This is a genomic window from Bacillus sp. V5-8f (genome assembly GCF_002863565.1).
Taxonomy (GTDB): Bacteria; Bacillota; Bacilli; order Bacillales; family DSM-1321; genus Peribacillus.
Window position 1 is genome coordinate 1 of record NZ_PGUW01000025.1, and the last position, 54,427, is coordinate 54,427.

Here is a 54,427-nt window from a genome sequence, read left to right on the forward strand (position 1 = left end):
AAAGCAACGGGGGACTGACCCCTTCTATTTTATTATTTGATAGAAGTATAGTTTATAAGTTATGATATAGTTAAACCATCACGTGATGGTTTTTCAAGAGGAGGAGTTACCAATGGGGCTGCGAGATTAAGGATTGGCGAATTGGCTGATATGGCCAATGTCACAAAACGGACAATTGATCATTATACCCGTATGGGTTTATTAAAAGCAGAACGTTCCAGTTCCAATTACCGTTATTATGACATGGATTCAGTTTCCCGCCTACACTACATTGAAGAAATGAAAAAGAATCATATGTCATTACAGGAAATCAAATTGAAGTTAAAAGAACAAGAGATTGAGAATGTAGACGTACAGGAGCTAAAGGAAAAAATAAGGGAACTAGAGCTTGACGTTTCAGCAATTGTATCTTTATTAAAAGAAAAGGGCTTACACAATCCCGAGATGATAAAGAAGCATCTCTCCCATGAAAGCTTGTCTCTTATCCAATCTCTATTATTATTACTACTCTAGGAGGCAACAAAATAAGATGATTTTCCATCCTATGGATTTTCTTATCTTTCTGGCATTAGGCATTTCGATTTGGGCACAATTTAGGGTAAAAGGTAATTTTAATAAATGGGCACAAGTGCCAACGAGAACGGGATTATCAGGTGCTGAAACCGCGCGCAGGCTTCTTGACGAGAATGGACTTCACTCCATTCCTATCGAAGTAGTCGCCGGAACACTATCCGACCATTACGACCCAATTAATAAAGTGGTCCGCTTATCAGAAGCCGTATATTATGGTAATTCCATCGCTTCGATTTCTGTAGCCGCTCATGAAGTGGGCCATGCGATCCAACATAAGCAATCTTACGGGGCATTAGTTCTGCGTCATCGAATTTTCCCGGTTGCAAGCATTGCTTCCGGTGCTGCCCCCTTCTTATTCTTGGGGGGAATGCTTTTAAACCAGCTATCCCTGATTGGCCTGGGAATAATCATATTTTCTGCAGCGGTTGCATTCCAGCTCATCACATTGCCGGTAGAGTTCAACGCAAGCAGCAGGGCCAGAAAGTTGATGCTAGCTGAGGGCATCCTCTATAATGAAGAGGAAGTTGGAGTAAAGAAAGTATTGAACGCCGCCGCGCTTACTTACGTAGCAGCAGCATTAATGTCACTGTTTGAATTAATTAAATTTGTCATGATCTTTTTTCAAGGACAACAAGAAGAAGAATAATATTTTGCATCACTTGGAGGTGAACGCCTTACTTTTGTAAGGCAACTTTTTTGGACATATTAAACTTGATCTTGCTGGTGGTTTTAATTGCCATGACTGCATTCTTCGTGGCAACGGAATTCGCCATTATCAGGGTAAGAAGCTCAAGGATTGAACAGCTTATTGAAGAAGGCAGAGCAGGCGCTATAGCTGCCAAAAGGGTAACATCCCATCTGGATGAATACTTATCGGCGTGCCAACTGGGAATCACTGTAACGGCATTAGGAATCGGGTGGCTAGGGGAACCTACCATCGCTCATATGCTTGAACCGGTTTTTCTAAAATATAATGTCGGAGAATCAACTTCTCATATTATCGCGTTTGTTATCGCATTCTCTATTGTAACGTTCTTACACGTAGTAGTTGGTGAGTTAGCCCCTAAAACAGTTGCAATCCAGAAAGCTGAAGCTGTTACACTTGCGTTCTCTAAGCCCATTATTTTGTTTTATAAGATCATGTTTCCAATTATTTGGGCCCTTAATGGGTCTGCCCGTTTTATCACTGGTCTTTTCGGCTTGAAGCCAGCTTCAGAGCATGAACTGGCCCACTCAGAAGAAGAACTGCGTTTCCTCCTTTCCGAGAGTTACAAAAGCGGGGAAATCAATCAAAATGAATTAAAATATGTAAACAATATATTTGAGTTTGATGAACGGATTGCCAAAGAAATCATGGTTCCCCGTACGGAAATTGTCAGCTTTTCCATAGAGGATACCCTTGATGAAATCATCGCCACCATCCGCGACGAAAAATACACAAGATATCCTGTCGTAGATGGCGATAAAGACAATATCGTAGGCATGATTAATATTAAGGAAATTTTGACGGCGAAAATCTCCCGGGAAACGTTAATAGAGGGAGCCTCGTTAAAGCCATTCATTAAACCAATTATCCGTGTGATTGAAAATATACCAATCCACGACCTGCTTGTGAAAATGCAAAAGGAACGGACACATATGGCCATTCTTTTTGATGAATATGGTGGAACCTCAGGCCTTGTTACGGTAGAGGATATCCTTGAGGAAATTGTCGGGGAAATCCGCGATGAATTCGATGCGGACGAAATATCCGAAATTAGAAAGATTAAGCAGGATCATTATATATTCAATTCAAGGGTTCTGATAAGCGAAGTTAATGATATGCTTGGCATCCATCTTTCTGAAGAAGATGTCGACACGCTCGGTGGCTGGTTCCTGACCCAAAGCTTTGACGTTAAACAAGGAGACGAATTAGAGGCTGAAGGATATTTGTTCAAAATCAAAGATTTAGACGGCCATCATATTTTGTTCATTGAAGTGAAAAAATTAGCAGTAACGTGACTCAGTTTTTAGTTTAGGGTACACCCCTCGTATAAGTTATACGAGGGGATTTTTATATACGTAAACAAAACGAGGTTCCTTAAATATTCTAACCGGATTGACCATCACTTTTTTCTATATAACAGGGGAAAAACTCCTAAATTCACCACTAATTACATGTGTTGTGGTCAATAGGTAATAGCAATCGGAAGAAAGAATCGCTAATGCTTTTAGTTTATTTCATTTTTGTTCCCTTGATTCACAGGATATTATAGGTCGGCTTTGGCGGAATCATATGAATGTAACGACGGAAAAGCCTACATCGCATAGTTACGCACACAGCAGCATCGATAAATTTTAACCCCTCTGGCTCTCCCCCCCTTTCTCACAACCCTATATTATGAGCAATCGATTCGGGGGAAACCCACCAAAACGAGTCCCAGCACCTACATAGCAAAAAGCAAACTGATGAATAACGAAATCCTGAGTAGTAATTTCAAAACCATTACTAATAAAAAAGTTATCTAATGATAAGTTATTTTTCCCGCTTTTCAATCCTTGCTGATGTTTCCTTTCATAAATCGACGAAAAAAAAGGAAAGCTAACAAAGCAACGATAAACAAAGGAGTGAACAGCATGAAAAAAGGGATCATTATTTTAAGCTCTGCGTTACTTCTCTCCGGGCTGACTGGATGCAATGACAATAATGATAATAACGCAGCTGATAATAACGGCGGAGACGGACAAGTCCAAACTGCCCGGGTGGGAAATAACAATGAAGGCAATGGAAACAATAACAATCGAACCATGAGAGTTGCCGACCGCGCTGAAAGGAATATTGAGCGCATGAACCAGGTGGACGAGGCACATGTGATTTTAGCCAATAATAACGCATATGTGGCTGTTAGGCTAAATGATGATCGGAATAACAATGGCAACAATGGAAACGGCCAAAATGGCGATGGGCGAAACACTGATAACGGTACCGATGCAGGAATCGGGACAGGCTATGGGCTAGGAAATGGGACGAACACAGCGGATGATGAAGAAGACGGAAATGTAACGGATAACAATGGCGGACGAGGATTTGCAAACGCTGGCGCAACAGATGATGGCAAAGGACGGGCGCTTAATAACGGTACTACCGGAACAAAAGCAAATAATAACAACGGCGGGAATGCCAATGGAGGCAACCGTAACAACAATAACGGCGCACAAAACGATGGAAATGGTAACGGATCGAGGACCTACAGTGCGGTATCAACCGATTTTGAGCAACAAGTAGCCGATCAGGTGAGGGCGGCGGATAAAAAGGTCCATCGAGTGTACGTGTCCACAAATCCCGATTTTTTTGACAGAATGACTACTTACGCCAATGACATTCGTGATGGACAAAATGGCGGTGGCCGAAACGGTAATGATCTTTTCAATGACTTTAATAATATGGTGAACGATTTATTCGGAAGATAAACCTATACATGCTGTCGAATTCCTCGACAGCTTTTTTCCATTTCATTCGTTTTTTAGCTGAAATGCGGATTGACACACAGGACAAATATGATATATTAATATAAGAATACTTTAGTGCTTAAAAGCGTTGAATCAAAAAAGAAAAAAAGTTCATCAGTTCCTACAGATTCAGTAGGGATTTTTTATTTTAAGAAAGGATGGCTAAGTCATCATGGAAAAACATCATCAAGATTTACAAAAAGGTTTATTGCCAAGACATGTGCTGTTTATCGCCTTGGCTGGCATGATTGGAACGGGCATTTTTAAAGGCAGTGCCGCTACTTTACAAACAGCAGGGCCGAGTGTTGTATTTGCGTATTTATTTGGGGGATTACTGCTTTTCATTGTTATGGCAGCTTTAGGAGAAATGGCTTCGGCGTTCCCAAATTCTAATATTCAAAACTTAATAAATAAGGCATTCGGTTTCCGGATATCATTTATCGTTGGCTGGCTATATTGGTTTAATTGGATTATCGTAATCATCGTGGAATTATTGGCAGCAGGCAGCTTTTTGCAATTTTGGTATCCATCTGTACCATTATGGTTATTAAGCTTACTTTGTTCAGTAGTAATAATTGGAATTAACTTATTCCACGTTAAATATTATGGAGAACTCGAGTTCTGGTTCGCTGGAATCAAAATAGTGGCTATCATCGCTTTTATTGTGTTAGGTTCTCTTATCCTGTTCGGTTTTTTCCCGGGTTCTACCCCAGATGCCATTTCGAACTATACGGCACATGGCGGATTTGTTCCAAATGGAATGGAAGGGATTTTTAGCGCATTTTTAGTCGTCATGTTCTCATATGGCGGGGCTGAACTGATTGGGGTTGCTGTTACAGAGACGAAGAATGCCCAACAAGTTTTGCCAAGGGTCATTAAAGGGGCTGTATACAGGGTTATCTTTTTTTACATCTTGCCTATCCTTATCATCTGCGGAATAATGCCTTGGAATGAGGTTACAGGTGAAGACAGCCCATTCGTTCAAGTATTCAGCATATCAGGATTACCAGGTGCTGCGCATATTATGAATTTTGTACTTTTAACAGCTGTATTATCAGCTGCCAATTCGGGGGTTTTCGCTACATCACGAACATTATATTCCATGGCCCAAAGCGGCGAGGCACCGAAAGTATTGTTGAAAACATCTCAAAAAGGAATTCCCTTGAATGGGATTATGATCACTGCCTTATGCATTTTAGCCGGTGTGTTTATGGCCTATTTAACTCCGGAACAAATTATCGGCCATATGATGTCCATACCTGGCTTTACGATTATTTTATTATGGGTCTCAATTTGTTTGGCACAGTTGAAGCTACGTTCCCAATACACAAAGAAACCTGGTTTCCAGGTTAGATGGTATCCGTATACAACAGTCTTTGCCATCATAGCCCTATTAATCATCTTTATCGCATTTATTTTTAATAAATCAAATTTAATAGGTTCAGTGGTTTGTCTAGTGACTATTACGTTGCTAACCATCTTTTCTTTTATCTTTAAAAATGCAAATAGATGAATCTATTAAAAATCGGGAGATTGATAACAGCCAGAATAGCTTGGCAGTTGTTAATCTCCATTTTCTAGTTTGATTTACTTGTCTTGAATGCCAAATTGGGCATTTATCTGTCCCCTTAACATCCTTTTGCGTATCTCACGTTGATCTTCTTTGCCACTCTTCCTGATCATTTCTTGCCTGATTTCAAAAGTTTGGACACCATCCTCTATTTTGTTGGCAATGTCCATTAATGTTTCCACGTCAGAAAAAGAATACTTGCGGCTGCCCCGCGGTGTTCTTTCAGGGAAAATCAGATTCCTTTCTTCATAATAGCGGATCTGTCTTTCTGTCAAACCGGTTAATTCACTGACCACTCCGATTGAAATCACTTTCTTGTCTTTATAAGATGCTTCCTGATACGCCACTTCACTCACCCCACAAAGAATAGCCAACAGTTTTCTTTGACTTTATTATACTTTAAATTGGAAATTTTCACACAACTCGTGTTAGATTTTCTCACATAATAATGTGAATATAAGTAAACGTACCAATTTATAAACAGCTCTTGATGTAAATCCTTCTACATAACCGGAGACATGGAAGGCCAGCCGAAATATCTTCGACTGGCCTTTTAAAGCAATATTCGCTTACATTATCTTATACTTTCACTGGCATATTGTTTATAGCGAGAGACTTCTTCCAGTTCTGTCTTGCTATTAGCAATACAGAAAAACCAATGATTCCGATTATTGCATAGCAGATAAATCCAGCGGCATAAGTGCCTGTCAACTGTTTCAATGATCCAAGAAGGTTCGGTACAAAAAATCCGCCTATTCCCCCAGCAGCTCCGACCATTCCAGTAATCATCCCCATTTCCTTTTGGAATCGCTGAGGAATGACCTGGAAAACGGCCCGTTCCCCATTCCAAGGCAGGCCATTCCAACAAACAATAAAATCATCACCATATAGAAGGAAGGCAGATAACTGACGCCAAACATGGTTGCGGAAACAACGATAAACAACACACTCAGTACATTCGTGCCACCCAGCCGGTCTGCAAGGTATCCGCCAACAGGACGGAAAAAGCTGCCCGCTGCTACAACCAGCGTAACGAAATCGCCTGCGCTCACTCTTGATAAATGATATTGGTCGACAAAAAAGATGCTGAGGAAACTTGATAATCCTACAAATCCTCCGAAGGTGACACTATATAGTACACAGAAATACCATGTATCCGTGGATTTAAAAATGCGGAAATAAGCTTTCACCGGCATAGGCTCAGGCTGTGATGGAGCATCTTTTGCCATGAAAATATAGGCGATGAATACCAGGGCAAGTGGAATAAGTGCCATTCCCAACACGTTATGCCAACCGAATTCTGTGGCAAGACGAGGACCAAATAACGTAGCAAATAGAGTACCGCTATTCCCTGCTCCTGCTATGCCCATAGCAAGGCCTTGCAAATGTGGCGGATACCAACGGCTGCCATTGGAATAGCTGCCGCAAAGCTGCCACCTGCTACACCCAATAAAACAGCGATACAAAATAACTCCCCTAAGCTATGGCCGAACAACCATCCCCATAAGAGGGGAACCATCGTAATAATCATTCCGCCAATGGCTGTTTTCCGAGGGCCGATCCGATCAGTCAACACTCCAAGGATGATACGGAAAATGGAGCCCCCTAAAATCGGCAACGCTACTATCAGTCCTTTTTCCGCTGGTGAGAGACCGAAGTCTTTCGTAATGAAAGCCCCTAGGGCACCCAGGATTACCCAAATCATAAAGCTTACGTCAAAGTATAAAAACGAGGCGAGTAAAGAAGGAGCATGGCCGCTCTTTTTCAATTCAGATAATTTCATTAGATATCACTCCCTTAGATTGCTGTTACGATGGCTACTCCTCCATGAGAACATATACTTTTCCGTCTTCCACTAATGTCTTAAACGTTTTGACACATCCCGTATCCGGTTCTTGAACCTGGCCATCCTGCAAGCAGATTTTACAGTCATGCATTGGACAAAAGACAAAATCACCACTGACCATCCCTTCAGCCAGAACTCCCCCTTTGTGGGGGCAGCGATTTTCAACCGCACGTATACTCCCGTTCAATAATTTAAATACGGCGACTTCCTTATCTCCTACATATACGGTTTTGCCAATTCGTTCAGCCAATTCTCCAGCAGGACCGACCAGTACTTTCATTATGCTTTTATTCACCATGAATTTTCCCTCCTAGAATTGTCGCCCTTTTGCCTTACGATGTTACTAAACTCTTAAACAAGGTATTTGCTGTTTTTTCGTCTTCAAGAATTTGCTTCCAAGGGTCTTTATAAGTAGATAAAGCTTTATCCATGCGTTCATTCAATTCATCTCGTTTTTCCTGATCATCCAGTATGGAGCGGATGTGATCTAAACTTAAACGCTCCACCCACGCGGAGGTCCGCTCTAAATAGTTGGCTGTCTCACGATAATACTGCAGGTACGCACCCGTAATTTCCATAAGCTCTTCTTCTGTTTTCACTTTGTAGAGAAGGTCTGCTGCGCGCAAATGAGTTCCACCGTTCCCTCCGACATAAATTTCCCATCCTCCATCGATTCCAACAACTCCGAGATCCTTAATTCCGGATTCGGCACAGTTGCGAGGACAAGCAGAGACAGCCATTTTCACTTTATGAGGGGTATTAAGCCCTTCAAATTTTTTTCTAACGCAATGCCAAGCGAGATAGAATCCTGCGTCCCAAAGCGACAGAACTGTTCACCAACACATGTTTTTACCGTACGAAGGGATTTCCCATAAGCAAAACCGGACGGCATATCCAACTCTTCCCATACCTTTGGAACATCTTCTTTTTTAACACCTAATAAGTCAATACGTTGGCCGCCAGTCACTTTGACTAATGGAATTTGATATTTATCAACAACGTCTGCGATCCGGCGTAAATCCCCGGCATTTGTTACACCGCCATACATTCGGGGTACTACGGAGTATGTGCCGTCTTTTTGAATATTCGCATGCATGCGTTCATTGACATATCGGGATTCTTTTTCATCTTTATATTCAAGAGGATTTACCATTCCTAAATAGTAGTTAAGAGCCGGACGACATTTCGAACACCCTTCCTCTTTCTCCCAACCCAGCACATTCATGACTTCTTTAGTGTGTGTTAAACCTTTGGAACGAATTTCTTCTACAATTTGATCTCTGGATAATGTTGTACATCCACATATCGCTTCTTTCTGGGAACCCGCTTCAAATTCTGAACCAAGCGTGTGCTGTAATACTTCCGCTACAAGTAATTTGTCGTACTGCATTTCTCTGTATTTATCCGTAAAGATCCGTTGGTTTACCGAATCAATGTGTACTACTTTTTCTCCGGTAAAAAGACGGATCTTTCGCTCCTCATACCAGTTCTGGTCATTCAGGGTAATGCCTTCATAGGACGCATCCCCTTGCAAAACAGCCGATAATAAAATTCGGTTATAATTCATATGAGGCTCATTTCCAAATATCACAATATCAAAACGTGCAGGATCGCACTTTATAATTTCATCAATACATCGAACTCCAGCCATGCCATTCCCTATTAGCACCAGTTTTTGTTTTCGCATCCTTCCTACCCCCAAATTTTCATGGCATACGGTCCTTAAATATGCGTCCATTATTCCATAAAACTGAAGAATGGAAATTATTTGTGTAATATTTTCTTACAGTTTTTTCGGGAAATAAAAAAAGATGGCTTCGGTTTAAGTACCAAAGCCATCTACTTTAGTTATTCTGTGTGCTACTGACTATCCCTTAAAAGAACGCTTTAAAACCGGTTAATATTAATCCTATGATAAATCCGCATACCGCTCCGTTCACCCGGATCCACTGGAGGTCCTTGCCAACATTGTTCTCCACCATTTCAATAAGCGTTTCATTATCCAGCTTATCCAGGTTTTCCTGTACAAGCTTGCCTATTTTCGAATGGTTTTCGGCAATAAGGCTAGCAAGCTGCCCCTGCACCCAATTTTCGATCCTGTCCATTTTTTCATTGTCATTTTTCAAATCATCTAATAGCCGTGAAATAAACGGCAGGAAATAATCATCCATAAACTTCCCATTTTCAACAAATTCTAATACGCGTTGTTGTGCGTTTTGGAGGACGTCGGTAATTTTTCCGGAAGGCTCCCAACCCGCAATCAGACTATCCACCAGATTTTCAATTTCCGTGACCACAGGCTTGTTTTTCCCTAAATTATTCATGATTGTACGGAGTTTTATCATGATTGCCTGTCGATTTGGATCTTTCTCATAACGCAGGCTGTAAATAATATTTAGCAGTAAGGTTTGCAGGATTTTTCCGAGCTTTTCTTCATTTACGAGATTTTGAAGGGACTTTAGTGCAAACTGTAGAATCCCATCACCTTCTATGCTATTGAGCGCTTTTAAAGCAAAAGTCCCCAATTGGTCTCTCCGGTTTTTATCCATTAACCACTCTTCCGCTTTTTGCAAAGCAGCGTCAAATGCTTTTTCCTCATATTTTCTGATGAGCGCTTGATCTGCAGCCGTCTGCAAGAGGCTTCCAATACGAACGGAGGAAAGGGATTTTTTGACTTCCCTTTCAATATAAGGTACAAATCTCTCCGGCTTTATCTGCCGGATCACTTCCTCTATAAGCTGCTGCATTCCATTTTTTACGGTATCGGAATGAAGCTCTCTTTCAAGAGTTGAGATGATTTTGTCTGTTAAATGAATCTGCTTGATTTTATCCTGGATGCTCTCCTGGGAAAGCCAGTCATTTTCCAGGGTAGAAACAAGTGCATTTGTTACCCTTTTCCGATTTTTCGGGAGCAGGGCCGTATGAGGGATCGGCAGCCCCATTGGATGACGGAATAATGCTGTCACAGCGAACCAATCAGCTAATCCACCAACCAGTCCTGCTTCGAATCCGCCTTGCAATAGATCTACCGCTAAGTTTCCTTCAAAAGGAATGGTCGCAACAAACCCGGTTCCCATAATTGCCAGAGAAATCCCGGCTAAGTGCTTTGATTTATTAGCCATAGCTTTCATTCAGTCCTTTATTCAAATTAAATTTATTATACCCAATCGGATAGGGCACACTCTACTAATTTGAATTAATAGAGTAAAAGTCATTCAATATGTCGAGTCCTTTCACTGCCCTCCACTAAAGGGACGAATTTTTATCGCAATGGCCGGAGGAAACTACAGCCTCATAATCGGGACATATTATTTTCCTAATTTAAAAAGACGGCCCTTTTTGTTTTAAAAGGGCCGCCAATGAATCATATTTTTTTATACCAGATGAGCGCCACCATCGATTAGGACTGATGTTCCGGTAGTAAAGCCATTTTCTGCCAAATACACGTACGTTTGGGCGATGTCTTCCGGCTGTGCAACCCGTCCAACAGGCAATTGCTGGCCAATCTGATTGTACATTGCCTGTCTTTGGTCTTCCGGCATCCCACTGTATATTGGTGTATCGACAATTCCAGGCGAAACGACATTAACCCTTACAGGTGAAAGGTCAACTGCTAGCCCGCGAACCAGCCCATCAATTGCAGAGTTGATGGATGCAAGTGTGGAGGCGCCTTTTGGAGGTCTTAAACCATAGACACCCGAAGTCAATGTAATGGATCCTGATTTATCCAAATAGGGGAGAGCAGCATGAACCGTTATGTATTGGCCCCAAAATTTGCTGTCAAACGCGTCTCTTACTTGAGCAACTGGCAAATCACTAAAGCTTCCCATGGCTCCTTCTCCTGCGGTAACAACTAAGTGATCGAAATTGCCCACCTTGCTGAAAAACCCGGAAACATTCTCCTCACTGCGAAAATCCAGTTCATACCCTTCTACATTTTCACCTAACGCCTTTTTCGCCTCAGAAAGCTTTTCAGTTGAGCGGCTTGCGATAATCACTTGAGCCGATTTTTCAAGAAAGGCTTTAGCAGTTGCTAATCCAATGCCTGAAGTACCGCCAATAACTACTACTCGTTTACCTACTAATGACAAAATGATAACCCCCTTCTATTTATGGTTAGTTTACCCACCTTTCGTAAGGAAAACCACCATTCTAACCTGTATCATCTATTTTACTAGTTCTATTTTCTAAGTGGTAATGATGTGCTTTTTGTTCTTATGATAATTGATAAAAAAGGCTGATTGGCATCCAATCAGCCTTCAAAAATTATTGGGTTCCCTGTTTTACCCATCCTGCAACCGTTACCGTACGTTTCGCCTGATATTTCACCGCTGCCTGAACATCTTCCTTCATTCCGTTTTCTTCAACTGTAACACTTGTACCATATGGATTGCCGCCGGCTCCAAAGGTTACCGCATCTGAGTAACCAGGCGCAGCAACAATCGCACCCCAGTGATACATTGTCGTATACAGGGATAAAATGGTCGCTTCCTGGCCTCCATGTGGATTTTGCGCCGAACTCATGGCACTTACGACCTTATTCACCAGTTTGCCTTTTGCCCATATACCACCTGTTGTATCCAAGAATTGCTTCATTTGCGACGGCATATTTCCAAATCGGGTAGGCACACTGAAAATGATGGCATCTGCCCATTCTAAATCATCTGTAGTGACCTCAGGTACGTCCTTTGCCTCCTCCACATGTGCTTTCCATGCGGGATTGGATTCTATAGCTGACTGCGGTGCAAGCTCAGGAACTTTTAATAATTTTACTTCTGCACCCGATTCCTGGGCTCCTTCTTTGGCCCATTTTGCCAATTGATAGTTTGTTCCGGTGGAGCTGTAATAAATTACCGCGAGATTTACGTTTGCCATACTTTTGCCTCCTTCAATGGAAAATTCAAGAATTGGGTAACTTTAGATAGTAGTCACTTCATTTCATCCAAAAGTACCTCTTCCTTCCATGCCCCCATTTTTTTAAAGCTAAACCTTAAAATTTATTTGGGTGCTGTTTGTATTTTTATTGATGGGTGAATGGCAACCATGCTGTGTCGCTTGCAGTGGGAAGACTCAATAGTTTCAATTACTAAATCTGATAATTCTCAACAACCGATGGATTTGCGACTATATCTAGAATTTCACCGCAAACCTGAATCTTTCCGAACCAGTCCTAGAGATCACAACTAATACTGGAGTTTTGTTACAAATCTGAATAATTTGCCGCTAATTCTGTAATTTCACTACACCTTAGCCTCTTATTGAAAATAAGAAAACACTTGAACCTTCCCCCACATGTTCTAAAGATTTGCTGTACATCCCAGTTTTACATAGCTAATCGATGGTAATTCCATTAAAAACGGCAGTCCAATTATTTTTTCTTGATAGCTTCTTTAAGGTGGTCCAGACCAAGCTGGTACACCCGGCCTCACGTGTTTCCTGATTTGGGTAAATTTAATGAGGAAAGAAGTTTTGACGTTGCCGATAGGGAAGGAAGCTGTAGGAAATTCCGGGCTTGTTGATTAGTAATGGTAGTACCCATTAGGAGAGTGTAATCCATTAGGGCTTCTATATGCGCGGTTTTAGAAGAAGAATTACATAGAGGGCAAAGCCAATGTGCTTTTTTTCTTTTCATGGAAAACCAATGGCAATGGGAGCAGCGGATACCTGTAAGGATTTCATTTTCTTGAACTTCAAATCGTTTAACAATATCAGGTGTGTATGGATCATTATGTTTAATAAGAAGCCTGCAAATTCTCCGAAGTTCTTGTTGTGACAGTTTTTCTTTCTTATAATTTTTTTCAAATTGGTGTATTTTAGCCGGGAAATTTTCAATTATAATTACTCTGCTTGTATTTGCGGAAGATTTTTTTATCACTGTGTTAGGATTACTAAAAACAACAAGAGTCTCGACTGGGATATCGTAAAGCTTATGCTTTGCCAACCATGTTATGAATTGAGTTCGTTGTCGGCCAACTTGAAGGATTGGATTAGGAAATCGTTCTTCCTTGCTATGAGATATTCGCAAAAACTGATGAAATTCCGGTTCAAATACTATAGTCCCGGAGATGTTTTTGACTTCCACAATCAAGAAAAACGATGAGGAAACAAGTAATATGTCTAATTGAAAATAATGTTGTTGTTGTTCCAACCGAAGATCATGAAAAATGAAGTATTTTTGTTCGGGAAGGAAATTGATATAGTAATCTATTGACTTCTCTCCATTATGTCCTGCAATGCTTCTAGACAATGTTTCTTCGATTTCTTTCCGTTTTGGATGAGTTGGGGAAATCCGCCTCAGTAATGCCTGTAATTTTTCGATATAAATGGAAACCTTTCGTTGTTTTACAATCAAATAACCAACCTCCTATCCTTTTTTGTAAATTGGTTCGACAAATGTGTGTGAAGAACCTGCCTAGAAATGTGCCATTTTAGTCATTTCTGTTAAATTTCGAGAGAATTCGACTCCATTTTAAAATAATTTGTCCGGATTAATGATTTATTTGTCCGAAACAGCCATTAATTTGTCCGAACTGGTGATTTATTTGTCCGAAAGAGCCATTAATTTGTCCGAAATGCGGATTAATCTGTCCAAACTGAAAAACCTGCCCAATTTGGGAACCAGCCCTATCAGAGGAACCACCCCAAACGGAAAACACCACCTGGAATAAATCCAAGTGGTGTCGCAGACAACTTATTGCCGGCCGTATCTCTGATTCGTTCCCCCGTATACGAGGCTTTGCGGTGATGCAGGATTTAAGTTGGGTGTCATTACATTACCTTGATTACCAACATTTTGCCCAGCATATCCCGCGGATGTTCCTTGGTATCCAGCATTTTGCGCATTATATCCAGGATTTTGCCCGGAAATGCCCATGCTTGGGCCAGGCTGCATTCCATATTGCTGCTGCATGGAATCGCTCGCAGGCTGATATCTATGGATAAATTCTTTAGCTGTGTGGTCTTTCAGTGTAGGAACCTGGTAAATCCCCTGTTCATTCATCAATAAGAACACTTCATAGGCTTGGTTGGCACAGTTCGTGGCACTATTCAACAGCATGCGGCGGAGGTTTGGATCCGCGCATTCAAGCGTTGCCCACATTCCGTTTCTTGCTGCGTTTTTATGAGCGCACAACATGGCTGTAGCCACTTCCCAGTCTTTTAGCTGAGCGTCAATTTCAGGTGCGATCCGAGGTGGGTTGTTTAAGCCGTATTTAATTTGTTGCGGCTGAATCTCCCTAATGTTTGTATTTGGCGGAACCAGATTAACGCCTGTATAATCATGAGTATACGCGACAATTTCATTATATGACCGAATTTCTTCCTGCTGATGGCGGATGATCATGTCAATCAACTGCTGATTCTGTGTTTCAGTGGCATAGAAGTTGAAGTGGGTGATCATATTAATTTTTTCCAGTAATATTTCATGTACTTCCATCGTTTCATGAGCGCCGAATGGCATAGATATCACTCCTTTTGTTTATGTACTAACAAAGAGTAATATTTCCCAATGTCGCGCTTTTATGCATGTCAGTTACAATCAACTGTCTACTTTACTGGATAAAAAAGAAAACAGCACCCGATAAGGCACTGGCGAAAAAAGAGGTAGTTTATTTACTTACAATTTAACATTTTAAAAACTTGCATAATTCTTTTGGCTCCCATTCTTTTGCCAAGAGAATTTGGCCGATGGCATTATTGATTTTCTGTGCTCCAGCAAAATTATCTGAAAATCATTCCTCTTTATTTTTTTTAATCCTGCCATAGGCCAGTTCCATAAGTCTAGTTTGACTATCCATCTCTTCCTCATCAGGTTTTTTTCGGACATAGATATAACAACCGTATTGATCTTGTTCACGGGCTTTTACATTATCGGACAATTGAATGTCCAGTATTTGTTTGATTTGTCTCTTTAGATCCTGATTATATATTGGAAAAGCAATTTCCACCCGCTTCTGCATATTTCTGGTCATTAAATCCGCTGAGGAAAGCAATATTTTTTCTCGTCCGTTTTGATGAAAATAATAGATTCTGCTATGTTCTAAAAAACGGCCTACAATACTGCGGACCTTAATATTTTCGCTTACTCCTTCTATGCCCGGACGAAGGCAGCATATCCCTCTGACAATCAGATCAATCTTCACCCCTGCTTGTGAGGCCGCGTATAATTTTAAGATAACAGGCTTATAAGTAAGGGAATTCATTTTTGCGATGATCCGCCCGTTTCCAGACTGCTCATGGTATTTCATTTCCTCCTCAATCAGTTCAAGAAAATCATCGCAAATGTCGCCAGGAGACAGTGAAAAATGACGAAAGCGCGGCTTTTCCATTAAACCGCTAAGATAATTAAAGAAATTGGTTGCATCTTCCCCGAATTCAGGATGTGACGTAATCAACCCTAAATCCGTATACACTTTTGCCGTTTCTTCATTATAATTTCCTGTTGCAAGATGGACAAAGCGTTGAATGCTTCCGTTGATTTTGCGGACAACAAGCGAAATTTTGCTATGGGTCTTTAAAAATGTTTTTCCATAAATAACATGGCAGCCAGATTTTTCAAGCTCCTTTGCCCAATGAACATTATATTCCTCATTAAACCGGGCTCTTAGTTCTACTAGCACTAGTACTTGTTTCCCCCTCTCTGCCGCCTTTATTAAATTCTCAATGATCGGGGAATGCTCACTGACACGGTAAACGGTCTGCTTTATCGCCAAAACATTCGGATCCTCGGCAGCAGACCGCAAAAAGTCGATGACAGGCTCAAACGAATCATAAGGATGATGCAGGAAAATGTCCTTATGTGCAGCAACGTCAAATATATTTATCTTGTCTTCTCGGATATCCTGGATTAGCACTTTGGGAGGCTGGGGAATTAATTTTTCATAGGTCAACTGTTCCCGAAAAGGTGCAATATGTTGATAGAAACTAAATAAAAAGGTTAAATCCAACGGGCCGTTAATAAAATACGAATCACTCTCGTGAATTTCAAGCTCCTTCAACAAATAAAAAAATATGTCTTTGTCAATATGCTTCTTTGAAACCTCCAGCCGTACCGCTTCGCCCCAATTTCGCGTTTTAAGCTCTTCTTCAATTTCTTTAAGAAGATCTGCCCCCTCCTCGTGTATTTCCAAGTCGGCATTCCTGGTAATCCGGAATTGTGTCACAGATTCAACCTGAAATCCACAGAAAAGCTTATGTACAAAATGGCTGATGATATCCTCCAGAAGGACAAACCTTCTCTGACTTTCATTTTTGTGGCCTGATACTTCAACAAAACGCTCAAAACCTCTTGGCACTTGGACAATGGCTACTTTCTTATGTAAAGGATTCATATCCTTCTCATCCAAAAGAACAACTGCTAGATTCAGGCTCTTATTGGCCAACATCGGGAAAGGTCGATAGGCGTCAATTGCCATCGGTGTTAATACCGGAAAAATCACTTCATCAAAATGCATTTCCAGTGCCATTAATTCTTCCAGCGAAAGATCCTTGATAGATAGAAACGTAATATCCTCCCGCTCTAAAAGAGACAGTAGCGCCTTGAAGTTATCGTACTGCGTACGGACCATTTCCTGGGTCATCTGTGTTATTTTTATGATCTGTTCCTTAGGCGTTAATCCCGATTTATTATCAGGCTTTTTGAATCCAGCTTTTACCTGGTCTTTCAAGCCCGAGACCCTAACCATAAAAAATTCGTCCAGATTTGAACTGAAAATAGCCAAAAATTTAAGCCTTTCAAGCATGGGGTTCCGTGTGTCTTCTGATTCTTCTAATACTCTTTTATTAAAAGCCAACCAGCTGAGTTCCCGGTTATTATAATAAGCGGGTTGAGTTAAATCGATGGGCTTTGACATTCGATTCACACCTTTTCACACTGGAAATTGAAATAAATTTCACATTACCAAGAATTTCATTTCATTAAAATAAAGTGAAGATTAATATTTTTTCCTAAGGAATTCTCTAAATGCTTCAGGTGTTTTTCCGCTTCCTGCTGCTCGACCAGCCAACTGTTATTGCAGTACAGCGCCAAATCTAAACCAGAAAACGTTTCAGAAATTCGGACTTTTTGGATGATATCTCTTTTCGTTCTGTTCAAAACAAATGAAAGTTTTAAAATTGAACCAAGTATCTTGAGTTTTTCCCTTTCTCTTTCAGAAAACCAATCTTTAAACGGCCTAATATTCCTTTTAAAGGAGGCTTTGGAATGATAAGAGGCCAGTAGAGCAAGAATGATGCGCCCGCGATGTGAGAGTCCGTCAATATTTCGATTTAACAGAATATAAAATGTATGCTGCCCAACTGATTCACTTTCAATAAATTCTCCCAAATTATAGAGGGAACCCGCACGCATTAAACGAAATAGATCGTCTTTAGTAAAGTCCGCCTGATCTGTTTGACTAATGGAATTAAATACCATCTCTGCTGTCTTGATGGTTAGCGCCCTTTTCTCTGTATCTATATCATATTCAATAGCCATTCCCTTAAGGCTTTCATTAAGAGGATGCAATATACTTGTTTCTTTTCTAGAACCACTTAGTTCATCATATAAAACGCCGTCCCTAATGCCTTTCTGGCTTAATTGAAAAAAGGGAGCATCGACCGTCCTGTAGAGCGACAAGAATACCTCAATGGCCGGAATGATTATATCTGCGCGTTCCTTTGAAAGTCCCTCTAGACCTATAAGTTCTTGAAATGGTAAAGAAGATAATTTTTCTTTTACTGTCAGAATATCATTTTTGTACATTTCATAATTGTGGATGGAGTCCAAGGGATAGTTTTTCAACGCCTGGTTCACCGCGCCTAAATTTCTTGCATTCCCTCCTATCCCAATGATCGGCAGCTGACAATCGGAAAGCCACTCCACTTCTTGAAACTTATTCTTTAGAAAAGAAGATAATTCCCTTATTTCTTCAGATGTTGGTACTTTCTCTTTAATAAAACGCTTTTTTAATGATAGCGCCCCGAAAGAAAAGCTATGGGAGTTAACGATCCTTCGATTGACAAATTTCGTTATTTCTGTGCTTCCACCACCGATATCAATGGTTATTCCATCCTGTAGATATGTTGAATTGATGATGCCAAGGAATCCATAATAGGCTTCTTCTTCACCTGATAATACCTCTATTGAAAACCCGGTTTGTGCACTTATGGATCGCTTGATTTCTTCCTGATTTTTAGCTTGCCTGATGGCAGCTGTAGCAAAAAGTTTTACGGAAGTGACCTTGTGCAGGGATACTACCTGTTTAAATACCTTTAAGGAATCTAAAAGGATTCGCATACCCTCCGGAGTTAGAGTTAGTTCCTCATCCAAATGGTTTTGCAGCCTCGCTGTAACTTTCATATTTTCCATCTGTTTAATGACGCTTCCCTGTTTATATCGATAAATCACCAATCTAATCGTATTTGAGCCAATATCAACGATGGCTATTTTCTTTTCCATTACATCATCCCTGCTTTGTTATTTCGGCCCGATTAATTCTGCAAGACCAATTAAGTATTCTAAAATTATGTAAGATAAATATTTACTACCTTTACTATACCGAGAACAATTCCGGCCTATTACTAACATATTATGTCCTCTCAATAATTTCACGAGGTAATTTTAATGTAAATCACAAAAATTACGAAATAATAACCATATGATAATTATCTCCAGACAAGAACGGTAATTTTACCCAAATTAACCGTCAGATAGCGGAATGTTTTCATTTCTACCATGAAAGCCGTTTTCATATCACGAACAATTATATCCAATTACCCATATCAGTTCTTTACATTTCCTTAGTAAAGACTTGAAGTATAGACACACGGCAGTATTATCGGTATTGCTATTGCCTGAGGATAAAAACATAAATATATTATTTTCACTGCTATAACTCTTTTCTCCAGCAAAAAAGGACCTACCTAAATAAGCCCATTTCCCCACAAGTTTTTTAATACTTATTAAAATTTATAAATTAGCTATGTAAATGTACCTTAATTCCCTTCTAAAGAAAAGATGGACCTAGTCGTTGGAGCAAAACGAGTAATAGCGGCGATGACACATGTTTCAGCCAAAGGAGAACCGAAAATTCTTCCGGAATGCACCTATCCGTTAACAGCAAAAAACAGAGTGGACACTATCGTTACGGAATATGCCGTATTTAAGCTTCGAGAAAACCGACTTTGGTTAGTTGAATTAGTGGACGAGCTGTCATTCGCACAACTAAAGGAAATGGCGCCAGCTTCCTATGAGATTGCCGATGACATCAAGCGGGTGAAAAGAAAAGACGTTTTCGAAGACGCACTTGTTCTTAAGTAGTAGCGTTTCCATGTCAGTCAGTGGAATGGTGAGAAGAATTTGTTTTTTGTTATTCAGTAGCCGAACATAAGGGATGTTAAACTTAAGATTAGCTTTCAAGTGTGAAGAAATGTAAGGCAGGAAAATCATTACTTTTCGTAAAGGCTGGATGTGATTTATTAGAGGTTGGAATATTAATCTAGGGCCCTTTGCCTTCAAGGGCTCCATTTTTTGTCTGCAAGACATCTTAAAATGCATCTAATTCAAATTTCACGGCTGATATTGTCCCTTTTGGATTCACCGGTCGTACCTGATATAATAATTCTCAGCGGATATTGTCGAAAATTAAGACATTATTTGACTGATTTTATATTGTACAAGTACATAATCGATTATACAATAATACAGAACAAATGTTCCTTATTGTTAACAATGACGAAGGGCAAGTTACCCCTAGAAATGGAAAATACAATGTAGAAATGCTTAAAAGAAAAATTGCTTTCGAGGAGCATTTTTTTCGGATATAAAAAAAGACCAGCATCATACTGGTCTTTTGCCGTGTTATTTGATTTTTTCCACTATGTAAGTGGAGACGGTGGGAGTCGAACCCACGTCCAGACATAACGGCACTTAAGCTTCTACGAGTGTAGTCGATAAATTCGCATTTCACTGGCTCGTTTGCCTATCGACGGGCGGCGGAGCAGCTAGCCTGGTTGTTCTCTTCCTTCATCCTCAGGCGGTGGAATCCGGCGTAGCCCACTTAAAGTGAGTCCCTTACCCTACCACATGGGCAATGGAGGGAGGAACCGCAATCAACTGTTATTAAGCAGCGAAAGCGAGGTTGTTGTTTTGTTTGCCAGTTATAGGCTTTGACGTTTTAACGAGGCCGATCCCCTCGACTCGCAACCTAAGCTCGAACTATCCCTGTCGAATCCGTAACGTCCCCATATTAAAATGGAGCTATACGAGAATGAATAGTCAGCTTTACTTGCTGATATTCAATTGTCATTGATACATTATTCATTATAGCATATTCTCACGAAATTTCAATTGTAAGGTTCTGTAAAACTACATCTTCTGACGGTCGCGGAATGCCCGTTCAATATCTCGTTTTGCTTCCTTCTTCTTTAAATCTTCGCGCTTGTCATATTGTTTTTTACCCTTTCCAAGGCCGATTAACACTTTGGCAAATCCATTTTTCAAATAAACCTTCAACGGTACGATTGTATAGCCGACTTCTTTTGTTTCCCCGATTAATTTATTGATCTGCTTTCGGTGCAGAAGCAGTTTCCGTGTGCGAAGCGGCTCATGGTTATAACGATTCCCCTGTTCATAAGGGCTAACATGCATATTATGAAGAAAAACCTCTCCCCGCTCAATCTTTGCAAAGGAATCCCTCATATTGACCTTTCCTGCACGGATGGATTTAATCTCTGTTCCCTGCAGTACAACGCCAGCCTCAAATGTTTCTTCAATAAAATAATCATGATAAGCTTTTTTGTTCTGTGCGACTTGCTTGCCCTCTCCTTTTGGCATTTCTTCTCCCCCTCCCTGACATTTTATTGTATCAAAAATCCGGGTATTCTTCAAATATCGAAAGAGAGCCTTTTTCGGGCTCCCTTTTATTTAACAAGATATACGTAGGAAGTTAGTGTATTGCTATCTCTTTTTCGATTTCTTATTCCGTTTTGCAGAAGGAGCATTTTCATAGAATTTTTTCTTAGGCTTCTTTCCTGATTTTCCTTCACCGGAAGAATTTCTTCCTCGAGAACCACCTTGTTTTCCAGCATCCTTGCCACCTTTTTTTCGGACCCTCGTGCTTGGAGCCGCCTTAAATATCCGCTTTTCACCGATCTCACGGCTGCGGTTATTCTTCATTCCGATGATTTCAAAATCCACTGACCGCTCATCTTTGTTCACATCGGCGACACGGACGGAGATTTCATCACCAATCCTGAACACCTTTGCAGTTCGCTCACCAATCATGGCGAGTTGCCGTTCATCGAAACGGTAGTAATCATCATTCATTGCACTCACATGGACAAGGCCTTCAATTGTATTAGGCAATTCGACGAACATCCCGAAGTTTGTCACAGAGCTGATGATGCCATCATACTCCTGGCCGATTTTATCAAGCATGAATTCCGCTTTTTTCAGTTCATCCGTTTCTCTTTCCGCATCAACTGCACGACGTTCCCGTTTTGAAGTATGGTCCGCAATTTCCTGCATCCGGGCATTCCACTTTTCACGGGTGGTTTCATCCAGCTTCCCTTCAATCAGATAAGTCCTGATTAATCTATGGACGATTAAATCCGGATAACGGCGGATCGGGGACGTAAAATGGGTGTAAAAGTCTGTCGAGAGACCAAAGTGCCCAAGACTTTCAGGATCATATTTTGCCTGCTGCATCGACCGAAGCATAACTGTGGATATCACCATTTCTTCCGGTTTGCCTTCGACTGCTTCAATGATTTCCTGTAGTGCACGAGGATGTACTGAATTTGCCTTTCCTCTGACGATATAGCCAAAATTCGTAATGAATTCAAAGAATCGTTGCAGTTTTTCCTCTTTTGGATCTTCGTGGATCCGGTAGAGGAACGGCACATCCATCCAATGAAAATGTTGGGCAACTGTTTCGTTGGCAACCAGCATGAATTCTTCAATTAAGCGCTCAGCAACAGACCTTTCCCGCAAAACAACATCTGTCGGATGGCCTTCCTCATCGACTAAAACCTTTGCCTCTTTAAAATCAAAGTCGATGGCACCGCGGTTCATCCGTTTGTTTCGCAGGATCTGGGCGAGCTTTTCCATCTCTTCAAACATCGGAATCAACGGCTCGTACCTCTGATGAAGCTCTTCATCCTTGTCATTAAGAATCTTATTAACATCGCTATATGTCATCCGCTCCGTCGTCTTAATCACGCTGTCAAAGATTTCATGTTCGACTACTTCGCCTTTATCGTTAATCTCCATTTCACAGGAAAGCGTAAAGCGATCCACCCTTGGATTCAAGGAACAAATTCCATTCGAAAGGCGGTGCGGGATCATCGGAATCACCCGATCCACCAAATAGACACTCGTTCCACGTTCAAATGCTTCACGGTCGATTGGAGAGTTTTCAGTGACGTAATGGCTTACATCGGCAATGTGGACGCCAAGTTTGTAATTGCCGTTCTCAAGCCTTGTGACTGTAACGGCATCATCCAGATCTTTTGCATCAGCACCATCAATTGTAACGATCACTTCATTGCGAAGGTCGCGCCTGTCACCAATTTGGCTTTCTTCAATGGTATCAGGCACTTCATTCGCCTGGTCCATGACTTCATCAGGAAATTCCATCGGAAGCCCATGCTTATGGATAATCGAAAGGATGTCTACGCCCGGGTCATTTTTATGCCCGAGTATTTGGATAACCTCACCCTCAGCACTTACACGGCCCTCTGGATAGGATGTAAGCCGGACAACTACCTTATGCCCTTCCACCGCACCGGAAGAAGCACTTTTGGGAATGAAAATGTCATTCGGGATTTTTTTATCATCCGGTATGACGAAGCCAAAATTTTTGCTTTCCACATATGTACCGACAATTTCGGTAACACCGCGTTCAACGATTTTTTCAACCGTTCCTTCCCGCCTTGAGCCCGAGCTTTGCGATGAAACCCTTACTAGCACAGTATCACCATGCATGGCATTTTTTGTTTCTGTTGGCGGAATAAAAATATCATCCGCGCCTGGATCATCCTCAGGCGTAACAAACGCAAATCCTTTAGCGTGTCCTGTAAGTTTACCGCGTATTAAGTTCATTTTTTGAGGCAAGCCATAGCGATTCGCTCTTGTCCGCACAACCAGGCCTTTTTCTTCCATTTTAACAAGCGCTTTGACGAAATCCTTAAAATCAATAGAGTCTTCCACACCTAAAGCTTCCTCTAGCTCCTGGACCGTCAATGGCTTATATGCTTCCTCCTTCATATAAGAGAGGAGCTTATCCATATGGTTACGGATATTTTCATCCATGCTAAAAACCCTCCTTTGTGGGGCATATTGTAATTTTATTTGATTATGAAGGAGAAAGCCGCCAGCGTCATTCCACCCAATCCAGCTTTTCTAAAAATTGATAAACATCCTCATGAAGCTGCTCGCGTTCCTTATCAAGTGTAATGACATGGCCAGATTCCTCATACCATTTTAGATCCTTCACATCCGACTCCACTTCATTATATATGATGTTGGCGCTGTCAGTATTGATCATCTTATCATTCCTCGCTTGGGCGACAAATACTGGGGCATAAACATGATCAACATGATGACGGACATCAGCAATGAGCTCCTGTAATGCTTTCAACGTTTCCATGGGCTGGAACTGTCCCATTTCCTTTTCGATTTGCTCCGGGTCTTTTCCTTCACGCTTCTTAAATTCCCTAGCGTACTCCAAAACTCCTTGATACATTGTTTTCTCACTTTTTATATACATCGGCGCACACATTGGGACAATACCCTTTATAGGTACAGTGTAACCTAATTTCAGTGAAAATACGCCCCCTAATGAAAGGCCGGCAACAGCAATTTCATCATGCCCTCTGCTTTTCAGAAAGTCATAGGCCATCAAAACGTCCTTCCACCAATCGTTTGGCCCAGTCTTAACCAACTCTTCAGGCGGCACCCCATGCCCTTTATATTGAGGCGCGTGGCATGTATAGCCTCTTTTCTCCAGATAGCGGCCAAGCATTCTAACATCGGAAGAATTGCCGGTAAATCCATGAAGCAGCAAAACAGCTCGTTTTCCTCCTTCAAAGGTGAATGGCTGTGGCAGTTTAATCTTCATAATATAAATCCCCTTTTTTCGCTTCTTGTTGAAAATCCTGGTGCAATCCAGAAAATGCGCCAATACTGCCAGATAGCTATATTTTATCCGAGGATTGGCATTTAAAACCTTTCCAAACTAACTACTATTAAAACAAACATTTCGGATTGAAGCCATTTGTTAGCTTTAGAAGCTGACAATAAAAAAAGCCAGGCGCGTCAGCCCAGCTTTTGATGTGTATATAAGATTTATAGGCCAAAGTAAGTAACCAGCATCGTAAGAACAAAAAATAAAACGGATAGAACGACCGTAATACGGTGTAGGACCAAATCAATTCCCCGAGCCTTTTGTTTGCCGAATAACTGTTCAGCGCCACCAGCAATGGAGCCGGACAAACCCGCACTCTTCCCGGATTGCAGCAATACGCTCACGATAAGACCGATACAGACGATAACCAATAAAACGACTAGAAATGTATGCATACTGTTATTCCTCCCGAATACCGAAAAAACATTATCTTTACTGTACCACATTATTGCCATTACTACAATGCAATGTTGATCTTAGCCTTAGTGATAGTTGCAGCATACCGGTATACACTCCGCCATTTTCGGCCAAAATATTCCAATATACTGTATTATTAGGAGTTATACTATGAAAATGCCTTTAGTGAACATATTTGCAATCATAACTGCAGTCTTTCTTTTACTATTCACGTACGCCCAATTTAAGGGCTGGATTCAAGAATCTACAGATAAAACGATCCCTCTTAATATAATTGCCAAGGACAAAAAAGTCGTTGAAACTGGGGCTGGAAAACAAAATGAGAAAAAAGTGGTCGTATCCGAACCAAATGAAATCCCAGTACTTGTTAACAAAGAATTTGCATTACCCGAAAATTATAAACCAACAGATCTAATTTATCCCGATGTTCCTTTTCTCTTTGACGAAAAAACAGAAAAAAGGATGTTGCGGCGGGAAGCGGCATATGCCTTAGAAAAATTATTTGAGGCAGCCGAGAACGATGGTGTGTTTTTAGCTGGAGTTTCCGCCTACCGATCCTATGCCACTCAGAAACAGATATACCAAAACAATATTCAAAGGGACGGCCTTGAAGCAGCCAAAACATATAGTGCTTCCCCTGGAACAAGTGAGCATGAAACGGGACTGGCTATTGATGTTAGCGGCAGCAGTGGAATCTGTGCAACAGTCGACTGCTTTGGGAAAACAATAGAAGCAGAATGGCTTGCAAATCATGCGAATGAACATGGATTTATCATCCGCTATCCAGAAGGCAAGCAAAAAATTACCGGTTATAAATATGAACCTTGGCATTTACGGTATGTAGGTTTGGACATTGCAAAAAAGATTACTTTGCAAGGTATTACACTGGAGGAGTATATGAATGTAGTTCCTGTTATGAAGTAATATTCTTTTTTAAGATAGCGTTCCCTTCTGACAGCGGTGTGTCGTTTTCCGGTGGATTTTTCAACCTACGGAATCAATACATACTTTCTGCCTAATATCGAAACTCTTCTAATCAATCGAATTAACAAATTCTATAAGTCGGTATAAAGGAGTAACCTATTCCGATGTTTTTTATGCTGAAGTTCAGAAACATGGAACATTTCATATCGATGCCAACGATGATATTTTAATTAATGCATTATACCCCTCTCCTCCGTCTGCAACTTTCTTTCTCAAACAATTGTCTTGAAATAAGAAAACCTGACTCTTGTCAGAGGCAGGTAATTTGCTACATCATTTTATTCTCAGAGAACCGCCATTGTGGTAATCAGCGTTACAAGTACACTTTTCCGCTCAAGTTACATTCAATGTCATCACAAGCCCGGTTATCGAATAATCTGAAAATTGGAATGAGCGCCCAAGCTTCATGATTCTCTATAGCGTGTGCAACTGCTTCTGTATCCTCTAGTAAACGTAATTCTTCTATGTAAAATTGAGCAGTGCTCATAGCCAGGTATTCATGTTTAGTGGTTCGTTTAAAAAATAATTGAGACAACACATCTACGGCATCTGATGCAAAATTATATTTCATCTTATCACTCCTAAGGATAAATAATTTAGTAGAGCACAGCAAACAGCCTCTTAAATTTCCCTTTCACTTTTTAATTCCCTTTTTTGTTCGTAATTTCCTTTAAAAAAATGTATAAATAGGGCTTAATGCCTTATTAAGATTCGATGTATTGTATGTCCCCACAATAGTGAACGTTTTACGTAGCGTATTACACTTGATTACATTTTTAACTGTAACCAAGAAGTTTTATAAGAAAAACGGTAAAAAACTTAACCAATTCAGTTAGTCATGGTATACGCATGTATGTCCCACCGTTTTTCCGGTCTATGAGGAGAATTAAGGGGGCTCATTCCTCCCTTGATCCATTTCTTTACTACGCATTGCATTCGTATTTGCAAGTTTTGTACAGGCAAGTTCTACTCTCATAGAACAAAAAACCTCCTGTTCAGTGCTTTATACACTGAACAGGAGGTTTTTTCATACATGTTTGTGCGATTAAATTCAGTAAGATGACTACACAGCTTAGACGTCTCCAAACCGTATATTCCTATATTCGAACTTTTTGTTTATTACTTTTTAAGGTTGTAGAAAGATTTCAATCCGCCATATACCGCTAAATCGCCAAGCTCGTCCTCGATGCGGAGAAGCTGGTTGTATTTAGCAACACGGTCTGTACGGGACATTGAACCTGTTTTAATTTGGCCAGCGTTAGTAGCTACCGCAATATCAGCGATTGTAACATCTTCTGTTTCCCCTGAACGGTGGGAAACTACTGCAGTGTATCCTGCACGTTTAGCCATTTCAATTGCATCAAATGTTTCAGTTAGTGTACCGATTTGGTTGACCTTGATAAGGATAGAGTTGCCGACGCCTTTTTCGATACCTTCAGCAAGCTTCTTAGTGTTTGTAACAAATAGATCGTCACCAACTAATTGAATTTTGCCGCCAAGGCGTTCAGTTAATAGCTTGTGGCCATCCCAGTCGTTTTCATCCAATCCATCTTCAATAGAGATGATTGGGAATTCGTTAACCAATTCCTCGTAGAAGCTTACCATTTCTTCAGAGCTTAAGCCTGTGCGGCCTTCACCAGCAAGGTCATATTTGCCTGTTTCTTTGTTAAAGAATTCAGACGATGCAACATCCATGCCAAGGTAAACATCTTTGCCTGGCTCATAACCAGCCTTTTTGATAGCTTCGATGATTACTTCAAGCGCTTCACGGTTTGAACCAAGGTTTGGAGCAAATCCACCTTCGTCACCAACAGCTGTATTCAAGCCTTTAGAAGAAAGAACTGATTTCAATGCATGGAATACTTCCGCTCCCATACGGATTGCTTCCTTGAATGTAGAAGCTCCAACAGGAAGAATCATGAATTCCTGGAAGTCCACGTTGTTGTCAGCATGGGATCCGCCGTTAATGATGTTCATCATTGGTGTTGGAAGCTGCTTCGCATTGGATCCGCCAAGGTAACGGTATAATGGAAGGCCAACAGATTCAGCAGCTGCGTGAGCACAAGCCATGGAAACACCAAGAATTGCGTTAGCTCCCAGCTTTCCTTTATTCTCTGTACCGTCTAATTCAATCATCGTACGGTCAATGCCAACTTGGTCTGTAACATCCATGCCGATAATAGCTTCTGAAATAATTTCATTCACGTTATCAACCGCTTTTTGAACACCTTTTCCAAGATAACGAGATTTGTCTCCATCACGAAGCTCAACCGCTTCATATTCACCAGTTGAAGCACCAGAAGGAACGATAGCACGGCCAAAGAAACCGGACTCAGTCATTACTTCCACTTCAACAGTTGGGTTACCGCGGGAATCAAGTACTTCACGTGCATATACATATTGGATAAATGGCATAGAAAATCTCTCCTTTTATATAAGTTTTATTTATTAATTAAAGTGGTTCCTGTCATTTCAACAGGCTTTTCTACGTTCAGCAAATCGAGCATCGTTGGTGCTAAATCGCCCAGAATGCCATCTGTTCTCAATGTTACCCCATTTTTGGTAACAATTACAGGAACAGGGTTTGTCGTATGGGCAGTCATCGGATTTCCTTCTAATGTCACCACTTCATCCGCGTTCCCGTGGTCAGCGGTGATAATGGCAGTACCGCCTTTAGAAACAATTAAATCAACAATTTTTCCTAGACATTCGTCCACTGTCTCGACAGCTTTAATCGTAGGCTCCAGCATTCCTGAATGCCCGACCATATCCGGGTTGGCGAAATTCAAGATGATCGCATCAAATTTATCATTCTCAATTTGTTCGACTACTGCATCTGTGACTTCATAGGCGCTCATTTCCGGCTTCAAGTCATAAGTCGCAACCTTCGGTGAATTAATGAGAATGCGCTCTTCGCCAGGGAATTGATCTTCCCGGCCGCCACTCATAAAGAATGTGACATGCGGATATTTCTCCGTTTCCGCAATTCGGAGCTGTGACAGGTTATGTTGGGACAGAACCTCACCAAGCGTATTATCCAAATTGACCGGCTGAAAGGCTACATACCCCTTTACTGTTTCCGAAAAATGAGTCAAGCATACAAAATGAAGGTTCTGCGGATGTCCCGGCCCACGGTCGAATGCACGGAAATCTTCATTTGTAAATGTATTCGAAATCTGGATGGCCCGGTCCGGCCTGAAGTTATAGAAAATAACCGCATCGTTGTCTTTGATTGTGGCTACCGGCTTTCCATCTTCGGCAGTGATTACAGATGGAATAACGAATTCATCAAAAATACCATGGTCATATGAATCCTCTACGCACTCCATAGCGGAGGAGTATGCCGGTCCGTCTCCATAAACCATGGAACGGTAAGATTTTTCCACACGTTCCCAGCGCTTATCGCGGTCCATAGAATAGTAGCGGCCTGAAATCGTAGCAAATTTCCCTACGCCAATTTCCTTCATTTCTGCCTCTGCTTCTTCAATGAAACCTTTAGCGGTTTGCGGACCTACATCGCGTCCGTCTAGGAAGCCATGGATGTAAACATTCTTTACACCTTCTTTGGCAGCTAGTTTAAGCAGTGCGTACATATGATTAATATGGCTGTGTACGCCGCCATCAGAAAGCAGCCCCAATAGGTGTAGGTCTGTACCTTTTTCCTTAACATGCTTCATCGCATTAAGGAAGGTTTCGTTTGCTTGAAACTCGCCTTCACGAATGGCTACATTGACCCGTGTTAAACTCTGGTATACAATGCGCCCCGCACCGATGTTCAAGTGACCTACTTCGGAGTTCCCCATTTGTCCTGCTGGAAGGCCTACCGCTTCACCACTTGCGGTTAATTCTGTGTGGGGGAACGTGTTCCAAAAGCGATCGAAGTTTGGCTTCTTTGCTTGGGCTACAGCATTGCCCTTTGACTCAGAACGGCAGCCGAAGCCATCTAAGATGATTAACGCTACAGGTGCTTTACTCATTTGCTTCCCGCCTCCAGCAATTGAAGGAAAGATTGGGCTTCAAGGCTTGCTCCGCCAACCAATGCACCATCGATATCAGGCTGGTCCATATATTCTTTGATATTGGCAGGTTTCACGCTACCGCCATACTGGATGCGTACAGCGTCAGCAGCCTCTTGTGAAAATTGAGATGCTACAACAGAACGGATATGTGCACAAGTTTCATTTGCATCCTCAGCAGTAGAGGATTTTCCTGTTCCGATCGCCCAAATAGGTTCATAAGCAATGACGGTTTGCTTCACCTGGTCTTCCGTCAAACCTTCTAATGCTTTTTGAATTTGACCGCCAACAAGCTCGTTCGTTTTTCCGCTCTCACGCTGTTCTAGTGTTTCCCCGCAGCAAACAATCGGAGTAAGATTGTTTGTAAAGGCAGCACGGGTTTTTTTGTTCACTGTTTCATCGGTTTCATTGAACATTTCGCGACGTTCGGAATGTCCGATGATCACATATTTAACCCCGATATCTTGTAAAGCTGCCGGGCTGATTTCACCTGTGAAAGCACCGCTTTCTTCAAAGTGCATATTCTGAGCACCGATTTCTACTTGGCTTCCCTCAGCATTCTGGACAAGTTCATTTAGAAACAACGCTGGTGAACAAATCACGGAATCAACAGCTTCACTCGACGGGACAAGGCTTTTTACCTCTTCTAAAAAGCTCTTAGCCTCAGAAAGGTTCTTATTCATTTTCCAGTTTCCTGCAATGATAGGTTTACGCATTTCTACCATCCTTTCATGATTAGACGGTTTTTAATGTTCGATAACCGCTTGGAATTGAGAACTTTATTTATCGTTAAGGGCTACAACACCTGGCAATTGCTTGCCTTCCATGAATTCTAGGGAAGCACCGCCACCAGTTGAAATATGTGACATTTTATCAGCAAGGTTGAACTTTTCAACGGCCGCAGCTGAATCTCCGCCGCCAATTACGCTGTAAGTATCCCCTGCTTCTGCAAGCGCTTCGGCAACCCTCTTCGTTCCGTTCGCAAACTTTTCTAACTCAAATACTCCCATTGGTCCATTCCAGATCACCAATTTAGAGTTCTTAATCACGTCTGCATAGATTTCTCTTGTTTTTGGGCCGATATCAAGAGCTTCCCAATCAGATGGGATGGAGTCAATCGCTACTTCCTTGATATTCGCATCATTTGAAAAATCGTCTGCCACTACTACATCAACTGGCATATAGAACTTGACTCCTTTTTCTTCCGCCTGTTTCATAAAAGAATTAGCAAGGTCAATTTTATCTTCTTCAAGCAAGGACTTCCCGATTTCATATCCTTTTGCTTTTACGAACGTATAGCCAAGCCCGCCGCCGATAATCAAGTTATCTACTTTATCTAGCAGGTTTTCAATTACGCCGATTTTGTCCTTAACCTTTGCTCCGCCAATGATTGCCGTAAATGGACGTTCCGGATTTGATAATGCTTTGCCTAAAACATCAAGCTCTTGTTCCATAAGCAGTCCCGCAACAGCAGGCAGGTGCTTCGCGATCCCTTCTGTGGAGGCGTGAGCACGGTGGGCTGCACCAAACGCGTCATTCACATACACATCTGCAAGTTCAGCAAATGCTTTAGCCAATTCCGGATCGTTCTTTTCTTCCCCAGGATAAAAACGTACGTTTTCCAATAGAAGGACGTCGCCTTCTCCTAACTTGTCAACTTCTGACTTCGCAATCTCGCCGTATGCCTCATTGGATTTCGCCACGTTTTTATTAAGCAATTCGCTTAACCTTTTTGCAACTGGTGTAAGGCGCAATTCTTCCACCACTTGCCCCTTCGGACGTCCAAGATGGCTTGCAAGGATGACCTTCGCTCCTTCGCCGATTAAGTACTGAATAGTAGGAATAGCTGCACGGATACGTGTATCATCCGTTACATTCCCATTTTCCATTGGTACGTTAAAATCCACCCGGCAAAAAACGCGTTTTCCTCTGACATCAATGTCCTTAACCGACTTTTTATTCATGACTCTAGCGACCTCCTTTGTTTAGACGGAACCTGTTGAAATATAGTATCAGTTTAAAGGGGAGAGGGCATATATCCCATCTCCCCTTTTTCTCTTTTTTCATTATAATCTCTTTGTGCCAAATTATCCAAAATTTCCACAAAGATATCGGAATTACAATCCTTTTGATGCGATGTAATCAACAAGGTCAACTACACGGTTAGAGTAACCAGTTTCGTTATCATACCAAGAAAGAACCTTCACCATGTTGCCTTCCATTACCATTGTAGATAATGCATCAATAGTAGAAGAAGCAGGGCTACCGTTGTAATCAGTAGATACCAATGGTAGTTCAGTGTACTCAAGAATGCCTTTTAATTCGCCTTCCGCCGCTTCTTTCAACGCAGCGTTAACTTCTTCAGCTGTAACTGACTTATCAAGCTCAGCAACAAGGTCAACAACTGAAACGTTAGGTGTAGGTACACGCATTGCCATACCATTCAACTTGCCTTTAAGTTCAGGCAATACAAGCGCAACAGCTTTAGCAGCACCTGTAGTTGTTGGAATGATATTTTCCGCTGCTGCACGTGCACGGCGGTAATCGCTGTGCGGAAGGTCAAGGATTTGCTGGTCGTTTGTATAAGAGTGAACTGTAGTCATCATTCCGCGTTTAATGCCAAATTTATCATTCAACACTTTCGCGAATGGAGCTAAGCAGTTGGTTGTGCAAGAAGCGTTGGAAATCACATGGTGATTTGCTGCATCATAGCTTTCGTTGTTAACACCCATTACGATTGTGATATCTTCACCGTTTGCCGGAGCTGAAATGATTACTTTCTTCGCGCCTGCTTCAAGGTGTTTTGCTGCGTCAGCACGTTTTGTAAAGCGTCCAGTTGATTCAACAACAACTTCAACTCCAAGGTCTCCCCAGCCTAATTGGGCAGGATCGCGCTCAGCAAGTACTTTCACCTTCTGGCCTTCAACCACCAGGTAATCACCGTCAACAGAAACCTTTTCATTCAAAGTTCCGTGAACAGTATCATATTGCAACAGGTGCGCAAGCATGTTTGCATCTGTTAAGTCGTTGATTGCTACTACTTCTACATTAGGATTTTTCAACGCTGCACGGAATACATTACGTCCAATACGTCCAAATCCATTAATCCCAACTTTAACTGCCATGATTAGTTCCTCCTTTAATTAGGAAAAAAATTTATTTAAAAGGATATTACCCCTTTAATAACTCTTTTGCTGCTGCTTCATCCGTAATCAACACGGTGGATGCAGGGGCTGTCTTCATGTAAGAGCGTATCGCCTTCGCTTTGAATTTCCCGCCGGCAACCGCAATGATACTTTTCGCTTTATCAAGATCATCGAGTTGAAGGCCGACCGTCTGCACTTTATGTACAACATCGCCATCTTCGTTAAAATAATAGCCAAAGGCTTCACCAACAGCATTGCCTTCCGTTATTACTTTCATAACTTCCGGGCCAGTCTTTCTTCTCTGCGCCATAGCTAGTGCGTCCCCAATACCGTGCACAACAATGTTGGCCGATTTTATCAGCGAGATGACTTCCTTGATAGAGGGCTCTTTCATAAAGGACAAATACGCCTCTTTGCTAACCTCGTCCGGAATATACAGGACTTTATAGAAAGCGTTCGCTTTTTCCGCCATTTTTGAAACAATCATGTTGGCCTGGTTGTGAACATCTTCTCCAAGGCCGCCTCGGGCAGGGACAAACATCAAATCGTTCCCATCATGGTCAGGAGTCAGCATTTCGGCAACCTCTGCCATTGTTGAGCCTCCAGTCACAGCGATGATATTTTTCCCAATCCATTCTTGTTTCATACGGTTTGCGCACGCTTTGCCAAGCTCGCTTTTCACCCAAGGTGATTGATCACTGTCACCGGTGACGATAATGACTTCCTTTAGACTTAATTTCCGCTTTAAATCCTGCTCCATTAAGTCTATACCCATTACTTCCCGCATGATTCCCTCTAACTTGTCCAGGATATCTTTCCCTTCTTCAGAGAGCTGCATCCCGGAGCTGAAAACTTGGATAAGCTTTTGTTCCTTTAGAAACTCCACCTCGCTTCTGAGGATTCTTTCTGTCAGGTTCAAGCTTACCGCCAAGCTTCTACGGCCAACCGGCTGCATTATTTTAATATAGCGCAGGATCTCATATCGTTTTTGCATAACCGTAAGAAGATCGGGTAATAATCTCCTTTGTACGTCAAGCAATGAGCGCATCTCGACAACTCCTTGCATCTTACTATCGGGACTATTTATGTCCCGGCTATACAATTAATGTCCCACTTGTTGCAAAAAAAATATTCCTGCTACGTTTTTCATTCTAGCAGGAATAGTTTTCTACTTCAACCATTAAGCTTTATCTTTTTGAAATTGATCAATAAGGCTGATGGGATCAATCATCCCATATTGGATGACTGCACCTTGCCATTCGAGGACAGGAATCATTAAGCCAAACCGTTCTAGTAATTCATCATCAGAATAGATATCAAATTCTTTATAAGTTATCCCTGTGACCATGGCTACCTCATCAAGTATTGCTTTTGCTTTATTGCATAGGGGGCATTTTTCCCTCGTGTACAATATAAATTCGTTTCCAGTCATAGCTTCAACACCCTTTATCATCTATCATGCTGCTTCCAAGGGATGCATTTCCGTTTACTCATATCTCTTTCTTTTAGAGGAAGGCTGTATTCCCAGTTGGTCCCGGTATTTAGCCACTGTCCTTCGGGAAACGACAATTCCTTTTTTCGCTTTAAGCTGATTGGAGATTTCCTGGTCGGATAAAGGCTTCAACTTATTTTCCGCCTGTACCGTTTCTTCTATCGCACGCTTTGCCATTCTTGCCGAAATATCATCATCAGCTGTGGATTGTACCGTGCTTGTAAAAAAGGCCTTCATCTCCACTGTACCGAATGGCGCCTGGACATACTTATCCTTGACCGCACGGCTGACCGTTGATTCATGAATGCCCAATTCCTCAGAGATTTCCTTCATGGTCATTGGTTTTAGAAAAGACAACCCTTTATAAAAACAATCAGGCTGCTTTTCCACTATTTTTCCCATAACCTTCAAAATAGTCTGTTTTCTTTGTTCAATCCCGCGGGAAATCCATTGGTATTCTTGCCATTTTTCCTGGAGAAAGCTGTTTACCTGCCGATCATTGTACTGCTTCATTTGACTCAGGTACATGTCGTTACCAGAAAGCACAGGCATATTTTTATCAAAAATGCCAATCGTAAATTGGCCATTTAAAAGTCTTACCTTGACATCGGGGATGATATAAGATGGTTTTTCTTGGATGTATATGGATCCCGGCCGAGGGTTTAAGGTTTGTATATAGTCCGAAACAGATTGAATTTCCTGTAAGGTAATCTGTAAAACCTTAGCAAGCGCCTTCCACTTTTTTTCAGCGAAGAGGAGAAAGTGTTCTTCAAGAATCTTTTCCGCCAATTGATGTTTTCCTTGCCTTGCCTGGATAAGCAAGCATTCCTGCAAATTTCTTGCCCCGATTCCATACGGTTCTAGCTGGTGCAACACGCGAAGGCATTCGGCAACATCTGCTTCAGGCGTGCCAGAATATGCAGCAATTTCATTGAGGTCCGTTCTTAGATATCCGTTTTCATCGATATTCCTAATGAGAAGCAAAAAAACCTTCAGCTGTTCATCCGACATCTGGCCAGGCTTCAATTGAGATAATAGATGACTTTCGAGCGTTTGTGTTTCCTGCCCAATCCTCTCAATCCAATACGTTGCATCCTGCTGGGAGTACCGATTCCCCTTTACCTTTTCTTTCCTTTGCTGAACAGAAAGCGCCCCTGGGTATTCCAGGGAAATCAAGGGATTATCCAATGACTTGTTTTCCAGAAAAGCTGCCAGTTCCTGTGATGAATATTGCAAAAGGGCAATGGCCTGGCTCAGCTCCTGGGTCATCGCCAACTTTAATGTCTGCTGCTGAAAAAGCCCCGCTCTCATATCCATATAAATCCCCCCGTGTTTTCATTTTACAATAGACGGAGACAATTCTGAATAAAAAGCTTTATAAAACGTTTATTAAATTCCTCCTTGTTGCTTGCTTATATGAAAGAAGGAATATCTGTATTTTTTTATCGTTTGGAAAGGCTCAGGTGTTTTCGGAAGTGAATACCATACTTTTGGTGGTGATGTTATGAATAATGAATATCAATACTATCATGTGCCGGTTAATCCAATCAATCAGCAACATGATAGCCAGACAGAAACAACAGAAGATCAACTCAACAGGCAACAACAATTTGGGGGATATCCTGGGCAACAAGACGCGTATCGCCAAGGATACCGACAAGGATATCGAGATGGATATCGTGCAGGATACCGAGCTGGGTATCGTGAAGGATACCGAGCAGGGCAACAGGCTGGTTATTATCCGGGGCCGCAGCCAAGACTACAGCCGTCGTGGCCTAATGAAGTTGACATAAAAGTTGGCACACCTAGTGGCCAAGAATGGTCTGGCAGGATTGTGTTACAACTAAATGGTCCACAAGAAGAGCAATAACTAAAAGAAACTCATAAAAAAATGGTAAGCAATAACAAATCAAATGAATGATTCCCTTTTCAACTAAAAATCAAAACCCTAAAAAGGGAAAAAGCCCCAAGGGTTCACTTCAACCCGGCCCAAGGGGCTTTCACTAATGTTTCCCCAAGCCGCGAACTGGAATGCTGAATCGGTATGACCTGTTCGCTCAATTCTAGGAACAATGAGGGCATTTCTTCAGTGTTTCACCTTCTATTTACATACGTCGAATATATTAATACTACAATCAAGAAATTTTTTTACAAAGGATTGCATTCTTCGGTTTAAAAACGCTGGTTAAGATGAACATAAGCATCAGTAAAAACAAACCGGTTGTGGATAAATGTGAAAACTGTGGATAATTGGTGAATAATATGTTTATATCTTACTATGTAGTTGTGCACATCATGTGCATGATTTGTGGATATTATGTGGATAAAGGGGTCCAAGAGTAAAAAAATCTTAATTATCTCAAGATAAGGTAATACGTTTAGTTAGTCAACAAAAAAATGTTCCCTCAGTTGAATCCTCAGTAGTTGTATCTTTAGAGTTCAGTCATAATGGGTAGCTTTCCTATGATATTCGTCCAAACCTATTAGGAATCTGTCCAAATCTCTTATTTATTTGTCCGAAATTCATATTTATTTGTCCGATACCAATGGTAATTTGTCCGAATTCAGCAGGAATTTGTCCAAAATCAATTTTTTTAAGTATTGCATGTGCTTTCGGAGCTCTTAAGTCCTGCTTACTCCAAAAATAAAAAAGTGTTCCCGCGATTTTATCAAAATCACAGAAACACTTTTTTTATGACGCCCTCGTCAGGATTCGAACCCGAATTTCAAGAACCGGAATCTTGCGTGCTATCCATTGCACCACGAGGGCATATCTTAGAAGCCATTGTATTAGATGTTGTTTAGCCAACGAAACCTATTATATGATAAATTTAATTGGTTGGCAAGTAGGTTATATGTTTTATTTTAACCAATCTTGGGTATCATTGTTAAAGCTAATAATTTTCTTGGTTAGAAGTTGTCGAACAATTTATTAACCTTTCAATGGCGTTTTGTTTGACCTAAATTGACCAAACAGTGTATCATTACTTACATAAAGGATCCCTAAATTAGGACACTCGCCAATTGGCAAGCCTTGGTTAAGGCGAAGACAGAGGTGTAGTTAGGCCCGCAGGACAAGGAAAGCTTCGTCAGCGTTACATCGCACGAAACAAAGCGGCAGCTTTGTGAGCATGCGGGTCACACAGACATTGCCACAGGAAGTGGCGCACTTAGTCTGTGTTCTGATTTATGCAGGTAAGAAAGTTTCTTACCTGCCTAGGGTAAACCTATATCAATTCCCTTATTAAGGAGGAAGAAAGAATGAACTTAATTCCTACAGTCATTGAACAAACAAACCGCGGGGAACGGGCATATGATATTTACTCCCGCCTTTTGAAAGACCGCATCATCATGCTCGGCAGCGGAATAGATGATAATGTTGCAAACTCCATTGTTGCCCAGCTCTTATTCCTTGAAGCAGAAAATCCGGAAAAGGATATTACCATGTACATCAATTCTCCTGGTGGCAGCATCACAGCTGGTATGGCGATTTATGATACTATGCAGCACATTAAGCCGAAAGTTTCTACCGTGTGTATCGGAATGGCTGCTTCCATGGGTGCTTTCCTTCTTGCTGCAGGTGAAAAAGGCAAGCGATTCGCACTGCCAAATAGTGAAGTCATGATCCACCAACCGCTTGGAGGAGCCCAAGGTCAAGCTACAGAAATTGAAATCGCAGCACGCCGCATTCTCTTCCTGCGCTCAAAATTAAATGAAATCCTTGCTGAGCGTACAGGCCAGCCGCTAGAAGTGATCGAACGTGACACGGAACGCGACAACTTTATGGTCGCGGAAAAAGCAATGGAATATGGCCTAATTGACAAGGTCATTGCACCAAATCACGGCGACGACAAAAAATAATCGTTGAAATCTATGAAAGAGCCTCTGATTTCATAATAAGGAAACCCGCCAATTGGCGGGTTTTCTATTCATTATATCTCTTGTTCAACAAACGCCTGCAAGGCTTCAATGGCTTCCTCTTCATCCTTGCCCTCTACACTCAATGTAATGAAAGAACCTGAGCTTACAGCGAGGCTCATTAACCCCATAATGCTTTTAGCATTCACTTTTTTTCCATCCTTCTCAAGAAATACTTCAGAAGAGAAGCGATTTGCTTCCTGGACAAAAAGCGCGGCCGGACGGGCCTGCAATCCATTTTTCAGCCGGACTTCCACTTGTTTTTCTACCATTCTTTACTCCCCTCCCTATTATACTTTTAGCTGGTAAGCAGTTTCGCCGGATCTCAGCTTTTCTGCAATTTCATCAATTTTCCGTAGCCGATGATTAATTCCTGATTTGCTGATATTGCCGCCGGATACCATTTCTCCCAGCTCTTTCAATGTTACATCCTGAAACGCGACCCTTAACTCTGCAATTTCCCGCAGCCTATCAGGCAGTATGCCAAGACCGGCGGTTTGCTCAATATATCTGATATTTTCTACCTGCCTCAACGAAGCCCCAATTGTTTTATTCAAATTGGCCGTTTCACAGTTGACTAGACGGTTGACTGAGTTGCGCATATCGCGCACGATACGCACATCCTCAAACCGAAGCAAGGCATTATGCGCTCCGACTATACTTAAGAATTCAGCAATCTTTTCCGCTTCCTTCAAATATGTAATATAGCCTTTTTTGCGTTCAAGCGTCTTTGCCTTCAGGCCGAATTGATTCATCAATTCACATAGTGCATCATTATGCTCTTTATATAAAGAAAATACTTCCAAATGGTAAGAGGATGTTTCTGGATTATTCACGGAGCCTCCTGCAAGGAAAGCGCCTCTTAAGTAGGCGCGTTTGCAGCATTTCTTTGCGACGAGGTCTTTAGAAATGCTGTGCTGGATTGCCATTCCAACCCCCAATATTTCTAGATCGGTAAGAATTTTCTGGCCGCCGGAAGATATTCTTACGATATATACATTATTCTTTTTCAGCTTCATTTTTTTGCGGACAAGCAGCTCTACCTGGACTTCATAGCTTTTCTTTAACAAAGTATAAATTCTTCTTGCGATTGCCGCATTTTCCGTTTGTATGTCAACAATAAGCTTTCGATTGGAAAATGAGAGAGAACCGTTCATTCGAATAAGCGCGCATAATTCCGCTTTGCCGCAGCAATCTTTTTCTTCCAGAGTTGTCAGTTCTTTTTTTGTTTCCGAAGCAAAGGACATAGGGTTCCACCTCCATTTCAGAAAATATCTTTCGTTCGGCATTCGTCCTTATATTTACGTATCGGCATGGCTTTTGGTTTCATTTAAAAGCATTTTGTAAAGGAGCTCAGCAACTTTTTTTGTATCATGCCTGATTACGTTATTATCAAAGCTATAGATTTGATCTTCTACAATTTCCAGTCCGAGTTCCTTTAGACTTTCCAAATCAAACCTTACCGGCTGTGCATGCTCTTCTTTGTAACGCTCAAGTACCGCCTCGGGTATGGCTTTGTTGTTTACGAGTATGCTTGAAATAAAGGAGCAGCTCATGTGGTCGTTTATCGCCTTGACATGATCACTGGCAGTGTAGTCCAAGGTTTCACCAGCCTGGGTCATTAAGTTACAAATATATACTTTTTTTGCATCTGATTGGCATATCTCTTCCCCAAGACTCGGAACAAGCAAGTTTGGAAGAATACTTGTGTAGAGGCTTCCCGGGCCAAGCACAATTAAATCGGCCTGCTTGATTTCCTGTATGGTTTCCCTTAGGGGCATGATTTCGTCCGGGGAAAGGAACACGCGCTTTATCTTCTTACCTGAGTAGGGGATCTTCGACTCGCCCGTAACAATGCTGCCATCTTCCATTTCTGCATGGAGAATAACGCTTTGGTTCGCAGAGGGCAGCACTTTGCCCCTTACATTCAAAACCTTGCTCATTTCCTGGATGGCATGAACAAAGTCCCCTGTAATCGAAGTCATGGCAGCAATGATGAGATTTCCAAGAGAATGGCCGGTCAACTCGTTGGAGCTTCCAAAGCGATGTTGAAACATTTGTTCGATAAGCGGCTCAACGTCTGATAAAGCCGCAAGAACATTGCGTATATCCCCCGGCGCTGGTATGTCCAATTCATTCCTTAATCTGCCTGAGCTGCCTCCATCATCCGCTACCGTGACAATCGCTGTTATATCAACTGGATATTTTTTTAAACCCCTTAACAAAACCGGCAGGCCGGTACCGCCGCCAATGATGACTACTCTTGGCTGCTTAAGTTTTTTGGCCATCTACTTTCTTCCTCTTCTCTATATCACGATGGGAAACATGTGTAACATAATCTTTCTTAAAATGATTAGCGATGTGTTCAGCGAGTGCTACCGATCTATGCTGGCCCCCTGTACAGCCAATCGCAATGACCAGTTGGGCTTTTCCCTCCCGTTTATAGTGCGGAAGCATAAAGCTTAGCAAGTCAATAACTTTTTCCAGAAATTTGTTTGTTTCATTCCACTTTAGCACGTAACTTGACACTTCTTCATCAAGGCCGGTTTTGGGCCGCATATGTTCAATATAATGCGGATTGGGAAGAAAACGGACATCAAACACAAGGTCTGCGTCAATCGGCAGCCCATGCTTAAATCCGAAAGACATCACATTTACAGTAAAAATTGCTTTTTTATCATTCGAAAATTCCGTGAGGATCTTTTCCCTTAGTTCGCGCGGCTTTAACTCAGAGGTATTATAAATCGTCTGAGCCCTTCCTTTTAATTCCTCAAGAAGGCTTCTTTCCTGGAGGATTCCGTCCAATGGCCGGCCTGAAGGGGCGAGTGGATGAGTCCTTCTCGTTTCCTTATATCTACGCACCAAGGCTGCATCATCCGCATCAAGAAATAAAATCTGTGGTGTAAGCCATGACGTCTCGGCCAAATCGTCAAGCGCTTTAAACAAATGGTCAAAAAATTCCCGTCCCCTTAAGTCCATGACCAAGGCGACTTTATTCATTTTATTTCCGGATTCCTTCATTAATTCAAGGAATTTCGGCAGCAATGTGGGTGGCAAATTATCGACACAGAAAAAACCCAAATCTTCAAAGCTTTGGATAGCGACCGTTTTTCCCGCACCGGACATCCCTGTGATAATGACTAATTGTGTTTCCCCTACCGAACCAGTACTCATAATCTGTCCCCCCAATAGTTAAGCTTGTTTAGACACTTCACTTAACCTATCATCATTAGCTACCCATTTCTTATATATCAGCCTGGATCAAGCCTATATGCAATCAGTTCAAAATCCGGTGTATATGTAAACGTACCGTAAATGATCCCGTTGCCGCGAATCATGTAATCCAAAATATGGTGGTCTCCGGAGGCCATCGGCAGTTTATTTATCTCTTCGATATCATGCCAGGAAAGCTCTCCCTCTTCACTCTCATACACATTAACACCGTCAGACTCCGTCGCAAAGAACGTGAACATCATCCACTCGGATAGAACTTTATCTCCATCTTTCATAATAAAGGTAAAGATCCCCTTAATGGCAGGGTTCTTTAAATACATTCCTGTTTCTTCCCTATACTCCCGGATACAGGCATCCCGTACCGATTCTCCCGGCTCCATCTTCCCGCCAGGCGCTACCCACCACCCGCGGCGCGGTTTTTTCAAGAGCAAGACTTGACCGTCTCTTATTAACACGCAATTCGTAACACGCTGCACTTTTTTCACCTCGGGCTTTCCAGATTTGCACCAAACATTCATAAAAAAGCCTTGTTGGGCTGCATATCAGGCAAATCTTCTATCGACTTCATTTATGATTATCTATTTAAGAATTCTGTTAAAAGGAAACAAGATGAATTCTTATTATTATACTATTTTTGTAAACCGCCTACAATGAACAATGGCTGACAATTTCCATCCATTGACCGTTTCATTATCAACAAAAAAAGGACACGGAACCTAATGTCCGTGCCAAACATGGTCTATATTTTTAAAAGGGGGTCAATTTCTATTATTACTATACCCAACATACATTGCATGTATGTTACAACTTAATTAAATGCCAGTTACGAATTGTAAAATATATGAAATTTATCCCCGTGCAATAAGATCTATGGCATGAATGGAGGAGGAGGTTCGCGATTTTACACGAGCGGTTTTCCCTGAAGCTCTTTCCCCACTCTCGTGTCGGAGCAAGTTATGCCTTAAGTTTCATCTGTTCTTGAAGCTCTTCTACATAATGCTGCGCAGCTTGAGCAGCGATGCTGCCGTCCCCAGTAGCAGTCACAATTTGGCGAAGGGTTTTTTCACGGATATCCCCCGCGGCAAAAATGCCAGGTATTTTTGTTTCCATTTTCTCGTTGGTTTCAATATAGCCGTTTTCATTTGTTATACCTAGGTTCTGGAATGGCTTAGTGAGCGGAAGCATACCGATATAAATGAATACGCCATCTGCTTTAAATTCCTGTTCTTCCCCATTCACTGTATTAACCAGGGTAACACTGCCTACTTTGCCGTCTTTGTCATTGATTTCTTTTATCGTATGGTTCCAAATGAAATCAATTTTTTCGTTTTCAAAAGCACGATCCTGCAGAATCTTTTGGGCACGGAGCTCATCACGGCGGTGTACGATTGTTACCTTTGAAGCAAAACGGGTTAGGTACACACCTTCTTCAACAGCAGAGTCTCCCCCGCCGACAACGACAAGTTCCCTTTGCTTGAAGAACGCTCCATCGCAAACTGCGCAATAAGATACGCCACGTCCACCCAATTCCTTCTCGCCGGGAACGCCGATTTTTTTGTATTCAGCGCCGGCACTGATGATAATTGCACGGGCCTTATACTCTTTCGATCCTGCGATAATAGTTTTGTATTCTTGCCCATCAATGATCTCTTTTACATCTCCATACGCATATTCAGCGCCGAACTTTTTGGCATGGTCGAACATCTTGGTAGAAAGCTCAGGACCTAGAATCGTTTCGAAGCCTGGGTAGTTCTCAACTTCTTCCGTGTTGGCCATTTGGCCGCCAGGAACTCCCCGCTCAAGCATTAAAGTGGAGAGGTTGGCACGGGATGTATATACGGCGGCAGTCATACCAGCAGGACCTGCACCGATTATAACCACGTCATAAATTTTCTCTTCAGTCACTTTGTTCACTCCTTCAGTACACCAATATCATTTACATGATAAACTAACAGTTCTTCCATTGTTTAGTATTTCCTATTACTATCCTATATAACAAATATATATCAGTCCAAATATTTGCTCACTGTAAAAGAGCACTCACCATTTTTACATATTTAGACAGAGAAGAGACAGAAATCAAATGTTTTTTGGCAATTTCCAACTGGGTCTTTCTTTCATTGCGCAGCTGGTGCCAAACATATTCCAGCGCTGCTGCCCAAGCTGCTGGATTATTCAACTTATGGTATGTTGTTTCAGCCTCCATGAATACAGAAAACCACGTTAAAAATAATCCCGCCTCACTAAGCTGGATGGGTTGGTGATGGTGATACAGCAGTTCTGCGGCCCGGTCAGCAAAATCGATGGCAGGCAGTGTCTCCTTGGAATCAGGATCCATAACGGATTGTGCATAATTTTTTTCAAGCGGTGTGAATAGCGGATTATCTTGAAAGTAAGGGTGATCGATTAGAAGATCCTTTTGCGAAGAATGCTTGGTCAAAAATATCGCAAACATCCTTTCTTCAATAAATTCGCTTTCTAGCCTTTTTAATATAGAAGAAACCTGGTGTTCAAAGCCGTCGTCAGCTGGCTCTGTTTCTCCCCATGGTTCCAATCCTTTTTTGTCCGGGTTTAGCTGAAGTACTTTATTCCATGCTTGTTTTGCTGTCGCTTCATGACCCAAATGAAAAGCAGAATTAGCGAGCCAATAGTAGAAGGTGCCATCGCCTTCATAGCCGTTTTTCTGAAGCTGCTTAAGCCATTTGTATGCGAGAGCGTATTTTCCAGTTAACGCAAAAGTCGCTCCTAGCTTAAAACGGTGCTCCGTCAAAATCGGCCTGACCTTATCGAGCGCATTGACTAATTCTTCAACTTTTTCTTGGTTTTGCTGATAATGGTGAAATACGACAAGGTTGCATAGGGCATGAAGATTACCCGGGCTTTTTTCCAGAACTTCCTCTAATGTACGGAATGCTTCATCCGGCTTTCCCAAATAAAAATAAGCAAGCGCCAGATTATTATAAGCTGACCAGAACTCAGGATGCTGTTCAATCGTTTCCTGCAGCACATCAATCGCTTTTTGAAAATCCCCAGCCTCGAGGTATTCGCGTGCGTTTTCCTGCTTCTTGATCAAATCGTCCTGCTGCTCAAGGGATTCTTCCGTTTCATCCGTTTCAAACGTGATTAAATCAAGCAGGTCTTCAGCATCTTCACTGAATTCTCCGTGCTCTTCCTTATCAAGGTACGCACTTGCATGGCGGTAAGCTTCCTGAAACATGCCTAAATGGGCGTAATTGTTTGCCAGAAAATAATGGCACTCTGTCATATATGGATCCAATACATTTAGTATGTTTTCAAGTAAACCATTCGAATATTTGTACTCCCCAATTTCCGTGCATGTAATTGCCAGCTGACAGGCAATCATCGGTTCCGTTGGTTCGAGCTCAAGCGCCCGTTCGAAATATCTTTTTGCTTTATATAAATCACGTCTGTGATATGCTTTTAAACCCTTGGTGAAATAATATTCTCCTGTCGGGTGAAAGGACAAAATTTTGGCCTGCTGGCCTGCTTGAGAGTCTTTTCCCATGAAATCCTCCATCTTCAAGTTGTTTAACTACAGTAGTATACCATAGCAGCATGGGTTTGAGTAACATTTCCCCATGCCGAAAATGGCAAAAAGTAGGATTATAGGAATGATACAAACCAATAAAGATAACTCTTCTTACAGCAAGCCTGTTTTTATAAGTGAACTATTTGCCTTTCTGTATGATTAGAAAAAAGAAAATCAGGTTATTTAAGTAGAAACCGCCTTTACATGCCGTTAACAAGCAGAGGTTGGCTAATATCTGCATAAAAAAGAAGGGGTTGCCATGTTCGATAAGAAGACTAATAGAGTAAGGGATTTATTAGGCTTACTCGTGTTCCCGATACTAGGGTTGATATATGGATGGTTAAATAACAGCCATCAGGATGCGGTGACTTTATCAACCTCGTTTGATAACTCCATTCCGTTCCTCCCTGTTTTCATCATTCCATATATAAGCTGGTACGGATATATCGTTTTCTATCTGCTATATTTTTGGCAGAAGAGTACCGCTTTGTATTGGAAGACAATTTCTCTCATCACTGTTGGTGAAGTCCTATGCTTCTGCATTTACTATTTCTTTCAAACTACGGTACCGAGGCCAGAGCTTTCAGGGGATGGTCTGCTAATTCAGCTTGTATACTTTATCTATACTAACGATCAACCATTTAATTGCTTCCCAAGTATCCATGTCCTTACAACAAGTGCGATCATGCTGTCCATCCTGAATTTGGAGAATACAAGTGTTAGGCAGCAGTTTATTTGTTATTTCATAGGTGCGTTGATTATTCTGTCTACCTTATTTGTAAAGCAGCATATCATTTACGATGTAGTCGCTTCTATTATTGTTTCAATTAGTTTAAACAGTTTTTTGCCAAGCTTAAAAAAGCCAATGCTGAGAGTCGAACGGAAAACGCAGAAAGAATATCAAACCTTCTAGCAAACATTATGCAAAAAAATAGGAAGAGGCGTCAGCGCCCCTTCCTACTTTTTATCCCTTGGCTGCATGCCTTTCCTTGAGCACTGAAAGTACTTTCTCAAAAGGCAGCTCCTGCTCTTGAAGCAATACAAACAGGTGGTATAACAAATCAGCTGTTTCCCACGATAATTCCTCATGGTCACGGTTCTTCGCTGCAATAATCACCTCGGCTGCTTCTTCGCCTACTTTTTTCAGAATCTTGTCCACTCCTTTGTCAAATAGATAAGTAGTGTAAGATCCTTCCGGCATCGCTTTCTTCCGTTCAGCGATAAGCGCTTCAAGCTCCGTTAAAAAGGAAACATCAGCTTTCTCCTCCGCAGGTTCATCGGTTGTATAAACAGACTCTGTAAAACAACTGGTTGTTCCAGTATGGCACGCGGGCCCCGTTGGTTTTACCAGGACAACCAAAGAATCGCTGTCACAGTCAAACTTTATTTCAACGATTTTCTGTGTATTCCCACTGGTAGCCCCTTTATGCCACAGCTCGTTCCTGGATCGGCTAAAGAACCACGTTTCTCCTTTTTCAATGGATAGTTCAAGCGATTCCTTATTCATATACGCAAGGGTCAGGACTTCTTTCGTATCTGCATCCTGGACAATCGCAGGAATCAAACCCTTTTCATCAAATTTGGCATCATCTATATTCATCTTACAACCACTCCCTGTTGTTTAAGAAACGTTTTTACTTCCTTTACCGAGGTTTCTTTGTAATGGAAAATTGAGGCCGCCAATGCTGCATCTGCTTTCCCCGCTTTAAAAGCGTCCTCAAAATGCTGCGCGTTTCCGGCGCCCCCTGAGGCTATGACTGGAACCGTCACAGCTTCACTCACAGCTTTTGTCAAGTCGATGTTAAAGCCGCTTTTTTCACCGTCGCAATCCATGCTTGTCAGTAAGATTTCCCCGGCGCCCCGGTCTACCGCTTCTTTTGCCCATGTGATAACATCCCGCTCAGTCGGCTTTCGGCCACCATGCGTGTACACTCTCCATGTCCCGATTGTTTCATCATATTTCGCGTCGATGGCAACAACTATACATTGAGAGCCAAAATAACTGGCTCCTTCATTGATTAATTCAGGGCGAAGGACGGCAGCAGTATTCAATGAAACCTTATCAGCGCCGGCACGCAAAATCCGTTTCATATCCTCAAGCGAATTGATGCCCCCGCCCACTGTAAAAGGAATCGCAAGGCTGGAAGCTACAGCCTTCACTACTTCCACCATCGTCTGCCTGCCTTCATGGGATGCCGAAATATCAAGGAAAACCAGCTCATCTGCACCTTCCTTGTCATAAAAGGCAGCGAGTTCCACCGGATCGCCAGCATCCCTAAGCGAAACAAACTGTACGCCTTTTACGACTCGTCCCTCTTTTACATCCAAGCAAGGGATGATCCGTTTTGTTAACATTTTATCCACGCACCCTCTCTAACGCATCCTTTACCGTAAAACGGTTCGTATAAAGCGCCTTTCCAACGATCGCCCCTTCGATGCCATGTGAGTGTACAGCTTTTAATGCAGTGAGATCCTCCAGGCTGCTGATTCCACCTGAAGCAATGACATCACGTCCCGTTTCTTCCGCCATCCTGACGACTCCTTCGATATTAGGGCCGGACAGCATGCCATCAGTGGCAATATCAGTTACGATAAAGGTTTGCGCACCGGCATCGGCGACCGCTTTACCTAGTTCATAAGCATCGGTTTCCGAAGTCTGGAGCCATCCATGCGTGGCAACCTTTCCATCTTTTGCGTCGATTCCAATTACAATTTGGCTGCCGTATTTTCTAATCATTTCTTTTGTAAATGCCGGGTTGGAAACAGCCACACTCCCCAATATTACACGCGAAACTCCATTTTCAAGGTAATGGGCTATATCTGCTTCCGTACGGATGCCTCCACCAATCTGGATGTTTGCAGATAGGTCCTTTGCTGCCTTGATAACGTAGGTATCATTAACCCGTTGCCCCTCTTTTGCGCCATCCAAGTCGACCATATGAATCCACTGTGCTCCCTGGTCTGCAAAGCTTTTTGCCATGTCGAAAGGGGAGTCGCCATAGACCGTTTCCTGGTTATAATCTCCCTGAATCAGGCGCACACATTTCCCTCCGCGCATATCAATTGCCGGATAGATTGTAAACTTGCTCATCGGCTAACCTTCCCTTCCACTAACTCCAAGTAATTTTTCAACAGTGCCATGCCCATCCCACCGCTTTTTTCCGGGTGGAATTGCATGCCATATACCGAACCCCGTCCAACTACGGCGGGAACATCAACGTCATATTCCGCAGAAGCGGTGATCACACCTTTGTCTTCTGTCTCTACATAAAACGAGTGGACAAAGTACACGTAATCTTGCTCAAGACCTTGCTGCAGTTTTGATTCGTTGGTGAACTTCAGCCTGTTCCAGCCCATGTGCGGTACCTTGTAAGTATCACCATGACGGTCGGTTCCTGTAAAACGCACCACTTTTCCTGGCAGCAGGGCAAGCCCTTTGGAAAAGCCGTTTTCTTCACTTTCCTCAAAAAGAAGCTGCATGCCGAGGCAAATGCCAAGCAGCGGTTTTCCGCTTTTTACATACTCCTTAATAAAACCTGTCAACTCCTGCCGATCCAGAAGCGTCATTGCATCTTTAAAAGAACCCACACCCGGAAGGATAAGGCCCTTTGCATCTCCAAGCTTCTCCGGGTCATCGGAAATAAACCAATCCACGCCGAGGCGGTCAAGCGCACAGCTAACGCTGAACAAGTTACCCATTCCATAATCAATGATACCTATCATCTATAACATCCCTTTCGTAGAAGGAATTCCTTTCACCCTCGGATCAATGGACGTCGCTTCATCAAGCGCTCGTCCTAATGCCTTGAAAACCGCTTCAATCATATGGTGGGTATTGTGCCCGTAATGAACGATCACATGAAGATTCATCCTTGCTTCAAGGGCAAGCTTCCATAGAAACTCATGCACCAACTCCGTATCGAAGGTTCCAACCTTTTGTGATGGAAAGGAAGCCCGGAATTCCAAGTGAGGTCTGTTGCTTAAGTCGACAACCACCTGCGCTAGCGTCTCATCCATCGGCACAAAAGCATTTCCGTAGCGCTTGATTCCCTTTTTGTCGCCAAGCGCCTTTACAAGGGCTTGTCCAAGGCAGATTCCGATGTCTTCCGTTGTATGGTGATCGTCAACATCCGTATCACCCTTTGCATCCACAGTCATATTAAAATGCCCGTGCTTTGTAAACAAATCAAGCATGTGAGTCATAAAGGGCACGCCCGTTTCAATGGACGACTGCCCCTCCCCATCAATAGCAAATTCTAATGTAATATTCGTCTCTTTTGTTTCCCGTTCTATCTTTGCAACGCGTTCCATTTTCGAGAAAACCTCCTACCGACAGGGTCAGACCCATGTCAAAATCCGTATAATTACAACTTTATTGGCATTCCGTCGTATATAAACCATTTAAGGATCGACCAACGATTTGAGAGATATCACTAAATTTCTCATGTTAATCAATAATTTCTTTTAATATATCAACAAATTCTAATATTCATCAATAAACTCCCTGTTATATCGACAAATAACAGTGTTTGATTAAGACCTATCAACATTGCGGACCATACCGACACAATAGACCAACTCAATGGCTAAATCACAATGGATAAGATACGTCGAAAAATGGATAAGATACGTCGAAAAAAACACTTAACCACTTATTTTCTCGCCTCTATCGATCGAGCGTGTGCCTCCAAGCCTTCCAATCTGGCAAATGAGGCAATTTTCTCTGCATTAGCCCGGAAGGCTGATTCACTGTACATGATGATGCTTGATTTCTTTTGAAAATCATCAACGTTTAGCGGGCTTGCAAATCTTGCTGTCCCATTAGTAGGAAGCACGTGGTTCGGTCCTGCAAAATAATCGCCCACTGGTTCAGGGCTGAAACGTCCAAGAAAGATTGCGCCGGCATGCCGGACTTTTGCCATAGCTTCCATTGGGTTTTCTGCAATGATTTCAAGATGTTCCGGCGCAAGCTCATTAACTGCAAAAAATGCTTCACTCATATCTTTACAAACAACAATCCTGCCAAAATTCTTGATAGACTGCTCCGCAATGCTTTTTCGCGGCAGCTGCTCCAGCTGTTTATCCACCTCAACTGAAACTCCCTCAGCCAGTTTCATTGACGTTGTCACCAATACGCTGCATGCAAATGCATCATGCTCCGCCTGTGACAGAAGGTCTGCAGCTACTTCTTCAGCATTGGCAGTTTCATCCGCAAGGACCGCTATTTCGCTCGGACCGGCAATCATATCGATGGCAACATCACCGAATACCTCCCGTTTGGCCAAAGCGACATAAATATTTCCGGGTCCGACAATTTTATCAACCTTTTCAATGGTTGCCGTTCCATAAGCAAGTGCGGCAATTGCCTGTGCACCGCCTACCTTGTATATTTCAGTCACACCGGCGATTTTAGCTGCGGCCAGCACCACCGGGGCCAGCTTACCATCCTTTCCAGGAGGCGATACCATTACGATCCTTTTAACCCCTGCAACCAACGCAGGCATGACATTCATAAGCACTGATGAGGGATAGGCTGCCGTCCCGCCTGGTACATAGACACCTACAGCATCGAGCGGCGTAATTTTCTGTCCGAGCATTGTTCCCGTTTCATCTGTCGCCATCCAGGAATTGCGTTGCTGTTTTTCATGAAAAGAACTGATGTTTTCGGCCGCTTCCCGGATAACCGCGATATGTTCATCGCTGAGTGCAGCCAGCCCTTCCTCAAGTTCTTCTTGGGTTACCCTCAAATCGGCCAGTTTCACTCCATCGAAACGTTCTGTATATGAAAACAGGGCCGCATCTCCATCTTTTCTCACTTCTGATACGATTCCCTGAACGGTTCTTCTTTGTTCATCCGTTCCGGAATCCACAGACCGTTTTAAGGAAATTCCTTCACTATACCTTTCGATTTGCATGGTCTCATCCTTATCTAAAGCAAATTATTTACAGCGATTGAATCGATAACCGGCGTTAAACGCTCCACAATCTCTGTGATGCGTTTTTCCTTCAGGCGGTAGCTTACTGGATTTGCAATAAGCCTTGAAGTCACCTCTGCGATTTTCCCATATTCCACAAGGCCATTTTCCTTCAGTGTCTGTCCCGTCGAAACAATATCTACAATCCGATCAGCAAGGCCAATTAATGGGGCCAGCTCGATAGATCCATTCAATTTAATGATCTCAACCTGTTCTCCTTGTTCACGGAAATAACTTGAAGCAACGTTCGGATACTTGCTTGCGATCTTTGGGGCAACGTCACTCAGCTGTGTATTCGGAAGGCCGGCAACCGCCAGATAACAGGCACTTATTTTCAAATCCAGCAGCTCATATACATCCCTGTCTTCTTCAAGCATGACATCCTTCCCAGCAATTCCGATATCAGCCACACCATGCTCGACATATGTGACAACATCCATCGGTTTTGCCAGCATGAAGCGAAGGTTTTCCTCCTCTACTTCCAGAATTAATTTACGTGAATCATCGAACTCTGGAGGGAGACGAAAGTCTGCTTTCCTTAGCAGCTCAAGTGCCTCTTCAAAAATCCTTCCTTTCGGCATTGCAATGGTTAGAAAGCTATTATTCATCCCTTGCCGCTCCCCCTTTTCCTATAAAAAAGTGCACATCTGAAAAAGTAGCAGTAAACGCATCTACATCCTGGACTGAATTAATATCCTGGATTACAATCCTCTTTCCATCGGCACGTCTATCTTTGGCAAAAGCCAGTGCTTCACTTTTTTGGTCCCTGCTAAACAGAACGCATTCAATTGCTTCGGCTTTTACAGGATCCTCTAATGCTTCAGTCAATCTATCCATCCTAATGGCAAAACCTGTTGCTGGTGTGTCCCAGCCAAATTTTGAATACAGGCTGTCATATCTGCCGCCGTTACCGATCGGCGAACCGACCTGTCCAGCATAAACTTCAAATAAAGTACCGGTATAGTAGCTCATATGGCTGACAAGGGTTAAATCAAAGCTGATATACTCTTCAACGCCAAATTCCTGAAGCTGGACAAAAAGCTCTTTTAACTCGACGAGCCGTTCTTTGCCCCTTCCATTTTCAAGCAGCCCCATCGCTTTTTCAATCGCTTCTTCACCGCCGCGCAGCGATGTAAATTCAATCAATCTCTGCTTATCAATAGAAGAAAGCGGAAGAGACTTTACATGCTCCCGGTAGCCGACGTGATTTTTTTCATATAAAAACTTTCTCAATACCGCGGCTCTTTCCTCATTACCGAGGATGCTTAAAAATAATTCCTGGAGAAAGCCCACCTGCCCGATGGAAACCTTGAACTCCTTTAAACCTGCTGCCTGCAGCACTGCTACTAAAAGGGCGATAATTTCAGCATCAGCACTGATGGATTCATTGCCGATACACTCGATACCAATCTGCTCGAATTCAGCAGGCTTGCCCCCTTCCCGTTGCTGGGCACGGTACACATTTTCCGAATAAGCCAACCTAATTGGAATTTGCTGCTTTAACAACTTAGATGCAGCCACCCGGGCTATTGGGGCAGTCATATCTGGGCGCATTACCAGGGTATTTCCCTGCTGGTCGAGAAGCTTGAACAACTGGCGGTCCAAAATGGCGGAAGCCTCGCCGATCGTATCATAAAATTCCAGTGCGGGCGTTTCGATAAATTGATAGCCCCACAGTTTGATTTCGTTACTCATATTGTTTCGTATTTTATTTTTTGTTTCATATAAAAGCGGAAGAGTATCCCTCATTCCGAGCGGCTTTTCAAACATAAACGGCTTAGTCACGGCCACACTTCCTTTAAAATTAATAAGGTATATTTTTTGTAGGAACTTTTTCTATTATAATTCTTTTCAAGTAGGAAAAATATTAATTTTTCAAAAATCCTTTAGTTCGCTAATGTGCTAATAAAGTAAAGTTAAACACAGTGTACCGCTAACGCCTCCCCACGTCAAGGGAATGATACCCAGAAGCACTAGAAATCACTTAACTGCTACAACTGTTATCTTCTACCTAATATTCCCTCCTGTTTCCCCTATCCCTTTCATGCAATTTTAGCTTATACTTTAGTAGAAATATCCTTATGATGAGGGGGAAAAAGATGAAGAAAAAACAGCATTCTATGAAAAAAACTTGGCTGCTGGCGTGTGCCATTTTGCTGTTTTTCGGAGGAATTTACTTTACATCGACCAATGCTTTTACGCTGTTAAAGGGGTATGCATTATATAAATTCAATAAGCCCGAGGCTGAAGCTATGGCGAAGCCCGCGAGCGATACTATGAAACAAGATAAGAAGGGGAAGGAAGAGGAACTCTATCCCGTTAGGCCAAAAACCGGGGAGCGTATGGGTGAGCTGCATATCCCTAAGCTCGAAAAAAGTCTGCCGATTTATCACGGAACTGATGAGGATGAGCTGGAAAAAGGCGTTGGCCATTATGCTAAATCGGTACTTCCCGGAGAAAGAGATAATTCTGTTCTTTCAGGACACCGCGATACTGTTTTCCGCAGGCTAGGAGAAGTCGGGAAAGGTGACTTGTTAGTAGCAGAAACAAAGGCGGGCACGTTTACGTACAAAGTGAGGAAAGTCCGTATCGTGGATTCAGATGATCGGACGGTGATTGTCCCAAAGCCTAAAGCTACCCTTACTGTCACGACCTGTTACCCTTTTAATTTCATTGGCAGCGCACCACAACGGTATGTTTTAGTAGCTGATTTAGTAAAATGTGAAGTAAAAGTAAAATAATTAAGGGCTGCTCGAGGACGAGCAGCTTTTTGCATTGCCCATGGTCTAACTACAGCGTTGTGTGAAATCCACATGGAGTTTTTTCCATGTTTGAATCAAAATACATAGGGAAATAACCGGATATGCACTTCTGTTTGGAGGAACAAAATATGGATGACAATAAACAGGAATATTTCTTTCAACTTCTTAAGAAAACTTATGAAAAAACAAAATCTCCTAACGACCTTTCCTTAGAGGAAATCATGGAGTCATTAAAAACCGAGCTTTCGGTTTTATTTACAAGGCCATAAATAGAGGCTTCACTAACAAAA

At 42.1% G+C, this 54,427-nt stretch carries 49 protein-coding genes, 1 tRNA gene, 1 other RNA gene and 2 pseudogenes; 11 read left to right on the top strand and 42 right to left on the bottom strand.

What is annotated here, in order from left to right; translation table 11 throughout:
* Positions 1 to 141: 141 nt before the first annotated feature.
* The 5 genes from CUU64_RS20160 to CUU64_RS20180 all read left to right on the top strand — a co-directional run bounded on the left by CUU64_RS20160 (position 142) and on the right by CUU64_RS20180 (position 5,575).
* Positions 142 to 513 carry a MerR family transcriptional regulator gene (locus tag CUU64_RS20160; protein ID WP_101635473.1) on the top strand — a complete coding sequence of 124 codons (372 nt, stop codon included), beginning with the start codon at positions 142 to 144 and terminating at the stop codon, positions 511 to 513.
* A gap of 16 nt (positions 514 to 529) precedes the next feature.
* On the top strand, positions 530 to 1,219 hold the full coding sequence (locus tag CUU64_RS20165) for a zinc metallopeptidase (protein WP_101635474.1): 690 nt from the start codon (positions 530 to 532) through the stop codon (positions 1,217 to 1,219).
* Between the two features lie 50 nt (positions 1,220 to 1,269).
* Positions 1,270 to 2,574: a hemolysin family protein gene (locus CUU64_RS20170; protein ID WP_101635475.1), complete on the top strand. Its 1,305-nt coding sequence runs from the start codon at positions 1,270 to 1,272 to the stop codon at positions 2,572 to 2,574.
* Positions 2,575 to 3,189: 615 nt separating this feature from the next.
* Complete coding sequence (locus CUU64_RS20175; RefSeq protein ID WP_180954693.1) at positions 3,190 to 4,023, top strand: YhcN/YlaJ family sporulation lipoprotein; 834 nt, start codon at positions 3,190 to 3,192, stop codon at positions 4,021 to 4,023.
* Positions 4,024 to 4,234: 211 nt separating this feature from the next.
* Positions 4,235 to 5,575 carry an amino acid permease gene (locus tag CUU64_RS20180; protein WP_101635477.1) on the top strand — a complete coding sequence of 447 codons (1,341 nt, stop codon included), beginning with the start codon at positions 4,235 to 4,237 and terminating at the stop codon, positions 5,573 to 5,575.
* A 74-nt stretch (positions 5,576 to 5,649) separates the two neighbouring features.
* Here the strand turns inward: CUU64_RS20180 and CUU64_RS20185 are convergent, their stop codons facing one another.
* The 11 genes and pseudogenes from CUU64_RS20185 to CUU64_RS20235 form a co-directional block, all read right to left on the bottom strand.
* Complete coding sequence (locus CUU64_RS20185; protein WP_101635478.1) at positions 5,650 to 5,979, bottom strand: MerR family transcriptional regulator; 330 nt, start codon at positions 5,977 to 5,979, stop codon at positions 5,650 to 5,652.
* 232 nt (positions 5,980 to 6,211) lie between these two features.
* A pseudogene (locus CUU64_RS20190) lies at positions 6,212 to 7,415 on the bottom strand (nitrate/nitrite transporter).
* Positions 7,416 to 7,449: 34 nt separating this feature from the next.
* Positions 7,450 to 7,776, bottom strand: a complete 327-nt coding sequence (gene nirD / locus CUU64_RS20195) for a nitrite reductase small subunit NirD (protein WP_101635479.1) — start codon at positions 7,774 to 7,776, stop codon at positions 7,450 to 7,452.
* A 34-nt stretch (positions 7,777 to 7,810) separates the two neighbouring features.
* Positions 7,811 to 9,216 (bottom strand): annotated as a pseudogene (locus CUU64_RS20200) ((2Fe-2S)-binding protein).
* Between the two features lie 136 nt (positions 9,217 to 9,352).
* Positions 9,353 to 10,609: a DUF445 domain-containing protein gene (locus CUU64_RS20205; protein WP_101635480.1), complete on the bottom strand. Its 1,257-nt coding sequence runs from the start codon at positions 10,607 to 10,609 to the stop codon at positions 9,353 to 9,355.
* Positions 10,610 to 10,852: 243 nt separating this feature from the next.
* Positions 10,853 to 11,569: an SDR family oxidoreductase gene (locus CUU64_RS20210; protein WP_101635481.1), complete on the bottom strand. Its 717-nt coding sequence runs from the start codon at positions 11,567 to 11,569 to the stop codon at positions 10,853 to 10,855.
* A gap of 175 nt (positions 11,570 to 11,744) precedes the next feature.
* Positions 11,745 to 12,353 carry an NAD(P)H:quinone oxidoreductase gene (wrbA, locus tag CUU64_RS20215; RefSeq protein WP_101635482.1) on the bottom strand — a complete coding sequence of 203 codons (609 nt, stop codon included), beginning with the start codon at positions 12,351 to 12,353 and terminating at the stop codon, positions 11,745 to 11,747.
* 550 nt (positions 12,354 to 12,903) lie between these two features.
* Entirely contained in the window at positions 12,904 to 13,830 is a 927-nt protein-coding gene (locus CUU64_RS20220; protein WP_101635483.1) for a nuclease-related domain-containing protein, read from the bottom strand.
* 339 nt (positions 13,831 to 14,169) lie between these two features.
* Complete coding sequence (locus CUU64_RS20225; RefSeq protein WP_101635484.1) at positions 14,170 to 14,937, bottom strand: spore coat protein; 768 nt, start codon at positions 14,935 to 14,937, stop codon at positions 14,170 to 14,172.
* A gap of 271 nt (positions 14,938 to 15,208) precedes the next feature.
* Positions 15,209 to 17,329, bottom strand: coding sequence for an RNA degradosome polyphosphate kinase (locus tag CUU64_RS20230; protein WP_101635485.1), 2,121 nt, complete (start codon positions 17,327 to 17,329; stop codon positions 15,209 to 15,211).
* A 56-nt stretch (positions 17,330 to 17,385) separates the two neighbouring features.
* Positions 17,386 to 18,915, bottom strand: a complete 1,530-nt coding sequence (locus tag CUU64_RS20235; RefSeq protein WP_101635486.1) for a Ppx/GppA family phosphatase — start codon at positions 18,913 to 18,915, stop codon at positions 17,386 to 17,388.
* 558 nt (positions 18,916 to 19,473) lie between these two features.
* Here CUU64_RS20235 and CUU64_RS20240 point away from each other — a divergent pair.
* Positions 19,474 to 19,776, top strand: a complete 303-nt coding sequence (locus tag CUU64_RS20240; protein WP_180954694.1) for a sugar phosphate isomerase family — start codon at positions 19,474 to 19,476, stop codon at positions 19,774 to 19,776.
* Between the two features lie 563 nt (positions 19,777 to 20,339).
* On the opposite strand, the gene ssrA is transcribed toward CUU64_RS20240, so the two are convergent.
* From ssrA to secG, 5 genes are all read right to left on the bottom strand, one after another.
* Positions 20,340 to 20,701, bottom strand: a transfer-messenger RNA (tmRNA) gene (gene ssrA, locus CUU64_RS20245).
* A 122-nt stretch (positions 20,702 to 20,823) separates the two neighbouring features.
* Positions 20,824 to 21,291, bottom strand: coding sequence for an SsrA-binding protein SmpB (gene smpB, locus CUU64_RS20250; protein WP_101635487.1), 468 nt, complete (start codon positions 21,289 to 21,291; stop codon positions 20,824 to 20,826).
* A gap of 123 nt (positions 21,292 to 21,414) precedes the next feature.
* Positions 21,415 to 23,769: a ribonuclease R gene (rnr, locus tag CUU64_RS20255; protein ID WP_101635488.1), complete on the bottom strand. Its 2,355-nt coding sequence runs from the start codon at positions 23,767 to 23,769 to the stop codon at positions 21,415 to 21,417.
* A 67-nt stretch (positions 23,770 to 23,836) separates the two neighbouring features.
* On the bottom strand, positions 23,837 to 24,577 hold the full coding sequence (locus CUU64_RS20260) for an alpha/beta hydrolase (protein WP_101635489.1): 741 nt from the start codon (positions 24,575 to 24,577) through the stop codon (positions 23,837 to 23,839).
* A 227-nt stretch (positions 24,578 to 24,804) separates the two neighbouring features.
* A complete protein-coding gene (secG, locus tag CUU64_RS20265) occupies positions 24,805 to 25,038 on the bottom strand; it encodes a preprotein translocase subunit SecG (protein WP_101635490.1) in 234 nt (77 codons plus the stop codon).
* 172 nt (positions 25,039 to 25,210) lie between these two features.
* On the opposite strand from secG, the gene CUU64_RS20270 reads away from it, so the two are divergent.
* A complete protein-coding gene (locus tag CUU64_RS20270; RefSeq protein ID WP_101635491.1) occupies positions 25,211 to 25,984 on the top strand; it encodes a M15 family metallopeptidase in 774 nt (257 codons plus the stop codon).
* A 373-nt stretch (positions 25,985 to 26,357) separates the two neighbouring features.
* Here CUU64_RS20270 and CUU64_RS20275 read toward each other — a convergent pair whose 3' ends face one another.
* The 11 genes from CUU64_RS20275 to CUU64_RS20325 all read right to left on the bottom strand — a co-directional run bounded on the left by CUU64_RS20275 (position 26,358) and on the right by CUU64_RS20325 (position 37,468).
* Positions 26,358 to 26,615, bottom strand: coding sequence for a hypothetical protein (locus CUU64_RS20275; protein ID WP_101635492.1), 258 nt, complete (start codon positions 26,613 to 26,615; stop codon positions 26,358 to 26,360).
* 548 nt (positions 26,616 to 27,163) lie between these two features.
* Entirely contained in the window at positions 27,164 to 28,459 is a 1,296-nt protein-coding gene (eno, locus tag CUU64_RS20280; RefSeq protein WP_101635493.1) for a phosphopyruvate hydratase, read from the bottom strand.
* A gap of 26 nt (positions 28,460 to 28,485) precedes the next feature.
* Complete coding sequence (gpmI, locus tag CUU64_RS20285) at positions 28,486 to 30,021, bottom strand: 2,3-bisphosphoglycerate-independent phosphoglycerate mutase (RefSeq protein WP_101635494.1); 1,536 nt, start codon at positions 30,019 to 30,021, stop codon at positions 28,486 to 28,488.
* Positions 30,018 to 30,776 carry a triose-phosphate isomerase gene (gene tpiA, locus CUU64_RS20290; RefSeq protein WP_101635495.1) on the bottom strand — a complete coding sequence of 253 codons (759 nt, stop codon included), beginning with the start codon at positions 30,774 to 30,776 and terminating at the stop codon, positions 30,018 to 30,020. The genes gpmI and tpiA overlap by 4 nt, the downstream gene beginning before the upstream one ends.
* Before the next feature lie 63 nt (positions 30,777 to 30,839).
* Positions 30,840 to 32,024, bottom strand: coding sequence for a phosphoglycerate kinase (locus CUU64_RS20295; RefSeq protein ID WP_101635496.1), 1,185 nt, complete (start codon positions 32,022 to 32,024; stop codon positions 30,840 to 30,842).
* Positions 32,025 to 32,177: 153 nt separating this feature from the next.
* On the bottom strand, positions 32,178 to 33,185 hold the full coding sequence (gene gap, locus CUU64_RS20300) for a type I glyceraldehyde-3-phosphate dehydrogenase (protein WP_101635497.1): 1,008 nt from the start codon (positions 33,183 to 33,185) through the stop codon (positions 32,178 to 32,180).
* Between the two features lie 46 nt (positions 33,186 to 33,231).
* Positions 33,232 to 34,254, bottom strand: a complete 1,023-nt coding sequence (locus CUU64_RS20305) for a sugar-binding transcriptional regulator (protein ID WP_101635498.1) — start codon at positions 34,252 to 34,254, stop codon at positions 33,232 to 33,234.
* A gap of 132 nt (positions 34,255 to 34,386) precedes the next feature.
* The gene (locus CUU64_RS20310; protein ID WP_101635518.1) at positions 34,387 to 34,638 is read right to left on the bottom strand and encodes a glutaredoxin family protein; all 252 of its coding nucleotides are present in this window, start codon (positions 34,636 to 34,638) and stop codon (positions 34,387 to 34,389) included.
* 54 nt (positions 34,639 to 34,692) lie between these two features.
* Positions 34,693 to 36,015 carry an RNA polymerase factor sigma-54 gene (gene rpoN / locus CUU64_RS20315; RefSeq protein WP_101635499.1) on the bottom strand — a complete coding sequence of 441 codons (1,323 nt, stop codon included), beginning with the start codon at positions 36,013 to 36,015 and terminating at the stop codon, positions 34,693 to 34,695.
* Positions 36,016 to 36,290: 275 nt separating this feature from the next.
* Positions 36,291 to 36,455 carry a hypothetical protein gene (locus CUU64_RS22235; RefSeq protein WP_180954695.1) on the bottom strand — a complete coding sequence of 55 codons (165 nt, stop codon included), beginning with the start codon at positions 36,453 to 36,455 and terminating at the stop codon, positions 36,291 to 36,293.
* 941 nt (positions 36,456 to 37,396) lie between these two features.
* Positions 37,397 to 37,468: transfer RNA gene (locus CUU64_RS20325), tRNA-Arg, on the bottom strand.
* Positions 37,469 to 37,941: 473 nt separating this feature from the next.
* Here CUU64_RS20325 and clpP point away from each other — a divergent pair.
* The gene (gene clpP / locus CUU64_RS20330; protein ID WP_257985609.1) at positions 37,942 to 38,559 is read left to right on the top strand and encodes an ATP-dependent Clp endopeptidase proteolytic subunit ClpP; all 618 of its coding nucleotides are present in this window, start codon (positions 37,942 to 37,944) and stop codon (positions 38,557 to 38,559) included.
* Positions 38,560 to 38,630: 71 nt separating this feature from the next.
* On the opposite strand, the gene CUU64_RS20335 is transcribed toward clpP, so the two are convergent.
* From CUU64_RS20335 to CUU64_RS20365, 7 genes are all read right to left on the bottom strand, one after another.
* Entirely contained in the window at positions 38,631 to 38,888 is a 258-nt protein-coding gene (locus tag CUU64_RS20335; protein ID WP_101635502.1) for an HPr family phosphocarrier protein, read from the bottom strand.
* 18 nt (positions 38,889 to 38,906) lie between these two features.
* Positions 38,907 to 39,863: a DNA-binding protein WhiA gene (gene whiA / locus CUU64_RS20340; RefSeq protein ID WP_101635503.1), complete on the bottom strand. Its 957-nt coding sequence runs from the start codon at positions 39,861 to 39,863 to the stop codon at positions 38,907 to 38,909.
* 54 nt (positions 39,864 to 39,917) lie between these two features.
* The gene (locus CUU64_RS20345) at positions 39,918 to 40,904 is read right to left on the bottom strand and encodes a gluconeogenesis factor YvcK family protein (protein ID WP_101635504.1); all 987 of its coding nucleotides are present in this window, start codon (positions 40,902 to 40,904) and stop codon (positions 39,918 to 39,920) included.
* The gene (rapZ, locus tag CUU64_RS20350) at positions 40,888 to 41,790 is read right to left on the bottom strand and encodes an RNase adapter RapZ (protein ID WP_101635505.1); all 903 of its coding nucleotides are present in this window, start codon (positions 41,788 to 41,790) and stop codon (positions 40,888 to 40,890) included. Before rapZ ends, CUU64_RS20345 begins: the two co-directional genes overlap by 17 nt.
* A 77-nt stretch (positions 41,791 to 41,867) precedes the next feature.
* Positions 41,868 to 42,326: an NUDIX hydrolase gene (locus CUU64_RS20355; protein ID WP_101635519.1), complete on the bottom strand. Its 459-nt coding sequence runs from the start codon at positions 42,324 to 42,326 to the stop codon at positions 41,868 to 41,870.
* A 478-nt stretch (positions 42,327 to 42,804) separates the two neighbouring features.
* Complete coding sequence (gene trxB / locus CUU64_RS20360) at positions 42,805 to 43,755, bottom strand: thioredoxin-disulfide reductase (RefSeq protein ID WP_101635506.1); 951 nt, start codon at positions 43,753 to 43,755, stop codon at positions 42,805 to 42,807.
* A gap of 118 nt (positions 43,756 to 43,873) precedes the next feature.
* Positions 43,874 to 45,376 carry a tetratricopeptide repeat protein gene (locus CUU64_RS20365; protein ID WP_101635507.1) on the bottom strand — a complete coding sequence of 501 codons (1,503 nt, stop codon included), beginning with the start codon at positions 45,374 to 45,376 and terminating at the stop codon, positions 43,874 to 43,876.
* A 283-nt stretch (positions 45,377 to 45,659) separates the two neighbouring features.
* Between CUU64_RS20365 and CUU64_RS20370 the strand changes: the two genes are divergently transcribed.
* Positions 45,660 to 46,313 (top strand): phosphatase PAP2 family protein, encoded by a 654-nt coding sequence (locus tag CUU64_RS20370; protein ID WP_101635508.1) that lies wholly within the window; start codon positions 45,660 to 45,662, stop codon positions 46,311 to 46,313.
* A gap of 51 nt (positions 46,314 to 46,364) precedes the next feature.
* On the opposite strand, the gene hisIE is transcribed toward CUU64_RS20370, so the two are convergent.
* The 8 genes from hisIE to CUU64_RS20410 all read right to left on the bottom strand — a co-directional run bounded on the left by hisIE (position 46,365) and on the right by CUU64_RS20410 (position 53,160).
* Positions 46,365 to 47,000, bottom strand: a complete 636-nt coding sequence (gene hisIE, locus CUU64_RS20375; RefSeq protein WP_101635509.1) for a bifunctional phosphoribosyl-AMP cyclohydrolase/phosphoribosyl-ATP diphosphatase HisIE — start codon at positions 46,998 to 47,000, stop codon at positions 46,365 to 46,367.
* Positions 46,997 to 47,755, bottom strand: a complete 759-nt coding sequence (gene hisF, locus CUU64_RS20380; protein ID WP_101635510.1) for an imidazole glycerol phosphate synthase subunit HisF — start codon at positions 47,753 to 47,755, stop codon at positions 46,997 to 46,999. Before hisF ends, hisIE begins: the two co-directional genes overlap by 4 nt.
* A gap of 1 nt (position 47,756) precedes the next feature.
* Positions 47,757 to 48,491 (bottom strand): 1-(5-phosphoribosyl)-5-[(5-phosphoribosylamino)methylideneamino]imidazole-4-carboxamide isomerase, encoded by a 735-nt coding sequence (gene hisA, locus CUU64_RS20385; RefSeq protein ID WP_101635511.1) that lies wholly within the window; start codon positions 48,489 to 48,491, stop codon positions 47,757 to 47,759.
* Positions 48,488 to 49,123: an imidazole glycerol phosphate synthase subunit HisH gene (gene hisH / locus CUU64_RS20390; protein WP_101635512.1), complete on the bottom strand. Its 636-nt coding sequence runs from the start codon at positions 49,121 to 49,123 to the stop codon at positions 48,488 to 48,490. Before hisH ends, hisA begins: the two co-directional genes overlap by 4 nt.
* The gene (gene hisB / locus CUU64_RS20395; protein ID WP_101635513.1) at positions 49,124 to 49,711 is read right to left on the bottom strand and encodes an imidazoleglycerol-phosphate dehydratase HisB; all 588 of its coding nucleotides are present in this window, start codon (positions 49,709 to 49,711) and stop codon (positions 49,124 to 49,126) included.
* 341 nt (positions 49,712 to 50,052) lie between these two features.
* Complete coding sequence (gene hisD / locus CUU64_RS20400; protein WP_101635514.1) at positions 50,053 to 51,315, bottom strand: histidinol dehydrogenase; 1,263 nt, start codon at positions 51,313 to 51,315, stop codon at positions 50,053 to 50,055.
* A gap of 14 nt (positions 51,316 to 51,329) precedes the next feature.
* Positions 51,330 to 51,983: an ATP phosphoribosyltransferase gene (hisG, locus tag CUU64_RS20405; RefSeq protein WP_101635515.1), complete on the bottom strand. Its 654-nt coding sequence runs from the start codon at positions 51,981 to 51,983 to the stop codon at positions 51,330 to 51,332.
* Positions 51,976 to 53,160 carry an ATP phosphoribosyltransferase regulatory subunit gene (locus CUU64_RS20410; protein ID WP_101635516.1) on the bottom strand — a complete coding sequence of 395 codons (1,185 nt, stop codon included), beginning with the start codon at positions 53,158 to 53,160 and terminating at the stop codon, positions 51,976 to 51,978. The genes hisG and CUU64_RS20410 overlap by 8 nt, the downstream gene beginning before the upstream one ends.
* A 314-nt stretch (positions 53,161 to 53,474) precedes the next feature.
* On the opposite strand from CUU64_RS20410, the gene CUU64_RS20415 reads away from it, so the two are divergent.
* Positions 53,475 to 54,116, top strand: coding sequence for a class D sortase (locus CUU64_RS20415; protein WP_101635517.1), 642 nt, complete (start codon positions 53,475 to 53,477; stop codon positions 54,114 to 54,116).
* A gap of 149 nt (positions 54,117 to 54,265) precedes the next feature.
* Positions 54,266 to 54,406, top strand: coding sequence for a YwzD family small protein (locus CUU64_RS22240; protein ID WP_180954696.1), 141 nt, complete (start codon positions 54,266 to 54,268; stop codon positions 54,404 to 54,406).
* Positions 54,407 to 54,427: the final 21 nt, after the last annotated feature.

Bases quoted from the DNA above. Each gene is read 5' to 3' on its own strand.
- gpmI (WP_101635494.1), bottom strand. From the start codon at position 30,021: ATGAGTAAAGCACCTGTAGCGTTAATCATCTTAGATGGCTTCGGCTGC.
- CUU64_RS20240 (WP_180954694.1), top strand. From the start codon at position 19,474: ATGGACCTAGTCGTTGGAGCAAAACGAGTAATAGCGGCGATGACACAT.
- hisH (WP_101635512.1), bottom strand. From the start codon at position 49,123: ATGATAGGTATCATTGATTATGGAATGGGTAACTTGTTCAGCGTTAGC.
- CUU64_RS20295 (WP_101635496.1), bottom strand. From the start codon at position 32,024: ATGAATAAAAAGTCGGTTAAGGACATTGATGTCAGAGGAAAACGCGTT.
- hisB (WP_101635513.1), bottom strand. From the start codon at position 49,711: ATGGAACGCGTTGCAAAGATAGAACGGGAAACAAAAGAGACGAATATT.
- CUU64_RS20260 (WP_101635489.1), bottom strand. From the start codon at position 24,577: ATGAAGATTAAACTGCCACAGCCATTCACCTTTGAAGGAGGAAAACGA.
- hisD (WP_101635514.1), bottom strand. From the start codon at position 51,315: ATGCAAATCGAAAGGTATAGTGAAGGAATTTCCTTAAAACGGTCTGTG.
- hisF (WP_101635510.1), bottom strand. From the start codon at position 47,755: ATGTTAACAAAACGGATCATCCCTTGCTTGGATGTAAAAGAGGGACGA.
- CUU64_RS20275 (WP_101635492.1), bottom strand. From the start codon at position 26,615: ATGAAATATAATTTTGCATCAGATGCCGTAGATGTGTTGTCTCAATTA.
- smpB (WP_101635487.1), bottom strand. From the start codon at position 21,291: ATGCCAAAAGGAGAGGGCAAGCAAGTCGCACAGAACAAAAAAGCTTAT.
- hisIE (WP_101635509.1), bottom strand. From the start codon at position 47,000: ATGAATATAGATGATGCCAAATTTGATGAAAAGGGTTTGATTCCTGCG.
- CUU64_RS20370 (WP_101635508.1), top strand. From the start codon at position 45,660: ATGTTCGATAAGAAGACTAATAGAGTAAGGGATTTATTAGGCTTACTC.
- eno (WP_101635493.1), bottom strand. From the start codon at position 28,459: ATGCCATTTATCCAATATGTATATGCACGTGAAGTACTTGATTCCCGC.
- hisA (WP_101635511.1), bottom strand. From the start codon at position 48,491: ATGAGCAAGTTTACAATCTATCCGGCAATTGATATGCGCGGAGGGAAA.
- gap (WP_101635497.1), bottom strand. From the start codon at position 33,185: ATGGCAGTTAAAGTTGGGATTAATGGATTTGGACGTATTGGACGTAAT.
- rapZ (WP_101635505.1), bottom strand. From the start codon at position 41,790: ATGAGTACTGGTTCGGTAGGGGAAACACAATTAGTCATTATCACAGGG.
- CUU64_RS20235 (WP_101635486.1), bottom strand. From the start codon at position 18,915: ATGGAAAAGAAAATAGCCATCGTTGATATTGGCTCAAATACGATTAGA.
- CUU64_RS20165 (WP_101635474.1), top strand. From the start codon at position 530: ATGATTTTCCATCCTATGGATTTTCTTATCTTTCTGGCATTAGGCATT.
- CUU64_RS20335 (WP_101635502.1), bottom strand. From the start codon at position 38,888: ATGGTAGAAAAACAAGTGGAAGTCCGGCTGAAAAATGGATTGCAGGCC.
- CUU64_RS20225 (WP_101635484.1), bottom strand. From the start codon at position 14,937: ATGCCATTCGGCGCTCATGAAACGATGGAAGTACATGAAATATTACTG.
- CUU64_RS20305 (WP_101635498.1), bottom strand. From the start codon at position 34,254: ATGCGCTCATTGCTTGACGTACAAAGGAGATTATTACCCGATCTTCTT.
- CUU64_RS20415 (WP_101635517.1), top strand. From the start codon at position 53,475: ATGAAGAAAAAACAGCATTCTATGAAAAAAACTTGGCTGCTGGCGTGT.
- CUU64_RS20310 (WP_101635518.1), bottom strand. From the start codon at position 34,638: ATGACTGGAAACGAATTTATATTGTACACGAGGGAAAAATGCCCCCTA.
- rpoN (WP_101635499.1), bottom strand. From the start codon at position 36,015: ATGGATATGAGAGCGGGGCTTTTTCAGCAGCAGACATTAAAGTTGGCG.
- CUU64_RS20270 (WP_101635491.1), top strand. From the start codon at position 25,211: ATGAAAATGCCTTTAGTGAACATATTTGCAATCATAACTGCAGTCTTT.
- CUU64_RS20175 (WP_180954693.1), top strand. From the start codon at position 3,190: ATGAAAAAAGGGATCATTATTTTAAGCTCTGCGTTACTTCTCTCCGGG.
- CUU64_RS22240 (WP_180954696.1), top strand. From the start codon at position 54,266: ATGGATGACAATAAACAGGAATATTTCTTTCAACTTCTTAAGAAAACT.
- rnr (WP_101635488.1), bottom strand. From the start codon at position 23,769: ATGGATGAAAATATCCGTAACCATATGGATAAGCTCCTCTCTTATATG.
- CUU64_RS20205 (WP_101635480.1), bottom strand. From the start codon at position 10,609: ATGAAAGCTATGGCTAATAAATCAAAGCACTTAGCCGGGATTTCTCTG.
- CUU64_RS20345 (WP_101635504.1), bottom strand. From the start codon at position 40,904: ATGGCCAAAAAACTTAAGCAGCCAAGAGTAGTCATCATTGGCGGCGGT.
- tpiA (WP_101635495.1), bottom strand. From the start codon at position 30,776: ATGCGTAAACCTATCATTGCAGGAAACTGGAAAATGAATAAGAACCTT.
- CUU64_RS20365 (WP_101635507.1), bottom strand. From the start codon at position 45,376: ATGGGAAAAGACTCTCAAGCAGGCCAGCAGGCCAAAATTTTGTCCTTT.
- nirD (WP_101635479.1), bottom strand. From the start codon at position 7,776: ATGGTGAATAAAAGCATAATGAAAGTACTGGTCGGTCCTGCTGGAGAA.
- secG (WP_101635490.1), bottom strand. From the start codon at position 25,038: ATGCATACATTTCTAGTCGTTTTATTGGTTATCGTCTGTATCGGTCTT.
- CUU64_RS20230 (WP_101635485.1), bottom strand. From the start codon at position 17,329: ATGTCAAAGCCCATCGATTTAACTCAACCCGCTTATTATAATAACCGG.
- wrbA (WP_101635482.1), bottom strand. From the start codon at position 12,353: ATGGCAAACGTAAATCTCGCGGTAATTTATTACAGCTCCACCGGAACA.
- whiA (WP_101635503.1), bottom strand. From the start codon at position 39,863: ATGTCCTTTGCTTCGGAAACAAAAAAAGAACTGACAACTCTGGAAGAA.
- hisG (WP_101635515.1), bottom strand. From the start codon at position 51,983: ATGAATAATAGCTTTCTAACCATTGCAATGCCGAAAGGAAGGATTTTT.
- CUU64_RS20180 (WP_101635477.1), top strand. From the start codon at position 4,235: ATGGAAAAACATCATCAAGATTTACAAAAAGGTTTATTGCCAAGACAT.